This window comes from Aquirufa avitistagni, assembly GCF_042715545.1.
In the GTDB taxonomy this organism is placed as follows: Bacteria; Bacteroidota; Bacteroidia; order Cytophagales; family Spirosomataceae; genus Aquirufa; species Aquirufa avitistagni.
The window spans coordinates 694,749-752,419 of sequence record NZ_JBBKXZ010000001.1 but is presented as its reverse complement, the minus strand read 5'-3'; the positions used below and the strand labels follow the sequence as shown (position 1 = coordinate 752,419).

Sequence of the window (57,671 nt, the reverse complement as noted above, 5' to 3'; positions counted from 1 at the left end):
CCACACTGATTGGTTTAATAAGCTTAGTTATCATGAGGGGATGGCCATTAATTAAACATCAAATCATCAAAAAAATTCCTGCTCCGTTGGTCGTTTTAGCGATCGCCATTCCAGCAGAACTACTTTTAGATTTTAAGGCAACCGCACCTCGATACGCGCTTGTTCAAGTTGGCAATTTACTCGAAAGCATCCAGCTGAATGTAAGTTTTGAAGGAGTTTCACAAACGGCAACCTTTATCAAATATGTGCTCATGTTTGCGCTCATTGGATCTTTGGAATCTTTATTGACCGTAAAGGCCATGGATATGTTGGATCCATTTCATCGCAAATCCAATGCAAATAAAGACCTGATTGCCATTGGAATCGGGAACACGCTAGTCGCATTTTTAGGTGGATTACCGATGATCTCAGAGGTTGCACGCTCCTCGGCAAACATAACGAATGGAGCCAAAACAAGATGGGCAAATTTCTTTCATGGATTTTTCATTCTGATTTGTGTATTGATGGCATCTGATTTGATCGAATTGATCCCTAATGCGGCTTTGGCAGCTATGTTGATTACCGTTGGGATTAAATTAGCGCATCCCAAAGAGTTCATGCGCACGTTTGAAAAAGGAAAAGAGCAGTTATTGATCTTTATGGTGACCATTATAGTTACCCTAACGGTGGATTTACTCGTTGGAATTATAGCTGGTATTTTAACTGAAGTATTGGTTAATCTTTTGAATGGAAAGCCATTAGGTTCCATATTCAAAGCACCTACGGAGGTTTCCTTTACGGGGAACGCCTACTTGGTTGAGATTTCAGATGCGGCTGTATTTACAAACTTTCTAGGTATTAAACGTAAGTTAGAAGCTATTCCACCTGCTTTCCAGGTGACTATTGATTTATCTAAAACGGAATTAGTCGATCACTCCGTGATGGAAAATTTAGAACATTTCAAAAACGATTATGAGCGCGAGGGAGGAGCTGTCACTATTGTGGGATTAGAAGAACACCGTGCCGTTTCTAGTCATAAAGCGGCTGCACATAAGCGCATCAAGTAGTTCCCATTTTAAGAAAAGACACCGCGAAATTCGCGGTATTTTTTTGCCCTTGAAAATGTCAGGACACCAATTTCAAAAAAAAATCAATATATTGAATCCCAATTAAACCTATACAATGAAACGGATTTTGACCTGCAGTATGTTGCTGCTAGGTATGTATCAAACAATTCTAGCGCAAGTTTGGGTATCTCAGCCTAAACGTGCGGATATGTGGCATGAAAATCCAAGTCTCTCATTTCAATCTGGCCAATCTACTGGCATCATTATAAACCCTCAATTAACGTTTCAATCCATCGATGGTTTTGGCTATACGCTCACAGGTGGATCTGCAGATGTTATTCAAGCATTAGCTCCTGCTAAGCGCACAAACTTATTACAAGAATTATTCGGTACCCAGCCGGGACAAATGGGTATATCCGTATTGCGAATAGGAGTAGGAGCCACCGATTTAGATGGTGAGGCGTATAGTTATGATGATATTGCGGGAGATGTTTCCTTACGTAAATTCAGTTTAGCCAAAGCCCAAAAATCGATTATTCCGCTGTTAAAAGAGATTAAATCCATACAACCAGGCATAAAATTCATGGCAACGCCGTGGTCACCACCCGCATGGATGAAAGATAATTTGGCCACCAAAGGTGGGTCGTTGGCAACTGAATATGAAGTAATTTATGCCCAATATTTGGTCAAATACGTGCAAGAGATGGCTAAAGAAGGATTGTCGATTTGGGCGTTGACTCCACAAAATGAGCCGTTGCATCCGGGTAATAATCCGAGTTTGTTGATGACGTCGGGCCAACAAAACAAGTGGATTAAAAATCACTTAGGACCGACATTCGTTCAGGCAAAATTAAAAACCAAAATCATCATATACGATCACAACTGCGATAAACCGGAATATGCGATTGAAATATTAAACGATCCGGAAACGCGCAAATATGTGGATGGATCAGCATTTCACCTATATAATGGGGATATTTCAGCGTTGAGTACCGTCAAAAAAGCGCACCCTGACAAAGCCTTATATTTCACGGAGCAATGGACCGGAACAAAAGGAGATTTCGCTGGAGATTTCATGTGGCATATTAAAAATGTGATTGTCGGCGCACTTAATAATCATGCCCAGACAGCTTTGGAGTGGAATTTAGCGAATGATTCTAATTTTGGCCCTGTTACACCCGGTGGATGTACGGAATGTAAAGGCGCCCTCACGATCTCAAAAGAAGGTGAAATTACTCGAAATCAAGCCTATTACATTATCGGCCAAGCATCGCGAATTATACCTACGGGATCTGTCCGCATTGATTTACAAGGTTTACCAAAAGGAATTAACGGTACAGCCGCCAAACGACCTGATGGCAAAATTGCCCTAATCTTACAAAATGAAACAACTAATAAGATAACAACTAACCTCAACCTAACTGGAAAATATGCGGTAGTAGCTATTCCGGAGGAGGGAGTGGTGTCGATTTTATTGTAGTCCGAAGGAAAATAGTCCGGAGGAAATATAACTGAATACAAAATAAACTTCGGACTTCGGACTCCGGACTAAATTTTAAACCTATGAACCTATTCAACATTAACCGCCGACATTTCCTCAAAGGAGCCACGGCAAGTTTAGCGCTCTCGACATTCGGGGCGCATGGAATCGATCTTATTAATCCTGCCAAACCACTACGTGTCGGTTTAATCGGTGCGGGGTGGTACGGCAAAAGTGACCTGTTTAGACTCATGCAAGTGGTGCCAGTCGAAGTGGTGGCACTTTGTGATCCAGATAGAAACATGTTGACACAGGCTGGACAGCTCGTTGCCGCACGTCAAAAATCCCGTAAAACGCCCCGTTTATATGGAAATTACCAAAAGCTTTTGGCCGAAAATCAGCTTGACATTGTCCTGATTGGAAGCCCGGATCATTGGCATCCATTACAAATGATAGACGCTGTGAAAGCAGGAGCCCATGTATATGTGCAAAAACCTATTTCAGTGGATGTGTTAGAAGGGGAAGCCATGGTTGCTGCAGCCCGTAAATATGGCAAAACGGTACAGGTGGGTACGCAACGTAAGTCAACTCCCCATTTGATTCAAGCCAAAAAAGATATTGTTGACACAGGCATGTTAGGCAAAATCGCTCATGTGGAAATGTATTGCTATTACCACATGCGCAACAATGGTAATCCACCTGTTCAGGCGGTTCCCGACTTTTTCGACTATGATATGTGGACGGGTCCCGCACCATTGCGTCCGTACGATGGACTGCCTCATACACGCTGGTGGCGAACTTTCAATGAATATGGAAATGGAATTATGGGCGATATGTGCGTTCACATGTTTGATACAGCTCGCTGGATGCTTGGGCTCGGTTGGCCTAAACGAATCAGTTCAGAAGGCGGTATTTACGTACAAAAAGAGGGCAAATCAAACATTGCTGATACGCAAACAGCTGTTTTCGAATACGATGGCTTGAATTGCGTTTGGCAACACCGCACCTGGGGAACGCCACCGGATCCAGAATATCCGTGGGGTTTAACCATTTATGGCGAAAAAGGAACGTTGCGGATGAGCACGATGAAATATGACTTTACGCCAACGGACCCGAAGGCGCAAAAATTACATGGTGATTGTGTCTTTGAGAAAGAAAAATACCCGGAAGATTTAACGGAAGATCGGATTGAATTAAATGCCGCTCCGGCTACACGTTTACACATGTTGGACTTCCTAGCAGCCATCGACAAAGGCACCAAACCCATCGCAGATATTCAAGAGGGCCATATTTCAACGGCCTCATGTATTTTGGCCAACGTTTCGATGAAATTAGGCCGACCGCTTTCCTACGATCCAACTTCAAAAACAGTTTTTAACGATCCAGAGGCAACAGCCTTGTTGGCCAGAACCTATCGCCAACCGTGGTCACGAAACCAATTAAACGCATGAAAAGACTAATTCTCGCATTATTGTTAGTGCCTAGCATGACTTGGGCACAAAACGGACTCCAATTACTGGAAAACCTAAAACGTATTGAATCAACTGGTACCGTGCTGCATATTGCCGCACACCCCGATGATGAGAGCACACATATGTTGGCCTGGTTCGCCCAAGAACAACATTGGGAAACCAATTACTTCGCTTTCACGCGTGGCGATGGGGGGCAAAACCTCATCGGTGATGAACAAGGCATCCCATTGGGATTGATTCGAACACAAGAATTATTAGCTGCACGAAAAATTGACGGAGCCAATCAATACTTTTCGCAGGCCTTTGATTTTGGTTTTTCAAAGTCTACAGATGAGTCTCTCAATTTTTGGAACAAAGAATTAGTGTTATCAAACTTAGTTTATGTGATACGTAAACTTCGTCCGGACATCATATTCACCCGTTTTCCACCTGATGCTCGCGCAGGACATGGCCACCATTCGGCTTCTGCGGTGTTGGCGATTGAGGCGTATCAAGCAGCAGCAGATCCAAAACGCTTTCCAGAACAATTGAAAGGGGATATCAAACCATGGAAAGCAACGCGATTGCTTTGGAATACCTTTCGCTTTGGGAGTTCGTCAACGGTCTCAGAAGATCAATTCAAGATTCAAATTGGAAATTTCTTGCCGAGCATAGGCCAAAGCACAGGGGAGTTGGCTGCGTTTAGTCGGAGCCAACACAAATCTCAGGGTTTTGGATTTGCCGTAGATCATGGAAAGTCAACTGAATATTTTCAAACCTTGGGAGGAGTTGCACCTAAAAATTCGATTGAAGAGGGAGTGACAAACCATTGGCAAATTAGCCAAGCAGGCGCAGAAATCGAGCGAATGATCCGACTCGTTATTCGAAATTATCAAACAGAAAAGCCTTATTTAAGCGTTCCAGATATGATTCAAGTGCGCAAAACTTTGAGTAAGCTGGATGATAGCTATTTGAAAGCGAAAAAGATCAAGCAAATTGATGAATGGATTGTTCAAGCAGCAGGCATACATTTTGCTGGAAACACAAATCGCGGAACAATCGCACAAGGTGATCCCTTGATGATTAAAACGGAATTTATCGTTCGTAGCCCGATTCATGTGACGTCATTAAAACTTGCTATTGGCGAAAAAGATACGGTGTTGAAGGAGCCTGTTATTCCTTACAAACGTGTAAATTGGAACCATACCCAATTGGTTCGTCAATCAATCACACAGCCATATTGGTTAGTAAATACCAAAGAAACCGGGCATTTTGTGGTGAAGAATCAAGAGAAGATTGGCCAAGCAGCACCAGATCCTGCACTATTGGTTCATGCCTTTTTGACCATCGAAGGGGAAAAATTACAGATCAGTCGGCCTATCCAAGAGCTCGTGGTAGATCCAGTTAAAGGGGAATATTCCCAACCGATTGCGATCACACCACGTAGTATATTTCAAATTAATCATCCCAACATTTTATTACCGAAAGGTTCGGGGGATTCGAAGTCATTTGACATACAGATTAAGGCGATGGGAGCCATTGCAGCAGGGAAAGTTGATGTATTAAATCAAGCGGGAACTCGTTTAGGAACATTGGAGCTACCAGAAGGTCTAGCCATGGGCATGAGCCAAAATGTCTCCATTACTTTACGCGAGAAGGATCAAAAATTTGATGGCAAGGAGACGTGGAAATTACAGTTGGCCTATGAAACAAGCCGCGGAAATTGGGTTGATTCATTACAGATGGAGAGTATTAATTACCCGCATATTCCAGTACAGCGTTATTTTTCACCCGTTTCGGTCAATTTACTGCATATTGATTTTAAGAAAACGGGCAAGCGCATTGGATATATTAAAGGGGCGGGAGATAAGGTTCCGGAGAGTTTAACCCAAATGGGGTATCAGGTGGATTACTTGCTTGAATCTGATTTGAAGGCTACCAATCTAGCTCAGTATGATGTGGTTTTGACGGGTGTTCGGGCGCACAATACGGTCGATTATCTTCCAAATGCCCATGCAGAATTAATGAAATATGTGGAGCAAGGTGGAAATTATGTGGTTCAGTACAACACACAAAGTAATTTAGGTCCACTAAAAAGCCAGATGGGTCCATACCCGTTGGCCATTACCCGTAACCGAATTACCAAAGAAGAAGCTACACCAAAATTCTTGGTGGATCTTCCTATTTTTCACAAGCCAAATGAGATAAAGGAATCTGATTTTGCTGATTGGGTTCAGGAACGCAGCATTTACTTAGCTGAATCATCCGATCCAAACTTTACGTTTCCACTAGCATTTACGGATCCGGGTGAAGCGGAACAAAAGGGAAATATTGCTGTGGCTCGTTACGGAAAAGGTCAATTCATCTACACAGGACTTGTATTTTTCCGTCAGCTACCTGCGGGAGTGCCTGGGGCGTGGAGATTAATGGCCAATGTGTTAGACAATAGACGTTAGACGTTGGACGCTGGACTTTGGACGCTGGACGTTGGTCCCTAGGCTAAAGCCTAGGATTAAAAATTGATAGATAACCCCAGGCGCTGCCTAGTAAAAAATAGATAACCCCAGACAAAGACCTAGTCAAAAAAATGATAACCCCAGACTTTAGTCTGGGGTATAAACAAAAAGAAATGTTACATCACAGTGTATTTTTAAAATTCAAATCGGAGACCTCAGAGGCTGAACAAGCCTATTTCATTGCGGAAGCAAGGAAGCTAGCTCAAATACCGGGAGTCATGAATCTGAAAGTTCTTTTGGAGTTCAATACCACTAATCCTTATACGCATGGTTTAGGCATGGATTTTGAAGATCAGGCTGCTTATGATCTCTATTCTAACCATCCCATTCACAATCGATTTGTGCAGGAGGTTTGGATTCCGAGGGTGGAGGTTTGGCAGGAAATAGACCATAGAGAAGTGAGAGGTGAGAGGTGAGAGGTGAGAGCTGAGAGGTGAGAAGTAAGAGCTGAGAGGTGAGAAGTAAGAGGTGAGAGGTAAGTGTAATATTAAATGATGTCTAGCGTCCAATGTCTAGCGTCCAACGTCTAATTTTTTGAATGATAAATATATTTTCTAATTCCCGCCAATACGCTGGAAAAACAGCGATCATTTCCGAAGGGAAATCATATAGCTATAGCGATTTACACCAGTCGGCAGAGCAATTTGCCTACACACTTTTAGCTGACGAATCAGATTTACAGGAAAGCCGGGTAGCATTTATGGTGCAGCCGGGCTTTGATTATGTGCGCGTACAATGGGGAATTTGGCAAGCAGGAGGGATCGTTGTTCCCCTATGCTTAAGCTATCCGATACCATCCTTGCGTTATACCATAGAGAATTCGGGTGCGAATATCTTGGTTGTCTCGCCTGAATTCGAAGATTTAATGAACGATTTGGCATCCGAATTGGGTTGTCGTTTTATTGTCCTGGGAAAAAATGAGGGAGGAAAAGCGCAAGATTTACCTGAAATCGACGATTCCCGTGGCGCCATGATCTTGTATACCAGCGGAACAACGAATTTACCTAAAGGAGTTGTCAGCACCCATGCAAATCTGAATGCCCAAATAAGTGCCTTAATTGAGGCCTGGAAATGGACCTCAGCAGATTCAACTGTTTGTGTATTGCCATTGCACCATGTACATGGTGTGGTTAATGTCGTTTCTTGCTCCCTGTGGGCAGGGGCTAGCTGTGAATTTATGCCCAATTTCAGTGAAAAGGGCATATTTGACTTGGTTACGGAAGCGCGAATTAATGTGTTTATGGCGGTGCCAACGATCTATTTTAAGCTCATTAATTATTGGGAGACACAAACGGCGGGTGTTCAGGGAGAGTTGACAAATGCGTTGGCCAACTTACGTTTGATGATTTCTGGCTCAGCTGCTTTGCCCGTTTCGGTCATGGAACGCTGGCAAACGATTTCGACGCATTTGTTATTGGAACGTTATGGAATGACGGAAATTGGAATGGCGCTAAGTAATCCTTATGATGGACCACGCGTAGCGGGACATGTGGGTTATCCACTTCCAGGTGTATCCGTTCGTTTATCGGAAGAAGGCGAAATACAAGTCAAAGGGGCGAATGTCTTTAAAGAATATTGGCAAAAACCAGAAGCGACAGCGGAATCATTTACGGAGGATGGTTGGTTTCAAACAGGTGATATCGCCGCGTTGGACGAACTCGGCGGCTACCGTATTTTAGGTCGGAACTCAGTCGATATCATCAAATCTGGAGGTTATAAAATTTCTGCGTTGGAGATTGAAGAAGTTTTGCGTCAATATCCAGGCATTAAAGATTGTTCCGTTGTGGGATTACCCAATGATGAATGGGGAGAATTAGTTGCTGCAGCGATTGTCACGCAAGGGCTTGTCGATGAAAAGGCCTTAAATACCTGGATGCGAGAACAAATGCCTGCTTACAAAACGCCTCGTAAATACCTAGTAGTAAGCGAATTACCTCGAAATGCGATGGGAAAAGTAACCAAAAAGGATGTTGTTAACTTAATTCAATAAGATGTTATTACGTGGAGTGGCCTTATTGGCCGGATGTTTTATTGCAGGTCAATTACTCGGGGAAACCTTAGGGAGATTATTGGATATAGAGGCCAACGTAGGTGGCGTGGGCTTTGCGATGTTGTTTCTAATTTTGGCTCAGAATGAATTGGAAAAACGAAATCTATTTCATGTTGAAATGGGTGAAGGGATTTTATTCTGGAGTAAAATGTACATTCCCATCATTGTGGCGATGTCGGCCATCCAAAACGTCCGCGTAGCCTTTACCAATGGAATGCTGGCAGTTTTGGCAGGCATCATTCCTGTAATCATTTGTTTATCACTCATGCCATTGTTGGCCAACAAAAACCAACGCTAACATGAATTACATCGAAACATTACTGGACAAAAATGGATTAATGGTGGCATTTTTAGTCACTGGACTCATCATGTTTGCGGCTGAAGGTATTTCCAAATTCGTATTTAGAAAGAAAATACCTGGATCTGCGATCGCTATTTTTGCGGGATTGGTTTTAGCCTATTTTGCAGGCGTGCTGACAGAAGGCAAAAATGGAATTGCGGATTTAACTGGTTTGAGTGGCTTTAAGCAAATGGGGGGACCGGTATTTCGGGATTTCGCGATTGTATCTACCGCTATGGGAGCTAGCTTTGCGGTGATTAAAAAAACGGGGATAGTAGGGATTTTCTCCTTGTTTCTTGGCGTAATCATCACGTTTACAAGTGGAGCTTTACTAGCGTTTTCTATGGGAATCACGGATGCGGAAAGCTTGGCAACAATTGGAGCAGGAGCATGTACTTTTGTGGTAGGACCTGTTACGGGAACCGCCGTAGGTGCGAGCTCGGACATCATCGCCATAAGCATTGGTGCGGGTGTAATTAAGTCCATATTGGTGACCATTGGAACACCCTTAATTGCCAAATACATTGGTTTAGATAATCCAAAATCTGCGATGGTATTTGGAGGTTTATTAGGAACGACGAGCGGTGTGGCCGCAGGACTCGCAGCCACAGATGCAAAACTTGTGCCTTATGGGGCCATGACGGCTACTTTTTATACGGGACTCGGATGTTTGCTTTGTCCGTCGGTGTTGTATTTTGCATTAAAGGTGATCCTTTAGTCCGGAGGGAAATAGTCCGGAGGGGAAAGTTTATTTTGAAAATCTGTTATTGCCTTAATTTATTTTAAAATTTCTATTCTAATTTTTTCCTTTGGACTTCGGACTATTTCCCTTCGGACTAACGCGCTAGCGTCCTAATTCCACTTCCAATTGCCATAACGAGCGCATAAAACGTGAAGGCCAACGTATATAAACCGTCTGCTTCAGTTTGTCCAAAGACATGATATGGAGCAATAATAAAGCCTAAGCAGCTTAGAAATAAAATCGTGATCAGGCCGATTTTTATCCAATTTGAACGACGTGATTTTTTCATGGCAAAGGCTAATAAGATTCCTTCACTAACATAACTGAAAATAAATACCACCAAAAGACAGGTTAACAACGATTTGATTGATTGTGTGATCATAAGTTTTGCTTTTTTGTTGGTACAAAGCTACCCTTGTTAACCGCCACCATTTGGCGGTTAATAAGAAAATTCATAGCTTTAAGAAAAAAAGATGTTAGCGACGGACCGACTGAAAATATTGAATGGCTTGTTTCTGCAAAAAGCATTTGTAGTGAATTTGGCAAGTATTTCATCTTATTTACAGGACGAACACGACATTCCTGGCTATAGCGAACGGACATTCAATCGAGATATTCGAGAGCTTAAGGAATTACTGAAAACACGCTATCCAACGCTCCAAGACACCTTTGGCGAATTACTGCGATTTTCGCGTGCCACGGGAAATTACCTATACATACGCGATGACATTAGTGCTTTCCCTACATTTTCAGATCGCGAGTTGCAGCAAATAGCTTCATCGATTGAGGCCAATAAGCATTTATTTTCCGGAGGAGCAGGTGAGGGGGTTGTCAATAAATTACGTGCCATCGCATTAGAGAATACCCTGTCGCAATACCATGAAGTATTACCATGGTCGGCCATTGAACTTGTCAAAGACGGCGCACGCTCCGGGGCTGATGTAATGCCCATCATTTTGGAAAACATTTATGCGAAACGTGTGGTCGACTTCAGCCATCGTGGTTTATCATCACAGTCCAAACAGAAACAAACGCGCGGATTACCCGTATTGCTTAAAGAATACAATAATGGTTGGTATACGGGCTGGTATGTACTTTTCCAACCGGTCAGCCCAGATGAGGTTCAGATTAAAGTTGACCTAGACCAACTTCAATTATACGCTTTAGACCGGATTGTACAAGTGAATCCTGTGTCAGATCAACCCATTGTGCGGATACATCCAGACTTTAGGCCTGCGGATTATTTCAAAAATTGCTTAGGTCTTTTTAGAAGTAGTAGTCTGACGGCTACAAAAATTCGCTGTCGGCTTTCTAAAGACAGTTGGATGCTAAACTACATTGAAAAATATCCGATTCATACGAGCCAAGAGATCAATCTTTCAAACGACTCCTGGGTAGAAATACAACTAAACCTGGAGATTGACCAAGAGGTAATTAATTTCTTCTTACGCTATGCGCAAGAAATTCGTGTGCTTGAGCCAGTAGAATTAGTGCAGCAAGTTAAAATGGGATTGGAAAAAGGGCAGGAGGTTTATAGCTAGTTAAATAAACACCTCCGCCGGTAATTGAAAAAATTCTCTCAAACGCTGAGCCATCTTTAACGTTATCTCGCGCTTGCCCGAAAGAACGGCTGATACATGCCCTTTAGAGCCAATCAATGGAACTAAATCCTTGGATTTAATTCCCATTTCATTCATTTTAAGAATAATCACTTGAAGTGGATCCATATTTAGCAAAGGAAAATTTCGATCATCGTAATCCTTAATCAATACGATCAATAATTCGAGCTCATCAAGCAATGCACCCTCTTCTTCCGTATGAAAAATCTTCATCATACGTTTGGCAGCTTTTTCATAATCTTTTGCCGTTTTTAAAACTTTCCATTTCATAGCATTACTTTTTAACAATTTTTGTATCAAATGGGATTCGTTCAGCGTTAATTGAATCATAAGATTGGTGGTTCCCAAACCAAATGATATAACAAGCCCCCTGTGTAAAATTCATAGAAACAATCAAACGGTAAGCATTGCCTTTAATATTGAATACCACGCGATTATTACCAATGATACTTGCGGAACGATAAACAGCCTTTATTTCATTAAAGTTTGAAAAATGATGAATAGCAAATTCATAATTCCAAATAAATAATGAATGAGATGCATCAGGATATAAATGCATGTAATAATCAATCGTCCTTTTTAGCAATATCTTCATAACAAAATTACTGTAAAGTTTGCAAAATGCAAACTATTTCAAATCTTGTATTAAGATAATGGCTTAACGAAAATATTGATTAGAAAAAACTGATATTAAAACTTGATTATCAACTTATTGAACCCAAATCCCCTCATCAAACCGCACCGACTTCACCTTCGAATAATCAATTCCTTTCACAGAATCGAGCACAAATTTCAAGCCTTGCCACACGTGATTAACATACACAGGATCCTGATAATTTGCTTTATCGTGCCCCAAGGTCGTCACCCAAACATGTCCTCCTTGAAATTTTTGCGTCCACACCGCTGGAAAATACCCTTTAAACGAACCAGCATGTTGGTTCACCAAATCCGCTTGCTTAACATCCAAACTGCTTAAATCGTGCATCATCAACACCTGAATACCTGGATATAATTCTTTTCCAAAGTAACATTCATCTTCCTTTTCCCAACGCACTGGAACGCCCTGCATCGATGGATGTCCTGACTGAATATTCAAAATCCGAAATGGCTGAAATTTGGCATGCCACGAAAACGTTTCACCAATCATCATCTTAAACCATGGCCAATTGCGCTCCGTGCCCGTCACGGAATGCACCCCCACAAAACCACCGCCGGCCTCCACATAATGACGAAACGCCAATCGCTGCTCATCCGAATTAAATACATTATTGTTTGTACTCGTAAAAATCAAGGCTTGGTATTTCGCCAAATTCTCCTCTGTAAAAACAGCTGGATCATCTGAAACGTCTACTTGAATTTGATGCGCCTTTCCTAATCCTTGGAAACATGCCACCGCTGACGCAATATTGTCATGTACATAGCCGGGACCGTTTTTGGTATACACCAAAACCCGTTGGCTCTTTTTAGGGGCCGCTTGCCCCGAATAAACAAAAAGAAAAGAAAGTACTACTAAAAAAAACGTCTTCATTCGATTAAGGATTTACACCGTATTGATCTATTAAATACACAATGGCAGCCATATTTACTGCCCCCAAAAGCAATTCCCGCTTATTTACATTTTCAAATACATCCGTTTTCGCATGATGTAAATCAAAATAACGCTGACTATCAGGCACTAAACCCGCAATAATTGTCGAGGGATTGACACGCGCCAAAGGCCCAATGTCCGTTCCGCCTCCACCTAAGGTTACTTCTGCTCCATACGGCTTCAATAAGTTCGACCATGCTTGAAATTTCTTGAATGCTGCCCCTGAGGCCGTAATTCCAATCGAACGCGGCGTAAATCCACCTGCATCACTCTCCAGCGCGAAGATGTGATTTTCATTTTTCAACTTAGCCTGATTCGCATATTCATTGCCTCCTCGCACACCATTCTCCTCATTCGCAAAGAGCACAAATCGAATCGTACGCTTTGGCTTATAATTCAATGCCTTCATCACACGCAACACTTCCAGCGTATGCACAACACCCGCTCCATCATCATGAGCTCCTTCATTGACATCCCAAGAGTCCAAATGCCCGCCGAGCGTGATATACTCATTCGGGAATTCCGATCCCTTAATTTCAGCTACGACATTTTGATCATCCACATCACATAAGAATTGACCATACGTTTGCATTTGAACTTTTACCGAACCTTTTTGTGCTAACGCATAAAGCATTTTAGCATCATTCGGCCCCAAAGCCACCGCTGGGATCATCGGCAAGTCCTTTTCATACGACATGGATCCTGTATGTGGCGCATTATCTGGCGCCGTACTCAACGAATGAATCATGATTCCTAAAGCACCATATTTGGCCGCTCGAGATGCTCCAGACCGACGAAAAGCACCGCTTTCCCCATAAGCTCTGAACGTTTGAATTTTAGTTTCATCAAAAACACTGTGGTAATAAACTATCTTACCCTTTACCTCAGACTTCCGCTTCTCTAATTCATCAAAACTAGCCACTGCCACCACCTCTGCCTCAATCATGCCATTCGATCCCATCGAATTTCCCAGCGCTAATGCAGCCAAAGGTTGAATACGTGCCTCACCTTGAACGCCTACGATCGCGGCAAAATCAGCGCCTCCACGCTTCCAATTAGGTGATTTGCACGCTTGAAGAAATACTTTATCCGGTCCTAACAATTCCATATTCCGCTTTCCCCAGGTAATCGCTTGTTGCTGCTGCGGCGATCCGGCCAACCGCCCACCAATTTTTTTCGTCAATTCATATAACAACTCATACGCTTTTCCGTTACGCATAATGTCATCCGACATCCTTTTTATGAAAAGACTGTCGGCCTGCGCATACGAGAAAATAGGGATAAAAAGAGCTAAGAATAAAGTAAGTGTTACTTTCATATAGGCTATAAGGTTAGTTGGAACTTAAATATACTGATAAAAATAAAATTACGTAATTTTAAACCCATGACCACACTTCGAATTCTATTCCTTTTACTCTGCGGATCGCAGCTTCAAGCTCAAAATATTTCGAACCTTCTTCAGAAAGCGAATAAACTAGTTGACACCCAACAACTCAATCCCGCTGATATATCGGCAGGATTAAAAGAAGCCTTAACCCTTGGGGCAGAAAAAGGATGCGCTGATTTAGCCAAGCATGATGGCTTTTTCAAAAACGCCGCTCGTAAAATCGCCATGCCACCTGAGGCACAAAAGATAGAAAGTACTCTGAGAAGTATGGGATTAAACCAACTCGCCGACGCGTTCATTCTTAGCCTAAATCGTGCAGCAGAAGACGCCTGCAAAACGGCAGCTCCCATTTTACTGCAAGCCATCAAAGAAATGACTGTCACAGATGGACTTGCTATCTTACGTGGAAATGAGCGCGCAGCAACTGAATACTTACGCAGCAAGACGCAGCAACAACTGACCGAACAATTTAAACCTACCATTCAAGCTTCTTTGGCGACCGTTCAGGCCACCAAATACTGGGATCAACTCAACAAAGCCTACCAAGCGATTCCATTCAGCAATAAAAGAATGAATCCGAATTTAGCCGACTATGTCACAGAAAAAGCCCTGCAAGGGATCTATGACGAAATCGCGCTGCAAGAAAAAGAAATACGGACAAACCCGGTAGCCAGAACATCCGCGCTACTTAAACGCCTTTTTGACAAACCATGAAAAAATCTCTTCTGATTATATTATGCCTATTGGGTTCATTTACACAAGCACAAGCAGAAGTTCCCACCATCCGTACCAACCAAATCACCATTGCGCGCGACAGCTATGGCGTACCTCATATTTTCGCACCTACAGATCCAGAGGTGGCGTATGGCTTAGCTTGGGCACACGCGGAAGATGACTTCAAAACCATCCAAACACTCATTTTGACGGGTAAAGGGAAGCTGAGTACCTATTTGGGAAAGAAAGGGGCGCCAGTAGATTTTGTATTTGGGTTGTTGAATACGCGTGAGGTGGTGGACCAACAAATCAAAGCGATGGATCCTGCATTCCTTCAATTGGTACTAGGCTATCTGCAAGGACTTACCGCTTATGCCAAAGCACACCCATCCGAAGTATTAAACAAACACGTGTTTCCCATTGCCTTGGAGGATTACATTGCGACCACCATGTTCTCCGTAGCCATTTTCTGCGGCGTGGATAAAACACTTCCCAAGATTCTCGATGGATCCATTCCGCATTTAAAAGGATTTACGGGTGAGGGCAGTAATGCCTTCGCGATAAAAAGCAATAAATCTGCGTCAGGGGAGACCATGCTCGTTATTAACGCGCACCAGCCCATTGAAGGTGCCACTGCATTCTATGAGGCCCATGTGCAAAGCGAGGAAGGTTGGAATATTTTAGGAGGCTTGTTTCCCGGTGGACCGTTAATCTTTCACGGAGTTACGCCAAATTTAGCTTGGGCCCATACCGTAAATTTTCAAGATAAAATCGATGTATATCAGTTGGAAACCGACAAAGATCATCCAGGACAATACAAAGTAGATGGCGAATGGCTAAACTTAGAAAAAAGAAAAGTCAAATTAAACATCAAAGGTATTCCATTCTCCGTGGGCAAAATGGCATATAAATCGATCTATGGACCTACCGTAAAAACGCCAAAAGGGGCATATTTCTCCATCCGACTACCTTCCTTGATGGATGCGGGGGCATTGCAACAATGGTATGCGATGAATCGGTCAACAAATTTCGCTGAATTTAAAGCTGCGTTGAATCAGAATCATTTGCCCATGTTTAACATCATGTATGCAGATAAGTCAGATAACATCTTTTATATCTCAAATGGCAAGATGCCGTATCGCAATGCGGACCCAAAATACAATTGGGCCTCCACGCTACCCGGAAATACCCGTGCGACGCTTTGGCAAACATTCAAACCTCTAGATGAATTACCGCAGTATACAAATCCATCGAGTGGGTATTTGTTCAATACAAATCATTCGCCTTTCCTGGCAACAAGTACAGCAGAGAATTTAAATCCTGCCAAATTCGTCAAATACGATGGATATGAGACCTATCATAATAATCGGAGCCAACGGGCAAAAGATCTCATCGACGGATTAGATAAGATTACCTGGGAAGATTTGAAGCGAATTAAATTTGATCGCCAACTGCCTGCGAAGATTTTATATCCGTATGGTTGGGATGCCTCCGCGATTTTCAGCTTGGATGCCACAAAATATCCAGCCTTAGCTACCATAATTAATGGGCTCAATCAATGGAATCATGTGACAAACATCGAGAGCGTAGGCGCCCTGTATTACAACATTGCCTATTATCATGCATCTAAAATACGCTCAAATGGATCTAAAGACCCATTAACTGAGGCAGAAGCGGTGCAGCTTTGTCAATATGTGCATGACTTCTTACTGAAGCATTACGGTCGGCTTGATGTAACCTTAGGTGAATACCAACGATTAAAACGCGGAAATGGCGATTGGCCTCAGGCGGGTATGCCGGATGTATTAGCAGCGGTAATGACAGAACCCTTTGGTGAGACGAAGCGTAAGATGATTAGTGGGGATGCCTATATTGGCTTTGTGAAATTCCCCAAAGATGGTGGTTTACCGCTCATTGAGACCGTTAATACCTTTGGGGCTAGTTCGCATCCAGAGTCAAAACACTTCGCGGATCAACGTGAATTATATCAGGCCCAACAAACCAAGCGAATGACCTTGGATAAAGCAGAGGTTTTGAAGTCTGCCGAAAGGGTTTATCATCCGGAATAAATGAATTAATGCATTAGGTTTTCAACCAACCTACTTCATTTTTAAGATGACAATTTCAGCGTTTTTAGGAAAAGGAGAAGGCCAAAATTCTTCAAAACGCAAGAACTTATATCCTTCTGGAGTAGCTTCCAACGGGAAAAACAATTTGCCGATAAAATTGGTGAAATCTTTATTGAAAATATCTTTCACTTCCTGTGGATTTGCAAATGTATTATTTCCCGTATTTAAGTAAATGGACTTGGTTAATGGACCATACGAATTAGCGTTCCATTCTCCATCATTACCGTAATAGGTAAATACATCGACCAAACCATCTCCATTGAAATCTTTAACAATGACGTCGCGTCCTTGAAAGTCGAACATGTCAGTTGAAGTAGTTATCGTTTTCCCATTATCAGTTGTGGATAAAATAGGTGTTTTCTTTCCTTGGTAATCTTCAGGGAAAATCAATATTCTTTTTCCTTTGGCATTTGAAATTTGAACAAGGTCATGAATTTCATAAGGCCCCATTTTGTTATTGATAATACTCGTGGTATTCGCCATCGGATCCCAAGCCCACAGAGATCCTTGGTCATTCCGGTACGTAGCACACATAACTTCTAAAAAGGGGTCATCATCCAAATTTGTAAATAAAACACTGCCCACGCTATCCAAAGGCTTATCCAAGGTGATTATCTCAAATTTGCCTTGATTATTTTTTAATATGGAAACTGTATTATCTGCCGGAACGCGCTCTGAGGCGGATGACCAGCGTTGGGAGATGATATCTAGATCACCATCATTATCATAATCGCCAACGTCTGCATGATGGTAGAATAGTTTTTTATCTGTAATTCCAGGAAAGTTTTGCTTTACAAATCCAGTGGCTGTACCATAATACATAATCAAATAACCACCTTCCCATCGACCATTAATCATATTATTTTCTTGGCCATGATCCACCAAAAAGATATCTGTAAATCCATCCTTATTAAAGTCTTCCATGATCAATGGACTTTTAGGATATCCTACTTCACTAACCGCATTGAACGTTGATTTCGTTTTGTCAATTAACTTTTTAGCCTTTTCATCAAACTGAAAGATGCGTAGATAATCGACCTTCGTAGTTTTTAAGTCGGCAAATGGAATAATCAAATGCGGAACATTATTGATTTTGACATAACCCAAGCCTTCTGGAGAAGGGGGAAGTTGGGGCTCACTAAATTCCGTATAGCTAAATGTTAGGTTCAAATCTTGCTTAACAAATTCGGCCTTTAGCGAAAGGTCTTTATCCATGATAACCTTCAATGGATTATCACTCTTTCCGTTACTCCATCCAGAGAAATTGAAAAAATTATTGGGCGTCGCTCGGATGGTTACCTCAGTTCCTTTTACATAAGTACCCTCTGAAATATCTACCTTTCCTCCGGCGCTAGCTTCTACTTTGAGCACAAATTTAACTTCGGCTTGGGCTGGGGGAGGTGTAGTGACAACTGGGGTAATTTCTTCTTTTGAACAAGATGAAAGTAGAAGAATTAAGAATAAAAAGTTTCTAGCGTTGACCATATGATAAATGAATTGTCAAAAAAAAGGGTTTTTTCATGAATAATCAAAAAAATCATGAACTTTGATCATATGATGAAGATACCTTTACTATTACTCCTCGCGTTTAGTGCATTAGGCCAAAAGAGCGTCTCCACGATTATCCGATCTTCTGAATCTATTCCTGGTAAGTCGCAGTATTTATCAACACCCTATAATACCGCAGGTGATAAACTGTATATGGTTGGGCATCAAGATGGGACATTCCCTTCAATCGGTTGGCACGTTAAAGATGAAATGGGAGGGATTTGGGCACATCCGATTAAATTATGGGACGGGTTTAGTGCGTCATATCAAGTGAATAATCAATTGATTAAACTAGATAAAGCAATTCGATTCGTCAATTATCCATATGCCAATGAACATCGGTATGGCGGCCAACAAATCAAAGTCAGTCGGTTTCAGTTTGTACCCGATGGAAAGGCAGCCGTATATGTGGAATATGTGTTAGAAAACACGACCAATCAAAGCCAAACAGTCAAATTTTCGATGGAAGCTATTTCGAATTTGCGTCCTGTCTGGTTAGGCGAGCGAACGGAAATGATTGACTACCCGGATCAGCTGTCCTTTGAAAATAATCAGATCATTGCCAAAGACGGTTCCAATAACTGGTACGCGGTAATGAGCTCCACGCATCAGGCCACAAACTTACAAGTTGGTGCAGCCATCAAACCAAACACAGCTTTAGCAAAATCATCCTATTCCATCCGAATTCCCGCACATCAAAAGGAAACAATAGCTTTTGTGTTTAGTGGCTCATCCGTTTCAAAAAACGCTGCCACATCTACATGCGCATCAGTTTTAGCCAATGGAACTACTTATGTGCAGGCAAAAAAACAACGATTCGAAAAGCTAGCTAAAACTTCAGCAATCAAACTTGCAGACCCGAAATTAACCCAAGCGCTCCGTTGGCTTAAATACAACGCAGATTGGTTAATTAATGATGTAGATGGAATAGGCCGCGGAATTACAGCAGGTATGCCTGATTATCCCTGGTTTTTTGGCGGAGATATGACGTATTCCTTACAAGGATTGATAGCCTCAGGGCGTAAAGATGTCGCTTATAGTACGATTGAATTAATTGCTAAGCTATCCGAAAAGACGAATGGGAATGGTCGCATTGTTCACGAAGTGAGCACAAATGGATCCGTTTTTAATCCAGGAAATATCAATGAAACCCCGCAATTTGCCTCCTTAATCTATCAGGTGTACCGTTGGACTGGCGACAAAGCTTTCCTCCAAGTTTATTTTCCAATGATCGAAAAAGGCTTGCATTGGTTAATGAAAGAGAATGACAAAGACCATAATTTAATTCCTGATGGCAATGGCATGATGGAAATACATGGCTTAGATTCTGAAATGATCGATGTGGCGGCCTATAGTGCCAAAGCATTTTTGGATGCCTCGAAGATGGCTGAGGAACTTGGTAAACGTGATTTAGCTAATCAGTATTTGACTACGTACAAAGCGATGCGATTAAAGATCAATAAAGATTTTTGGGTAGCTGGTTCGAATTCGTATGCCGACTTTATTGGCACTAAATCGCAGGCATTGCGATTGACTGCTGATGCGATTGAGCGAGCGAAAGGTTTGAAGAATGATTGGGCGGTAGAAGAATTAACCGCGCTAAAAGGATCCATTGAGCAAAACCCAGACACTACCAAACGCGGATTTGTATTGCATCACAATTGGGTCGTAAATACGCCCATGGAGACTGGTTTGGCAGATAATGAACAGGCTATTCTAGCTTTGAAAACGGCTGAAAAGTTTAGAAACAAATTTGGCATGTATGTGACGGGAATAGATCGTTCCGCTACATCAGCGAAGGCGGAGTCGTATGCCGCTAAAGTGGGCAAATCCGAATTTACGTATACGGGTACCGTAATGACCTTACCAACTGGGGTCCAGGCGATTTCAGAGAATAATTATGGTCATCCTTCAGCAGCCTATGATTTGATTCAACGGATGTTGCGCACCTTTTCATTTGCCTTACCAGGTTCAATTTATGAGGTTTCCCCTGATTACGGGATGATGACTCAGGCTTGGAATAGCTATGCGTTCGAGGTACCTATTATTCAGCAGTTTTTTGGCATACAACCAGAAGCGAATAAAAAAATAATTGAATTAAACCCATCCTGGCCAGATTCACTAGCTTTTGGATCTATCAAAAACGTGGCGATTGGGGATAACCAGTTGGCAATTTCAGTTAAACGACAAGGCAAAGCAATTCACTTCCATGTGGAGCAGAAAAAACCATGGACACTCATTTTCCGTCCTGGAAGCAAGCATTACAAACATTGGAAGATTGATGGTAAAACAGTAAAACCAAAACTGGTGAATGGCTATGCAAGCGTCACCTTAAGTGGTATGAAACACGAAATCGTTTTGATTGAGGACTAAAAATATGGATAATATCAATTATAATTTAATTGATTTAGAAAAGGACAGTTGGACTAGGCTAGTGAATGGAGCGACTAAAAGTAGAAGTCCTTTTCATACACCGTGTATAGCTACTCAACATAAGGAGGAGGTAAATATGCGAACAGTTGTTTTACGAGGGGCAAATCCAGTAGAAAAAACGTTGCATTTTCACACTGATATAAGAAGTATGAAGTGGGATGAATTGATTGTCAATCCATCCATAAGCGCGCTGTTTTATGATTCATCCGAAAGAATTCAATTACGAATAAAAGGGATAGCTGAATTGCATCATGAGAATCAAATCACGCAGGAGGCTTGGGAAAAGACATCATTATCAAGTAGGAGATGTTATTTGACAGCATTTAGTCCTTCTAGTTTTTCTGATTTACCTACCAGTGGCTTACCTGAACAAATTGAGCAGGAAAATTTCAGTCAGGAGGATAGTGAAGTTGGCCTTCAAAATTTTGGAATCGTATCCATACAGGTTCAATCCATCGATTGGTTGTGGCTGAACCATGCGGGGCATCGAAGAGCATATTTTGATTATGTTCAAGGCCGTAATCAGTGGATGATTCCTTAAATTAGTGTTTCACACGTTACCTATACTTTATCCAATGGTTAAAAATTTATTGAAAACGGCACTAGGAAGACTACGCATTGTCGCATTTATGGAAGGTTGTTCGTATTTACTTTTGGGAATTACGATGATTTTAAAATACCAATATGCGATGCCGCAGCCAAATTACATCGTTGGCCTAGCCCATGGAATCCTATTTATTCTTTACGTTGTATTACTGCTTCAAGTTTCATTTATACATCGATGGAACATACTTAAAACGCTCGGGGCTTTTATTGCTTCACTCATACCTTTTGGCACTTTTTATGCAGATAAAGCCCTATTTAGATAATTTACTGCACAAACGGATCTTACGATTCGCACTGGTACATATGGGGTAGGTTGCTATCGCATAGTACCAAATAAACGTACGATTGAGTAGCGCACAAAAAAAACACTGCCTAAATTGAATTAGACAGTGTTTTTAAATTTAGAAGTGATCCCGCTGGGATTCGAACCCAGGACCCATACATTAAAAGTGTATTGCTCTACCAACTGAGCTACGGAATCATCAAGCTTGCGCTTGTTATATTAAATGGTTCACTCTGGAACCGAAAGGAGATTCGGTCACTGACCGACTCTCATTTGCATTTAAGGCATTTTATTGCCTTATTGCGGTGCAAAACTAAGACGGTTTTTCGAATTATGCAAGCAAGGCTTCTAAATAAAATTATATTTTTTTCTATTTTTTTGTTGGCCTTCTGTCAAAGCGCTTACAGCCAAATAGATAGAAAGCAAATAAAGGCAGCTGATTCGTTGTTTCAGGCAAACCGACTATTGGAAGCGGAAAAAATATACCGTTTAAATCTACCCAAGGCACAAGCAGAATCCGAAAACATCAAACTTAAACTGGCTTTTATATCCAAAGCCAAAAATGATTGGGTCAGTGAATTATACTTTCTTTCCAGTATAAATGCCAAAGAAAATTCATCAGCCATTGCCAAACGATTGGAAACAATAGGAGCGAAGCACAACTTATCTGGTTATGAGGTCACATTTATCGACCAAATAGAATGGATTTATTTTGCCTTATTCCCTTACATTACGGGCTTGCTCGTATTACTTGGCTTGTATGGCGTGATCATCCTTCTCATGAAATTGCGTCGCCGTCGCCGACTTAGAAAGATACAAATTGCCTATTTGTTGGCCTATTTTTCCTTTGTGCTCGTTTACACCAACTTCCCAGGATTTTTTCATTACGGGATTATCACGAGCGAAAAAGCATATTTACGTGAATTCGCCTCTTCGGCTGCACCAGTGAAAAAAATCTTAAAAAAAGGAAATCGAATCAATTTTTGGCACACCAAAGATGTTTGGGTGACCTGTCTACAAGATGGCCAAATAGGCTATATCAGAGTCAATGATTATTCTCCGATTGACTAAAGGTGTAAAATCTCAAAGCTTAAATCCAGGATGATGTCACGTTCAGAAACCGCTTGACCAATAACACCTTTTACCTTTAGATCTGCATTTTTGATTGCCTCCAACACGCGAACTACTTTAGCTAATGGATAATTACGTTTGGCATTCAGGTAATCACGCACAAAATAAGGGTTAACACCGATATTTTTGGCAATTTCTGCGTCCGACATGGCCCCTAAATCATGCACTTGGAGCACCTTCATGAAATAGTTAAATAACATGATTAACATGGGAGGGACTGGATTTTGCTTCGTATTCTCGGCAAAATAAAAGGCAATCTTTTGTGCTTTAGCGATGTTGCGCGATGCAAGTGCATGTTGAAATTCAAATATGTTGTATTCCCGACTAATCCCAATGAATCGCTCAATTTCTTCAGCACCTACCTCTGAACCCTTGGGTAAATTAATGACTAATTTGTCGGCCTCATGCGCCATCCGTTGTAAATCGGCACCTACAAATGAAACCATTAATTCCAATGAAGCCGCTTGAATCGTTAATCCTTGCTGTGCCAAATAATCCTTGAGCCAGACGCCCACTTTATCTTCTTTAATCTTTTTGGAACAGACAATAACCCCATGCTTTTCGGCAACTGCCAAGACTTTCGCCTTTTCTGCCACTAAATTTTTAATCGTACAAATGAGAACTGTTGAATCAGTGGGTCTTTCGCAATAATCCTCCCAGGCTTTTAAATCATCATTTCCTTTGGACTCTTTACCTTTAGCCAAAGCCTCCAAGAAACTGGCTTCTTTGACGATAATCACCTGTCGCTCAGCCATCATCGGATAGCGACGTGCATAGGAAATTACAGATCCCATGGATTGATCTTTGCCAAACATGACAAATTGATTGAAGCTTTTCTCATCTTCGCGCAAAATTCCAGCCTCCAGCGCATCCGCCACCTGGTCAATAAAAAATGGCTCATCTCCATGAATCAAATAGATTGGCGCAAATTTCTTGGCTTTAATGTCTTTAAGTACGTCTTGAGGGGATTTTTGCATGTAAAAAAAGTACGAAGTCCGTAGTCCGAAGTCGGCAGAAAAATTATAATCTTCAAATATATAAAAAAGTATAAAGTCCGACCTCTGGAAACTGTAATATGGTCATAATTAATTTTGGTGCCCACTTCGGACTTCGGACTATTGACTTCGGACTTCAAACTTTTTCCCTATCTTTACCGCTCATTAAAACATGATTACATGCAAATTGCACCTAATACCGTTGTTTTTATCTCGTATGAACTTGCTTTCCCAGATGAAAATGGCCAACCAGACGTCGTTGAGATTGTAGATGAAAACGAACCAATGGTATTTATCCACGGACTAAGTGGACTTCCAGAAAGTTTTGAGGCTAATTTGATGGGCCTAAAAGCAGGAGATGAATTTAATTTCAATATTGCAGCTGAAGATGCGTATGGCAATATAGATCCCAATGCCATCGTATCCCTTCCAAAATCAATTTTTGAAGTAGAAGGCCAAAAAGCGGACGATGTCCTCAAAATAGGAAATTACATTCCAATGACAGACGATCAAGGAAATCGGATGCAAGGACTAGTCGTATCCATTGGCGATGATCACGTGATGATGGATTTCAATCATCCATTGGCAGAAAAAGAGTTAATTTTTACAGGTAAAGTCATTAAATTAAGAGAGGCCACTGCTGACGAGCTTGCACATGGTCACGTGCACGGCGAAGGCGGGGTGCACCATTAGAATTAAGAGGTAAGAAGTAAGAGATAAGAGTTAAACAAATAACCTCTTACATCTCACTTCTTAACTCTCACCTCATTTATTATGAAACCAACCTTCGATTCCATTTACATGGAACTTGCTGAGAAACTAGCCTTGCGATCGCACTGTACGCGTGCGCAAGTAGGAGCGGTGTTAACTAAAGATACCCGAATCATTTCCATTGGGTATAATGGACCACCACAAGGCACACATAACTGTGACGAAGATTTCCATGAAGAAGGAGGGTGCCCACGAGATTCAAAAGGATCTTGTTCGCTTGCTTTACATGCCGAACAAAATGCCATTCTATATGCCTCTAAAAATGGGGCTTCGATCGAAGGATCAACCATCTATGTCACGCTTTCACCCTGTATTTCTTGCGCACGCATTATTTACAGCATGAAGATAAAACGTGTCATCTACCTCAATAGCTACGCGGCTTACAAAGGTTTAGCTTCCGATGAAGGGGTAGATTTCCTCCGGAAATTCGGAGTAGATGTGGTTGCTTACAAAGATATACTGTAGAGACGCGATACTTCGCGTTTTTTTTTGTCATAGACGCGAAGTGTCGCGTATCTATTATCTGAGTGTAATGTTTGTCGTTAATTATTTGACGCGAGGCACCGAGTTTTTACATTCCAACGTCAAACGTTCAGTGTCCAACGTCCAAAAAAAAGACCCCACAAATTGTGAGGTCTTTTTTTTGTAGCGGGGAGCAGAATCGAACTGCCGACCTTTGGGTTATGAATCCAACGCTCTAACCATCTGAGCTACCCCGCCAAAACATGGTGCAAATGTAACTGAAAGCTAGTAGAGTCACAAATATTTTATGAATACTTATTAAATTTGACGCGGATTTGGGAATTAGACAAGATAGTTTACCTTTGTTTATATCAATACTAGCAGGCATATGGGACAGCAACATTTTGAATTTGAATACGAGATAAAAGCCTCTCCAAAAGTACTTTACCCGTACATTAGTTCTGCCTCAGGGCTCCAACAATGGTTTGCTGAGAAAGTAACGGTAAAAAATGCTGAGTTATTCATTTTTTATTGGGACAACGAAACCCACACAGGACATTTAGTTCAAAATAAGGTCAATAAATCAGTGAAATTTGACTTTACTGCAGCTGATCAAGCTCCATTAAGCGCTGTTATTGAAATTAAACTTGACGTGAGTGAATTGACAAATGCGACGTATTTGAAAATTTTCGATAGCGCATCTACCTTCAAAAGTCCTGCAGATGCCCAAGAATTATGGGACTACCTGACTGATAAACTAAAAGAAATAGTCGGCAGTTAGTATGCGTAAAATTGATAAACTTGTATTACAAGCATTCTGGGGGCCTTTTTCGCTCACCACCTTGGTTGTCATTTTTATTTTTCTCCTTCGATTAGTTCTGTTTTACTTCTCAGACTTGTTTGGAAAAGACCTTGGTTTTTTCATCTACATCGAACTATTCTTCTACTTTTCACTCATTACCCTTCCACTTGCCTTACCGCTTTCCGTACTACTATCATCCTTAATGACTTTCGGAAAATTAGGTGAGAATTTTGAGCTAACGGCCTTAAAAAGTGCCGGAATATCCATTACACGGATCATGCGCCCGATTTTCATTACAGCAATTGGCCTAAGTATTTTTATGTTTTGGTTTAATAATGTGGCTTTACCGTGGGCCAACTTAAAAGGGTGGGGGCTTTTGTATGACATTAAAACCACCAAAACGACCTTAAATATCAAAGAGGGTATTTTTTATTCCGATCTACCAGGCTATTCGATTAAAGTGGCGAAGAAATACCCAGATAATAAAACGTTAAAAAGCTTAATCATTTACGACCATACGCACAATGATGGTAACCGTCATGTTACGTTGGCAGATTCAGCACAGATGTACACCATTCTGAACAAGAAATACCTCATTTTTGAGCTATTTAATGGTAAAGATTATGTCGAAGATGCTGATCGAGGGAGTAATTTAGATGCCACAGATTTGGCCTTACATCACTTTAAAAAGAGTAAAATAGTCATGTCACTCGAGGCTTTTGACATGCATAAAACCGAAGATAATCAATTCGCTCACCATGAAATTATGCGCAGTAATGTGCAACTAGATTCAGATGAAGATTCATTACGGCGCGTGATTCGAAATATCAAAATTGGCTTCCCTAAAGCCGCTGGACCTAATTTCATATATTACTTTCATCCAGTTGCACACTCCTATAAAATGTTAAAATCGTCTAGCTGGGTAGCCGCACGCATTGATTCAGGTGCCAAAAAACGAAACAGAGACATCTATGATATCGTGGATCAGCAAATTACCAACATGGGTATTTTTGCGGAAACAAATCGAGTGAATTTAGAATCGCGCGAAGAAAAACTCTTGAAAACACGGTTAGAATGGCACCGTAAATTCACTACATCGCTGGCCTTATTGGTCATGTTTTTAATTGGCGCACCCTTAGGAGCCATCATTAAGCGCGGAGGATTTGGTATACCCGTCGTTGTGGCCGTGTCGTTTTTTATCTTGATGTATATCATGAGCCAACAAGGCGACAAGATGGCGAAGGAAGGAAAATTGATACTAGAAATAGGCGCATGGATTTCAAATACGATACTTACCTTGATTGGATTGTATTTTCTTCGCATTGCCGTGAATGATTCGCGCCTTTTTGAAGCGGATAATTATTTGGTCCTGTGGGGTCGATTCAAGCAAAAATGGCAACGTGCGAATTGATTTGTATTTCTAATTAAATAAGCGTACTTTTGTGGATTAATTTTTCAAACACTATAAACTGGTAAAAGATGTATTTGTCACCCGAAGTAAAACAAGAGATTTTCGAATCAAAAGGGAAAGCAAAGTCTAAGATCGATACTGGTTCTGCTGAGTCGCAAATTGCGTTATTCACATTCAGAATCAATCACTTGACTGAGCACTTAAAGAAAAACAAAAAAGACCATAGCACGCGCTTAGGACTTTTAAAATTAGTAGGTAAGCGTCGTCGTTTACTGGATTACTTAACTCGTACTGATATTTCACGTTACCGTGCGATTATCGCTGAGTTAGGAATTCGTAAGTAATAAATTCAGCAGGGTTCCATGTCCATGGAGCCCTGTTTTATTTGATTTACCCCGTTTGAACTCATCAAACATTACACTTCTTCACGCGAGGTTGCGTGAAAATTTTATCCGAAACGTATGTCATTTAACATCATTACAAAGCATATTTCGATGCCAGATGGCAAGGAAGTCCAAATTGAAACTGGCAAATTAGCCAAGCAAGCGGATGGAGCTGTTGTCATTAAGTCAGGAAATATGATGTTGCTAGCCACTGTGGTAGCAAACAAAGAGGCCAAAGAAGGAGTTGATTTCCTTCCATTATCTGTTGACTATCAAGAGAAATTTGCGTCTAACGGACGTATTCCTGGATCTTTCTTAAAAAGAGAGGCCCGTTTATCCGATTATGAAATTCTTATCTCACGTCTAGTAGACCGCGCATTGCGTCCTACATTCCCAGATGATTACCATGCGGATGTTCAAGTTTTGATCAATCTAATTTCAGCTGATGCTGAAGTTTTACCGGATGCTTTCGTAGGTTTAGCTGCTGCTGCCGCTTTGGCAGTATCTGATATTCCTTTCAACGGACCTATTTCTGAGGTGCGTGTAGCGAAAATCAACGGTGAATATAAAGTGAACCCAAGTGTTAGCGAGTTAGTAGGTGCTAGCCTTGAATTAATCGTTGCTGCGAATGCAAACGATATTTTGATGGTAGAAGGCGAGGGTGACGAAGTTTCTGAAACAGAAATGTTAGAGGCTTTGAAAGTTGCGCACGATGCAATCAAAATCCAATGTAAAGCATTAAACGAATTAACAGAAGCTTGCGGAAAAACGGAGAAACGTACGTATTCACACGAATCACACAACGAAGAGTTGCGTGCTGAATTGTGGAAAAACTACTACGAGAAATATTTAGCCGTAGCTAAATTAGCTAATCCAAAGAAAGACGAGCGTAAAGCTGGTTTCAAAGCAATCGTTGACGAATTTATCGCCAGCTTGCCTGAAGATCATTTAGTTAATCTTTCATTAGCAAAAACGTATTTACACGATATCGAGAAAGAAGCTGCTCGCCAATTAGTATTACAAGAGCGCTATCGTTTAGATGGTCGTAAATTGAACGAGATCCGTCAAATTACATGTGAAGTAGATTATTTACCTACACCACACGGTTCTTCGGTGTTTACGCGTGGAGAAACGCAATCATTGACAACTGTTACCTTGGGAACGAAGATGGATGAGCAAATCATCGATCAACCAATGACGCAGGGATACAATAAATTCATGTTACACTATAACTTCCCAGGTTTCTCAACAGGAGAAGTTAAGCCAAACCGTGGCGTTGGACGTCGTGAGGTCGGTCATGGTAATTTAGCTATGCGTGCGATTCGTAAGGTTCTTCCAAAAATGGAAGATTTCCCTTACACGTTACGTGTTGTTTCTGACATCTTAGAATCTAATGGTTCTTCATCTATGGCTACCGTTTGTGCGGGTACATTAGCCTTAATGGATGCGGGTGTGAAAATTAAAGCGCCTGTTTCTGGTATCGCCATGGGTTTAATCTCAGATGCAAAAACTGGAAAGTATGCCGTTCTTTCTGATATTTTAGGAGATGAAGATCACTTAGGTGATATGGACTTCAAAGTAACAGGTACGGAAAACGGTATTACTGCTTGCCAAATGGACATTAAAGTTCAAGGTTTGTCATACGAAGTTTTAGCAGAAGCGTTAACGCAAGCAAAAGAAGGTCGTTTACACATCTTGAATGAAATGAAAAAGGCAATGCCTGCTGTTCGTGAAGAATTCAAGCCACAAACTCCGCGTGCTACTGTCATTAAGATCCAAAAAGACCAAATCGGTTCCGTAATCGGGCCAGGAGGTAAAGTCGTTCAAGATATCCAAAAACAATCAGGTGCAACGGTAACCATCGAAGAAAAAGAAGATGGTGGCTACGTAAGCATTTTCTCTTCCAATGGAGAGGCGATGGCTCACGCAGTGCGCATGGTGAAAGGAATCGTTACACTTCCAGAAGTAGGCGAGATCTACGAAGGTAAAGTGAAAAACATCCAAGCTTTTGGTGCTTTCGTTGAATTCTTACCTGGAAAAGATGGTTTATTGCATATCTCTGAAATTTCATGGGATCGCATCGAAACAATGGACGGTGTCTTCAAAGAAGGCGATAAGGTTCAGGTTAAATTAGTAGAAGTAGATAAGAAAACCGGTAAATACCGTCTTTCTGCCAAAGCACTTCTTCCAAAACCAGAAGCAAACGCTGAATAAATTATTCATGGGCAAAAGAATCGAAACCTTTTGCCCATTCAATCTGTTGTAAGATCCTATGAGACAGCTAAAAATTAGCAAACAAATTACCAACAGGGAAAGTCAATCACTTGACAAATACCTGCAGGAAATCGGTAAGGTGGATTTATTGACACCGGATGAAGAGGTAATACTCGCACAAAAGATCCGCGAAGGAGACCAGTTATCATTGGAACGTTTGACGAAAGCCAATTTACGTTTCGTGGTTTCGGTAGCTAAACAATACCAAAATCAAGGTTTAAGCCTTGGTGACTTAATTAACGAAGGAAACTTAGGTTTGATCAAAGCAGCTCAACGTTTTGATGAAACCCGTGGATTTAAATTTATCTCTTACGCCGTATGGTGGATTCGTCAATCCATCTTACAAGCTTTGGCAGAACAATCTCGTATCGTTCGTTTGCCATTAAACCGCGTAGGTTCCCTAAATAAAATCTCGAAAACGTTTTCTGAACTCGAGCAAAAATTTGAACGTGAGCCTTCTCCAGAAGAATTAGCCGAAGTATTGGAAATTTCTACAGGTGAGGTTGTTGACACACTGAAAATCTCAGGTCGTCACGTATCCATGGATGCGCCTTTCGTTCAAGGAGAAGAAAATTCATTATTAGACGTTTTGGAAAATGATTCAGAAGACAAGCCAGATTCTGGTTTGATCAATGATTCATTACGCCGGGAGGTTCAACGCGCATTATCTACGTTAACCCAACGTGAAGCTGATGTCGTTACATTATATTTTGGCTTAAATGGTGAGCACGCGATGACCCTAGAGGAAATCGGTGAAAAATTCAACCTAACACGCGAACGCGTAAGACAAATTAAAGAGAAAGCGATTCGCCGCCTCCGTCATACGTCACGTAGTAAAGCCCTTAAAACGTATCTTGGATAAATTTTAAAAGCCTCTTATGAGGCTTTTTTTTGCGATGGCATACCCAGAAGGACTTGTGGATTTGATTGATAACTTGCACCAACAAGGTGTAAATGAAGCAGTTATATGCCCAGGTTCGCGTAATGCACCGATCATGCTAGCCATGGTTCGCCACGGTGGATTTCGCTGCTATTCAATTTCAGATGAACGTTCTGCTGGTTTCTTTGGTCTCGGTCGCGCATTAAAAACCAAAAGACCTGTCATTATTTGTTGCACCTCAGGTTCAGCCGGACTTAATTTTGCTCCAGCTGTCGTTGAGGCATTCTTCCAAGAAATTCCGCTCATTGTTTTAACCGCAGACCGACCAGCCGAGTGGATTGGCCAGTGGGATGGACAAACAATCTATCAAGAAAATCTATTTGGAAAGCATGTCAAACATGCCGAAAGCTTCAAACCCTTTCAACCAAATCAGCTCGTGGAAAAAGCCATGGCATTTCCACAAGGGCCCGTACACATGAATGTGCCCATCGCTGAGCCGTTTTATCCAACTAACGGAGAGGCATTACCGCAAATTCGGGAACCTCAGGCCATTGAAGCCCATAAAACACCTGAATTGGATACAGATTTTCAGGTAAAACAAGGTGCTTCACTACTAATTACTGTCGGCCAAAGACCATTCCATCAGGCTGAGAATGATTTTTTTGCCCAATTGGCGCTGAATGGAATACCTGTTATTGGGGATGCAACGGCTAATCTGCCGGCGGAATGCCAACTGCACCATGATTTAATTTGGGCGAATGAGGTAAATTTACCTTCATTCCAACCGGAGTTTCATATTCATTTTGGTAAATCGTTTGTTAGCAAACGCATTAAACAATTTCTGAGAACCTATAAGCCAACGGCCTCCTGGTTGGTGCACCCAAATCCCATCGGAAAACCAGATCCATTTCAATGTCTAACCCGCGTGGTTCGTGCGGAAACAATTTCGGTCTTAACGTCATTGTGTCAACAAACCCTGAGGGGGGTATCGGCTGTAAATAGTGCAAAAAACAGGTTGGAAGCGATACAGGAAGCATATTTCAAGAAAGAAAGCTGGTCTGAATTGGCTATTTATAATCACTTGATTGGCACCATGGACTCGCCAAATTCGGAGGTACATGTCGCAAATTCATTGGCCATTCGGTACATCAACTGGACAGAAAATACATTTACACAATCGGAGGTATTTTCAAACCGAGGGACTAGTGGCATCGATGGATGTTTGAGTACAGCTATAGGTGCGAGCCAACAAACCAATAAATTGGTCATTTCCCTCATTGGTGATGTGGCATTTCAATATGACCGCAATGCGCTATGGAATGCGTATGTAGGTGCTAATGTGCGCATTATCATCTTCAATAATTCTGGGGGAGGAATTTTTGGCATATTGGATGGAGCCAAAGACCTACCTGAACTGGATGAATTCATGGTAACTAAGCAAGTGTTTCGTGCAAAAAATACAGCTTTAGATGCTGGAATCGACTATTTTGAAGCGTATGATTGGAATGAATTGCACCAACAAATGCAGCACTTTGGGGAGCCTAGTGATCGCGCTAAAATCTTAGAAATTTTCACAGATTCTGCAGTAAATACCCAGGAATTGCAAGCTTATATGCGCTTATTCAAGCAGTGATTTTTTCTGAATTCGCTCCCAATTCTTAACATATAATGGGTTTTTAGGATCAACAGCTAACGCTTTTTGAACATATTGTTTAGCTAATTCCCAATGCATCCGCTGAATCTCCACGTAACCTAAATTATTATAAATCAGATCTTGATATTTGCCTTGACGCAACGCGCGTTTGAACATCTTTTCTGCTAAATCTAATTGATTCAACTCCTGAAACACCACACCTTGATTGATCATCGTTTCAACCGAAAGAGAATCAATAGCTAGTGCACGATCATAAGAAACCATCGACTCATTCCACATCTCCTTTTGCATTTGAATATTGCCATGAAGTGTCCAATTTGCTGCAGAATCAGGGAAATTCTTAACCAGTTTCGCTGATTCAGTTAAGGCTAAATCGTATTTTTCTAAGGTTTGAAGGGTTTCGGCCAACTTAAATAGGGCAGGAGCAAATTTGGAATCTTGGGCGAAGGCTTTTGTAAAATCTTCTAATGCCTCATCATGCTTTTCGAGGTGCTGATACACTAAACCCCGATTGTAATACGCATCTGGGAAAACTTCTTGTTTCTCAATGGATTCATTATACCATTTAATGGATTCAAAATATTCCTTCTCTTTATATTTGGCATTACCGCGCAGAAAAAAATCAGATGCTTCTTTTTTTGAGGTATCTGATTGACAAGACACAGTTAAAATAGCAAACATGCATAAAACGAGGTACCTCATAATGGATATAATTTTTATCTTTGTGCCTCAAATTTAATTAAATAAGATGGCATACGCAGAAATGTTGACCGATAAAGGGTTAATGAAAATCGAATTTTATACAGAAGATGCTCCGATTCACGTGAAAAATTTCATTGATCTTTCGGAGAAGGGCTTTTATGATGGAGTAATTTTCCACCGAGTTATTGCTGATTTCGTGGTACAAGGGGGCGACCCAACCGGAACGGGAGCGGGTGGTCCGGGTTATTCAATCCCATGTGAATTAACTGGAAATAATCAATTCCATGATCGTGGAGTACTTTCTATGGCACATCGTGGACCAAATACAGGTGGTTCTCAGTTTTTCATTTGCCACTCTCGTAACAATACGGCACACTTAGATCGAAAGCATACTTGTTTCGGTAAAGTTGTTGAAGGTCTTGATGTAATCGATCAAATCCGCGAAGGAGATGTGATTCAAAGCGTTAAAATCATTCACGACTAATGCATTTTATCAAGGAAATACCGAATGACTCCATGCGCATTTCGCTTTTCGAATGGAACTCGAAGTACATTTTGAAATTCGAAACCCCGCATTTGGAACAGAGTTATAAATACTCCGTCATGGACTTTTCCTCCCAAAAAGAAATAGAGGAGCTGGCATCCAGCTCCTCCTTTCAAAAATTTGTCATTGAGACCTTTCAGTCGATGTATGCTGAAAAGGCAAAGTATATCGATTAATTACCTCCTAACCACTTATGGCGTAATTTCAACTGTGCGTCACTCGGTTTTTCAACGGATTGAATCACAAATGATTTGAGTGGAGTTTGACTAATTGTTAGATCAAACGTACGTTCCATGCCATCGCGTTTCACACGAAATTTCAATACATCACCTACTTTTTTGTCGGCAAGCAACTTATCCACCCCAGCAAAATCCACTTGATTTACTTGCACGATCTCATCGCCCACATTTAATCCTGCTACGAATGCTGGACCTGCTTTATAAATCGAAGTAACCCGACCAGCCATGGCATTAAATCCTGCAAATGGAATTGATTTACCTGTATTGACATCAGACCACGAATAACCAAATTGGCCAAATAATCCAGCATAATCAGGTGTTTTTACACCATAAATCGATTCTTTAAAGAAAGTAGCGGCAGAAGTTCCCGCAACAGTGGTAAATGCATTTTCAAGTTCCGCATCCGTAAATCCGCGACCTTGTTTCAAATAATACGTTTGATATAAAAGTTTGAAAACGTCGTCCAATGAATGAGCACCTTTGGTTTGGCTGATGATCCACATATTCAAAACCCCACCCAATAAAGAACCTTTGTCATAATAAGAAACCGTTGAATTTCGAGAATTCTCATTCGGACGGTAATATTTGATCCAAGCATCCCAGCTTGCCTCAGCAGCAGATTCCACCTGATTACCTGGCGTATTCTCAACACCAGCAATTTCTTCACCTAAACCTTTGATGTAATCTGTCGTAGAAACCATACCCGTACGCTGATTGATGACATCGGCATAATAGCTCGTTATACCTTCTGAGAACCACAAATTGTGCGTATAATTCTCATTTTCGTAGTCAAAAGGTCCTAAAGATTTAGGACGAATGCGCTTTATGTTCCATAGATGAAAATACTCATGGGCCAATAGGTTCATAATTCCCTGGTAACCTTTCGCTGTCTCATAATTAGAACGCGTTACCTGACAAGTTGTGGAGTATAAGTGTTCCAACCCGCCACCACCACGGTTTAAATTATGGATGATGAACAAATAGTGATCGCAAGGATGTTCGCCAACTACTTTTTGTGCTTCCTCCGCCATCTTCTTTACATCGGATAAGAATTTCACCGAATCGACTTTCGCAGGACCATAAAAGGCAATTTGATGGGGAATATTATTCACCTTAAAATCCCAAACCTTGTGGTTTCCAATTTCAATAGGTGAATCAATTAATTCATCTAAGTCCTTTGCGACATAATTAAAGCCACCCACATTTTTTAAGGCAGTTGACACCCGTTTAAAGTCTTTATGCGGCACAATACTAAGTTCCTGTGGTTCTTTGGCCCATTTGGCCACATATAATAATACACTAGCAGGATTGATGTAACCGTGCGCATCATCTAAAAATGAAGTACGAACAGAAAGTTCAAATGCATAAACTTGGTACTTGACTTGTACTTGTTTCATACCAGGCTTCAAGGAAATGCGCCAGGTGTTTTTTGAGATTTTGTCAATAGGTAAGGAATTTCCTTGTGCAGTTGCATGTACTTGTTCCACATTTCGTGCGAATTCACGGATAAGATAAGAGCCAGGTGTCCAAGCAGCCATCTTCAAATCGATGTATTTTGCCGTTTCCTTACTAACATCTAAGGTAGTTGTCACTTCAAAGTAATGGGATTGTGGGTTGGACATTTGAACGAGATGCTTAATCGGAGCGGCACTTAGTTCAAATCCCAGAAATAATAGGCTTAGGATTGCTAATTTCTTAAGATACATTGATTTAAAGTTTATTAGGATGAAATAGAAAACCTAAAATTAGTAAAATAGGCCGTATCTCCTAAGAAATAGCTATTAATTGGTAGGGAGCACCTAAAATAAATCAAAAGCCTCAAACAATAAATTAAAAGAAAAATCGTATTTTTGATTCAATGTGCATGTTGTAAACATTTTCAAATGAATAACCATTCAAGATCGATTCGCTGGGTCTCAGCTTTCTTTTTTTTCTGCGTGAGCTTGGGGGCCTTTGGCCAACAAACACTTAGTTTCAAAGATCATACTTTACATTTTCGTCAGGCCAAAGAATACTTTGATGCAAAGAATTATGTGGCTGCACGAGAAGAATTCAATGCCTATCTTGGGAGTATTGAACCATTAAGTAATGAGCAAGCTGGGCAAAGGGTTTTAGCAGAATATTACATGACCATGTGTTCATTGTACATGAGCCAGCCTGAGGCCGAGATTTTAGCCGAGCGTTTTGTGGCAAATAATCCAGAACATCCGCAAGCAATTAAGCTTTTACGTGGCATTGGTACGTTTTTCTATGACAATGGCGATTATGCCAAAGCTGTTAAATACCTGAGCAAATCATCTGAAACCAATCTAGAAGCTAAATATAAATTAGCCGTTTCGTATTACGAACTCAAAAACTTCACTGAAGCCTTGCCTTATTTTAATGAGATAAAAGTAGAGCAGGAAGAAGAATATGCGCTTTCTGCTGCATATTATGCCGCGGTAATTCAATTCAATGACAAGCGTTACGCTGATGCAGCACCAGATTTCCAAAAGGCGGAAGCAAGTAGTAAGTACCGTCGGGAAATTCCCAATTGGATTGCGCTTTGCTATTTCAACCAATCAAAATTCAATGAATTATTGAATTATGCAGAACCCATACTCGTAAAAAAGAATTCCGGTTACCGATTAGATGAGTTATCCCAGCTCGTGGCCGATGTACAATTTAAACTTGAGCGTTTTGAAAAAGCAGCTAAAAGTTATGATGTGCTAATCAAGGCAACAGGAAATAAAATCAATCCAACGTCTCAATACCGCTTAGGCTATTCATTATACCGCATTAAAAAGTTTAATGAGGCAGCTACCCAATTGAAAGGTTTAGCAAGTCAAAAAGACTCTTTGGGTCAATATGCTGCATTTACACTTGCACTTTCGCAGTTAAATGCGGGAAATTTGGCGGCAACTTTAGAAGCTTTTGATTTAGCGAAAAACCTAAGTTTTAATACCCAAATTCAAGAAGAAGCCTATTATAACCACGCTAAAGTACAGTTAGATTTAGGGCGAGCATCTGAAACCATTCAAGAAATTCAGGCTTTCAATGCGAAATTTCCAAAAAGTAAATTCACAGAAGAAGCGGTAGAATTAGTTGCTGATGCGTTTTTACATGCCGACAACCTAAAGGTGGCCTTAGAATATTTGCAAGGATTAACGAATCGATCTCCTAAATTAAACGAGGCCTACCAGACATTAAGTTATAATTTAGGTGTTCGTGCCTACAATGAGGAACATTTTGATGAGGCCATTAAGTTATTTGATATTTCGATTAATACCCCTCAAAAGGCTCAATACACGCAATTGGCCTTACTTGGAAAAGCAGAGACGCTATCTCAGTTAAAGAAATTCGATGAGGCCATCGAATTATATAATCCATTATTGACCGGCAAAGGACAAACCGAAGATTTCATCCAACAAGTTCGCATGGGACTTGCGTTCGCCTATTTTAATACGAAGGATTTCACAAAAGCGAATAATCTTTTCAAGGCATATGTTGATCGATTAAAAGCAGCGCCAAACTCAAAAAACAATCCTGCTATCTTAATTCGATTAGCTGACACGTATTTGATTTCACGTAAATATCAAGATGCGTTGACCTATTATTCACAAGCTGCAGAAATCGCTAAAACTGAAAAAGATTACGCCTTGTATCAAAAAGGAATGACGCTTAGTTATTTGAACCGCGATGCAGAAGCAAGACAAACCTTCAAGCAGGTTCGAATGAATTTCCCAGATTCTAAATTCGCCGAAGATGCCATTTTCCAAGAGAACATCTTATTGTTTAATGGACATAAGTACAAAGAGGCGATTGCAGGCTTTACAGAAATAATTGATGCCAAAACCAAGAGTGAGTACCTAGCGCAATCGATTTTAAAACGTGCTCAAGCGTATACAAATAATGAGCAATTTGAATTAGCTCTTGCGGATTACAAACGCATTATCAATGAATTCTCTGGTGACAAAATTGCCAAAGATGCATTGATCGGCTTGCAAGAGAATTTAATTAAAGTGGGTCGTCCAGAAGAATTTGGCCAAGTATTGGAGAATTACCAAGCAAGTCATGCGTCTGAATCCAACGATGCTGAGGCTATGGATTTGAAATATAGCGCAGCAAAGGGTATTTATGATGGTAAGAAATTTGACAAAGCAATTCCTGCCTTGAAGGATTTTGTGACCAAATATCCAACGGATGAGAATGTCGTGGAAGCCTATTATTTAATTGCGGATGCGGCAGATCAAATCAAGGATTCCACGGAAGCAGTTGCTGCCTACAAAAAGGTTGTCGAGCAAAATGCGCACCCACAAGTAAATAAAGCCATTTTACGTACGGCTGAATTAGAATTCAACTTAGGTAATTACCAGTCATCTGTGAATTTCTACCGGATGCATCAGGCAAAAATCAAAGAACCTGAAAATGTATTAATGGGCTACACCCAAATCTTCAATGCTTTCTATGCAGCTAAAAATTTAGATTCAGTTGGCAAAGTAATTCTAGAGGTAGAGCCCTTAGACTTGTATTCGACCACAGAATTAGCAACGATGAGTCGTAAACTTGCGGATTCCTATTCGGATAGTACGCAAATAGGTCAGCGCAATGAATGGTTAACTAAAACAATCGCTTTAGATAAAAATGATATTGGGGGTGAAGCGCAAATTGAATTTGCCTTGCAATTAAGCCAAGTAGGAAAATACAAAGAGTCAAATGAAATGATTACCACCAAATTCAAAAATGAATTTGCGGATGTTTCAGATGGCGTCATAGGTAAAGCCTATGTATTGTTGGCCGACAACTTTGTGTCCCTAAAAAATTTAGCACAAGCGCGAGCAATCTTAAAATCGATTATTGATAACTCAACGGATAATGCGATTGTTGAAGTGGCCAAAACGAAATTAAAAAGCTTACCCCTTAAATAAGAGAACATGAAAATTAAAATGAACGCAAAATCAATCATCCTTTGCAGCTTATTTGGAATCTTGGGGGTACAAGTACAAGTCTTGGCTCAAGATAAAAAGGAAGGAAATATTCAGAATGATGATATCATTTTAGAGAAAGAGCGTAAAATTGTACTCCAACCGCAAATTTCGCGCAATTTTGAGCCCTTAACTGAAATTGAAAATGCGCAAAAAGGGCGCAAAATGAAGTACGAATTTTTTGATCGTAGATGGGAAACAGCCAACAAAACGATTTTAACGACTTCTGTAATTGGTCCTCGTACAGGAGATGAATTAGTTTCTTCTTTTGGTCCAAAGTTTAAAAACTTAGTTAAAATTGGCGCTGGTAATTTCGGACATACTGTTTTGAATGGCCATTTTGGATTTAATCCAAAGGAGACTCAATTTCATGGATTATACATTAATCATGATGCTAATCGGCGCGGACCTGTAGCTGGAGCGAATTCAGGGCGGAATGAAAATGAAGTAAAAGCGTATTCAAAAACCTTTACGGGCCAGTATTTATTGGATGGTCAAATCAGCTTCAGACGTACTGGTAATAATTACTACGGACGTGATGAGAAAATATTTGATGGCAGTGGAACAATCCGTGATCTAGCCATTACGTATAATAAGTTCAATTATGCCGGTAGTATTTCCAATGCAAAGAAAGATGCCAAATTTGATTACATCGCTACCTCCGGATTAACTTATTTAAGCACAAACTACAATACGCGTGAATGGATTTGGGATAGCAAAATTCAATCTATCTTACATGTGAACGATAATTTGTCGGCCTATTTAGTTGGTGAAATGAACATGTCTGAAAACACATTTGGCCAAACGAATCGCCGGGAGTTATACCGGATTAAACCGAGTTTCCTATACAAGAATAATCGCTTGTCGGTGACTGCAGGAATTAATTTAGCGAATGAAAAAGATAGATTGTTAGGTGTAAATAAGACCCGTTTATTCCCCATTGTAAAATTGGATGTGAAGCCTACCGACTTTATACATGTGTTCGTGGGCTTAGGGGGTGAAACTTATTTCAATTCATTGAATCAGTTTGTTGGTGAGAATAATTGGATGGCTCAACAAGTTAACTTGCGTAATACGGTTCAAACATCAAATATTTATGGTGGGGTTAAGGGCTCAAATGAACGCAACTTAGATTTTGAAATGAAAGTTTCCTATTCTGAATTCAGCGATTTGGCGTTTTTTGTTCCAGCGACTGACTCAACTCGATTTAATATTGCCTACGCGGGAGGGGATAAGAAAGTTCAGGTATTGAATTTGTCGGGACAGATCAATTATCAAACCTTCGATAAGGTTTTATCAATTCTAAAATACGACTACAATCAATTTACGAATATTAATATTGCGGATGGAAAGGCGATTTCGAGACCATTGTTGAGTTTATCTTTTACGAATTCAATCACATTTAAAGATCGTATCATTGTATCGCCTGACTTATTCTACATAGGCGGACTTTATGGTATGCAAGCTAAAACGGGCAAATCAGTCAAAATGGATGACATTATTGATTTGAATTTGAAAGTAAATTATTTGATCACCAAAAAATTCAATGCCTCTGTCAGTGCAAATAATTTGTTGGGTAAAGAATATCAACGATATTTGAACTATGCTACCCAAGGACTTAACTATACGGTAGGTGTAGCTTATTCTTTTTAGTCAATATGCAAGAAACGATTGTATCCCTTATCGAAGAATCTTTACTCAACTATGATTGCGTGGTAATTCCGCAGTTTGGTGGTTTCGTTCTAAATACAAAAGATTTTACATTTGATGAATCGACTTCAACTATTTATCCGAAACGTAAATGGGTTGCCTTTAATGAGCGTTTACGATCGGATGATGGCGTATTAGCCATGGCATTAGCTCAAAAAGAAGGATTAAAACAAAAAGATGCCTTTAAAGCCATACATGATTTTGCCCTTGCATTAAATCAGCGAATTCAAGCAGGTGAGGAGGTTATTTTGGGGAAAGTTGGGACATTCACCTTACAGAATGAATCAAAAATCACCTTTGAACCTAATCCTGATACTAATTTTGATTTAGCTCAATTCGGTCTAATACCTGTACAAATAAAGCCAAAGGCTCAAAAGCCGGTATTAATTTCTAATCCAGTTGTAGAATCAATGACCGATGCTGCACCTGTGGTTGCTGAGGAAAAACAAAAGCGAGTATCAGTTAAGTTTTATACCTATGTGATCTTGGCATTTATGCTAGGGGGTACCGCTGCTTATTATTTAACCGAGCCTAATTCGCGGTATGTAAATAGTTCGATGAGTCCATTGACTATTAAGATTAAGAAAAAAGAAAAAGTAGCCACGCCAGTAGTTGCTGCTAAATCGGTTACTACTACTGTACCAGAGGTAGCGAAATCAGTTGAAAAAGTTGAACCTATCCCTTCAGACGAAATTTATTTAGTCGCTGCAAGTTTTTTGACAGAGGAAAAAGCAGCCCTTTGTCAATCGGAATTAGTCAGCAAGGGCTTTACTGACGTCGAAATCATTGAAAAAGAAGCAGGAGAGAAGCATTTCCGGGTAAGTGTAGGACGCGTAGCAAATTTTGATTTAGGTTATCAAAAAGCCGCTGAATTAAAGAAAGACAAGAAATTAGATATTTGGGTGTTTAAAAAACAATAGTACCTATGAGCTTAGCATATTCAGATAAAAAGTTCGAAAAAAGCAATCAGCGTAAGGCTTTAGCCATAACTTTAGCGATTAATACGCTGTTGTTTTTGCTAATTTGGCAGGTAAAAATTTGGAATGATTCACCCAATCCGCCGGCAATCCCTGTAGAAGATGCTGGTATGGGTGAAATTAGTTTTGAACAAGAACCACCGGCTCCAGCCCCAGCACCTCAGAAACAAGAATTAACTCAATCAACTGCCGATGCCGTTCAAACGACATCAACACCTGCATTAACAAGTAACATAGTTAGTCCAGTGACCGTTAAAGCCCAACCGCCGGTTCCCGTAGAACCAAAAGAGGTGGAGGAGCCCGTGGACTTATCATTAACTCTTGGTAAACGTAGTCCAAAAGCTGGTTCTGCTTCTGGAGCAGGTGGTGGAACAGGAACAGGTGCTGGATCTGGAAAAGGTTTAGGAACCGGTCTTGGTGGCGGTGGTCGTGGATCTGGAAATGGAACCGGGCAAGGTGAGGGTAAAATTGCACAAGATTGGACATTTGATACCAAGGCTTTGAACGGTATAGAAAATGGATCTGAAACAGGGGAAATTACCTTCTTCATTCGGATCAACGAACGTGGTAATGTCACCGAGATTAGAATTGACCGGACAAACGTCAAACTTTCTTTAGCAGAACGTTATAAAAAACTCATCAAAAATTCCCGTTTTTATCCACGCAGTGAAGGTATTTCACGCGGTGCTAGTGGATTTAAAACGATCAAAATTGTCCCTACAAACTAATTCAGGATATTTTGACTGGTATGACTTACGAGGAGGTTGTCAACTTCTTATATGCCCAACTTCCTGTATTTCATCGGGAAGGTAAAAAAGCGTTCAAGCCAGGATTAGGGAATATTCAACAATTGGCGGCTCAGCTAGGTAATCCCCAACAGCATTTTAAAAGCTTACATATTGCAGGTACAAATGGAAAGGGGAGTTCATCCCATTTTATGGCTTCTATCTTGCAGGAGCAAGGATTTCGAGTTGGCCTCTACACATCTCCGCATTTAAAATCATTTACAGAGCGAATTAAAGTCAACGGAAAAGAAGTTTCTAAAAAATGGGTGGTTGCATTTTTCCAGAAACATCAAGACTTAATTTCTGAAATCAGACCTAGTTTTTTCGAATGGACAGTCCTTATGGCCTTTGCCTATTTCCAGGAACAAGGTGTGGATTATGCAATCATTGAAACAGGATTGGGTGGACGGTTGGATTCGACAAATATCATTGAGCCTATAGCGACGTATATCACGAACATAGGCTATGATCACCAAGATATTCTTGGGGATACCTTAACAGAAATTGCTTCGGAAAAAGCAGGAATTATAAAAAGCCAGATTCCGATACTCATTAGCGAAAGACAAGAAGAAATTCAAGCAGTTTTTGAAGCCACGGCACTGGAACGTAATGCCCCGCTTCAATTTGCAACTGATGTGGTAAAGATTTCGCAGGTGAGCCAAAACGGTTTAGAGTTACACTTGTTGGCACATACGGAAGTTTGGGGTGATTTAGAGATTATTAGTCCTTATGCTGGCGCGTATCAGGTGCATAACATACGTGGCGTCATTGCCTGGTGTGCTCAATTGAGTAAAATGCATGTTTTACAACTGACAGCACGATCAGTTCAACGGGGAATTCAATTGGCAAGAGAAAATACCCAATTACGTGGAAGATGGGAGATTATGGGTCGAGAACCTTGGGTGGTAGCAGACACCGCACATAATGCATCTGGAATTACGGAGGTATTAGGTCAGGTGGCTAAAATGAAAATAGCTCAGCTTCATATCATTTTGGGCATGGTCGCTGATAAGGATTTGGATCGTGTGTTAGGTTTGTTTCCAACAGATGCGCAGTATTATTTCACCCAGGCTTCGAATCCGAGAGCCTTATCAGCCAATGAACTTCAAGCTAAGGCAAATATCTTCGGATTGCAGGGTAAGACATTTACCAATGTCAATGTCGCGCTAGCAACGGCGCGCAAGACGCAGGCAGATTTTATATTAATTACAGGAAGCACCTATATGGTCGCTGAAATAGCTGAATAGATTTTGAGTCGAAGAAAAACATACAAATACGAATGGGCTGAGGCTTTGGCCAATGTCATTCAAAGTCCCAAAGATTTTTTTGAACATTGCCAAGGAAAATGGCTTGCTGAATATTTCCAAAATTCAAATCCGATTGTCTTAGAGCTGGGGTGTGGCCGAGGAGAATACACGAATGGATTGGGCCAGTTATTCCCAGATAAAAATTTTATAGGGATTGATATTAAAGGAGATCGTCTCGCAGCAGGTGGAAGGCAGGCGGAAAGTATGCAACTAAAGAATGTTGCCTTTTTACGAATTCAAATTCAATTTATTGAAGACTTCTTTTTGCCAAATGAGATTGATGAAATTTGGATCACTTTTCCGGATCCACGTATGAAGGACCGGGATGAGAAGAAGCGCTTGACTTTTCCGTTCTTTTTGAAGAAGTATTTACGCTTATTAAAACCTGGAGGGATTATACATTTAAAAACGGATTCAGAACCGTTCTTCGATTATTCGCTGGAGCAGTTTCATGCGCACCAACTACCTATATTGGCCCAAACAAAGGATTTATATACTTCGGAATGGAATGAAGATCATTTTGGGATAAAGACCCGGTTTGAAAAAATTTGGTACGATAAGGGATTTACAATCAATTATGCGCGGGTAGAAAACAAAAAAGAGGCATAAGCCTCTTTTTTGTTACTAATATGTAGTTCGAATTATCCTACGCGAGCGATCAAATCAGCTGCACGAGAAGAATATCCAAATTCGTTGTCATACCAACCAACAACTTTCACTAGGTTACCCATCGCTGTTGTTAATTTAGAATCCAAGATACATGAGTGTGAATTTCCAATGATATCGATAGAAACGATTTCGTCTGTTGTAAATTCTAAGATACCTTTCATTGGGCCATCAGCAGCAGCTTTCAAAGCAGCATTGATTTCAGCCACAGTAGCATCTTTCTTCAATACAACCGTAAAGTCTGTCACAGAACCATCTGGAGTAGGTACACGCATCGCGTTTCCGTCTAATTTACCTTTCAAGTGTGGTAAAACTAAACCAACTGCTTTAGCAGCACCTGTAGATGTTGGAATAATTGAATAAGCAGCAGCACGAGAACGACGTAAATCGGAGTGAGGTGCATCTTGCAAATTCTGATCAGCTGTGTAAGCATGAACAGTAGTCATAAATCCTTTTTCGATACCGAATGCGTCATCTAAAACCTTAGCCATTGGAGCTAAACAGTTTGTCGTACAAGAAGCATTTGAGATAATTGTCATATCATCTGTTAATGTATCATCATTAACACCTAATACAACTGTAGGAATATCACCTTTAGCAGGAGCGGAGATAATAACTTTACGCGCACCAGCTGTTAAATGTTGGCCAGCACCATCTTGATCAATAAAACGACCTGTTGATTCTAATACAACGTCGATTCCTAAAGCACCCCAAGGTAATTGTTTTGGATCACGCTCAGCAAAAGCTTTGATTACGTGACCATTGACAGTAATGCTATCTGCATCTGAAGTAACAGTTCCGTTAAAACGTCCGTGTACTGAATCGTACTTTAACAAGTGTACTAAAGTAGCGTTGTCAGTTAAATCATTGATTGCAACGATTTCTACATTTTCTTTTTCCAATAAACGACGGAAAGTAAGTCGACCGATGCGACCAAAACCATTAATGGCAACTTTAATTTTTCTCATTGAATGAATTAATTTGATTTCCTTATTAAAATCAAAAATAGCCAATTAATAGAATAATTCCAAGAATAGTGCGAAAATACCTTGATTTAAACGTTTTAAATCCATATTAAACAATTGTTAATCGAACAAATCTAATTTAGTTAAAATGCTAATTAAGGCATTTTTTGATAAATTTACCTCGGATACGTTTTTTATTCAAAAATATTTTGCATATTTGAGTATGGAAATGCTTCGCAAATCGAGTGGGGCAGGGGAGTGACAGAATGTCACTTGTTTATTTGGCTAATTTTCAAGCCTTTTTACACAAAACATTATTTGGAACAAAATATCAACTAACTGATAATCAGTAAGTTAGCTAATTAAAGTTGAAGTTAAATTCTTGGTGGAAAATTGGCATTTTTGTGGCCTTATTACGCCCAATCAAGATTTATTTAGCTGAAGAGTCGAGATAAAAATCTTTTATTGGTAATTTGCACTCCTAAATTTTTGCATACATATTTTATGAATTCAGTAGAACAAATCATTTTGTCGGCCTGGGACAAACCGGAGACAAGAAATACCCCAGAAGTTATCGCGGCGATTGAACAAGTAGTAGCATCCGTAGATGCTGGCGATTTACGTACCGCTGAACCAAAAGCCGATGGAACATGGCAAGTAAATGAATGGGTGAAGAAAGCCATTGTCATGTATTTCCCTATTCGTCAGATGACTGTAAGTGAAGTGGGCATTTTTGAATACCATGATAAAATGCGTTTGAAAACAAATTATAAGGAATTGGGAGTTCGCGTTGTACCTCCAGCTGTGGCACGATATGGTGCGTTTTTGGCAAAAGGAACGATATTAATGCCTTCTTATGTCAATATTGGTGCGTATGTAGACGAGGGAACGATGGTAGATACCTGGGCGACCGTTGGCAGTTGTGCCCAAATAGGCAAACATGTACATTTAAGCGGTGGCGTTGGAATCGGTGGAGTATTAGAACCACCACAAGCTGCTCCGGTAATTATTGAAGACGGTGCGTTTATTGGTTCTCGTTGTATTGTGGTAGAAGGAGCTCATATTGGGAAAAAGGCAGTTTTAGGTGCTGGAGTAACCATTACAGGTAGTTCTAAGATTATTGACGTAAGTGGACCTGAGCCAGTGGAGTATATTGGATATGTTCCTGAAAACTCAGTTGTTATCCCAGGATCTATTCAAAAGAATTTCCCTGCTGGCACGTACGGAGTACCTTGCGCCTTAATTATTGGTAAACGAAAAGAAAGCACTGATTTAAAAACCTCATTGAATCAAGCCTTGCGCGAGAACAATGTGGTAGTCTAAACCAAAATCTATCCTTACCTTTATAACCCGGTTCAAACAACCGGGTTTTTTTATGGAAAATGAATTAAGAATTGGTGAATACAATCACCTACGAATTATTAAAGAAGTCCCATTTGGATTATACCTCGACGGGTATGAAGACGAAATCTTACTTCCTCTACAATATGTACCTGAAAATTATCAGATAGATGATTTTATTGACGTATTCATTTACCGAGATTCAGAAGATCGCATCATTGCCACGACTTTAAAACCAAAGGCTACCATCGATCAATTTGCCTATCTAGAAGTAAAATCCGTTACTCCACTGGGTGTATTTATGGATTGGGGTTTAGCCAAAGATCTATTCGTTCCATTCAGCCAACAATTCCAAAAGATGTCGGTAGGTAGATCTTATTTTGTTTATATCTATTTAGATGGACAAACTGATCGTATCGTCGCATCAGCACGCATTGAAAAATTTCTTCCCGTCACCGATGGTAGTGAATTTACAATTGGAGACAAAGTATCAGCCATTCCATTCGAACACACCGATTTAGGAATCAAATGCTTGGTAAACAATTGTAAAATTGGAATGCTATTTAAAAATCAGGTGTTTACAAACTTAACTTTTGGCGAGCCGACTGATGTATACATTAGTAACGTAAGGGCAGATGGTAAACTTGATTTACGTTTAGAACAAGTGGGCATGGTCCGCATCGATGCGCAAGCTGAGCGTATATTAAATGCGATAAAAGCCAGTAATGGTGTCCTTAAATTACATGATAAAAGCCCTGCTGAGGAGATCTATTTTGAATTAGGTATGTCTAAAAAGGACTTTAAAAAGGGAGTTGGTTCTCTTTACAAAAGTAAATTGATCACGTTGCATTCGGATTGTATATCACTTTTGTAAATCACATTTGTCTTCGAAGTTCAGTTTGTTTTTGTTAATTTATAATTTACTTTTGTAATACCATTTGTTTACAAAAACCAATTATGAATTTAAGTGAAAAGATAGAATTGTTAATCAAGCGTAAGCAACTAAGCGCATCACAATTCGCTGATAAATTAGGTATTCCTCGTAGTAGTATATCACATATTCTTTCTGGCCGCAATAAGCCAAGCTTAGATGTAGTTCAGAAGATATTACGTGTGTTTCCTGAAATCACAGCTGAAGATTTATTATTTGAGGATCGTACGCTAGGATCTGTGGCTGTAGCTAAAGAAATTGTTCCAGCCCCTTCAACTCCTTCTCTTTTTGACCCAATTTTACCAACGCCCTCAGAATCCGTTAAAAATAATTCGCCTGAACAAACGATCGTACAATCAAATCTCAGACGCACCAGAGAAAGCAGTCATGTTGAGCGTAATTCCAACGTTCCAGTAACCGCTTCGGTGGCAAACCCAACTTACCTAGAAAAGAAAATTGAGCGCGTACTAATTTTCTATACGGATGGGACTTTTTCAGAAAGCAAGCCACAGTCTTAGGATTTTACAATACCCAAACTTTTCCACGACTTATCCACAGTTGTGAACAATTGTGGATTAATTTCACCACTTATCCACAATTTTATGTGGATAAGTGTGGATAATGTGCACAAATGGACCATATAGCTAGCTAAATGGCTTTTTAATTTGCATAATTAATTGTTTAATTTTAAAGGAATAACGCTTAAAATATGCAAAAACTCGATTCTTTAAACCAAGTAGCCCAGTTTCATCAAACATTTGGTGCACCCATTGTGGATAAACCAGGTATTCCTAGCGCAGAACGCTGCCAGCTCCGCGTAAGCTTGTTGGCAGAAGAACTAGAAGAGCTCAAAGTAGCCATAGCTGCGAATGATTTAGTTGAAATAGCCGACGCTTTATGTGATTTACAATATGTCCTTTCAGGAGCTGTTTTGGAGTTTGGCATGGGTGAAAAATTCGTCGAATTATTCAATGAAGTACAGCGATCCAATATGTCAAAAGCTTGTCAAAGCTTAGCTGAAGCAGAAGCAACGGTAAAATTTTATGCAGATAAAGATGGTACTGAAGCAGAAATTTTAGAAGAAAATGGCTTGTGGAAGGTATATCGCAAGGCGGACAATAAAGTACTTAAATCTATTAATTATTCCCCAGCAGACCTGGTGAGTATCTTACGCTAAATGGTCAAAATCTTATTAATTGAAGATGAGCCAAAAACAGTTCAATCCTTAAAACAAGGATTAGAAGAGAATAATTATGTCGTTGAAGTGGCTTATGATGGGAATATGGGGCACCAGTTAGCCATTCGTAATGCCTATCAATTAATCATTTCAGATATCATTATTCCAGGTATCAATGGCCTTGAGCTATGCCGAAAATTACGGGCAGAAGGTATTCAAACACCTATATTGATGTTGACCGCATTAAGTACCACCGACGATAAAATAGAAGGGTTTGATGCAGGAGCGGATGACTATTTAGCTAAACCTTTTGACTTTAAAGAATTTTTAGCTCGTGTTAAAGCGCTAATTAAACGTTCCAATCAGACGATGATTGAGGCACAGGTATTGAAATTTGCCGACTTAGAATTAGATCTTACGAGTAAAATTGTCTCTCGTTCTGGACAGAAAATAAACCTAACAGCCAAAGAATTCCAGTTGATGGAATACTTTCTTCGCAACCAAGAAAAAGTCATTTCTAAGGCTGAAATCGCCGAAAATATCTGGGAAGTTGAGGATGAGAATAGCTCAAATTTGATCGAAGTATATGTGAATTACTTGCGAAAAAAGGTAGATAAGGGCTTTTCAAGCAAATTGATTCATACACAATTTGGTATGGGATACATTTTACGACAAGAATAATGCAGATACGTTCCAGACTAACATATCAGTTTACGTATTTAGTTTCGGCGATTTTATTCGTTTCGTATTTCATTATCTATGTTTTCACCCAGCAGAACTATAAAGACAAATTTTACAGTCGGCTGCGCCAAAAAGCAAATACCGCCGCAGAATTATTAGTCAACGTAAAACAAGTTGATTCTAAGCTATTAAGAATCATCGATCGCGCTAATCGCGATATCTTGTATCGAGAGAATATAATGGCCTATGATACATGTAATGAGCGCATTTATCGATCGAATGATACGATCAACTTTCATATTGATGTCAATCGTGTACGCGAAGTTTTCAAGAAGAAAGAAGTTCGATTTGAAATGGATGATTTGGAGGTACTCGGTACTGTATTTGTGACTCCGGAGGGCCAAATAGTCGTTTTTGCGGGTGCGGTTGACCAATATACCGTCGAAAATGCAAAGGATTTAAAGAACATTCTAATCGCTTTGTTTCTCTTGTTCGTTTTTATCGTGGTTATATCCGGTTGGTTCTTTGCGGGTAGGGCAGTAAGTCCTATTTCTGAGGTCATTAAACAAGTGGATTTATTATCGCCCAAACGTTTAGAACAAAGGCTGGAAACAGCAGATTCGGAGGATGAAATCGGCAAAATGGTAGCAACCATTAACCGTTTGTTAGAGCGAATCGAAAGTGCCTTTCGGTTTCAGAAAACATTTATTGCCAATGTTTCACATGAGTTAAAAAACCCATTAACGAAGATTTCGGCACAATTAGAAGTTAGTTTGTTAAATGAGCGTTCCACAGCAGATTATAAGTCGACAATTGCCTCAGTTTTAGAGGATACACAAGATTTGGCAGCAATTACTGAATCCTTACTTGAATTAAATAAAATCAGTGTTTCTGACTACCAAGCAGGTTTTCAGTTGATTCGAATTGACGAAATACTTTGGGAAGCGCGCAGTTTAACACAGAAGTTAAATACGTCCTATAAAGTACTATTTGATACACAATTCATGCCCGAGGACGAAGAGTTATTGATGATCAAGGGCGATGAAAAACTGATCTTAACAGCCATTAAAAATTTAATGGAAAATGCATGCAAATTCAGCCCAAATAAGCAGGCTTTTGTACAGCTGGCCATTGAGCATAACAAGATTGTTATCGAGGTGAAAAATGAAGGAAAAGGTATTCCTGAGGCTGATTTACCTTATATATTCCAACCATTCTTTCGCGGCGAAAATACAGCCAATTCGAAGGGCTATGGCATCGGTTTATCACTTGTTGAACGGATCGTACATTTACACACTGGCCAAATTACCGTACAATCTGAATTGAATGGCTGGACGACGTTTAGTATTAGACTCTAAAATTAGACGCTAGACGTTGGACGTTAGACATTGGAAGCTATATAAAGGAGGTTATTCGTAAAAAATGTAGGAACGCGATTCTCGCGTCTAATTATCCACAAATACGCGAAGTATCGCTTATCTACGGTTACTATTTAATTTGTTATATAATTTATATTATGTTAAATAGGTATTAGATAAACCTACAATAGCTTCTATTACTCGACCTTCTTACTTCTTACTTCTTACCTAAAAAAAAGACTGCACATTTCTGAGCAGCCTTTTCTTAATGACTAACGTCTAATGTCTGACGTCCAGCGTTTTATCTTTTAATCTACTGACTTTTCCATTTTCAACTCACGGTATACTTGGCGCAAGATCTCCTTTAAGTCATCATCTTTCTTCACAACCAACGCACGCTCAAAATATGGTAAAGCCTCTTTGTATTTAGCCGCAATTTGCTCCTCTACCGCCTTACCTTCTTTCTTATAGGTTTCCATGTCCATTGCATTCACTTTGCGCTTTATTTCAGCCGCATCATTGTATGACATCGCACCTAATTGATACAAAGCATCATAATAATTCGCATCTACCTCTAAGGCACGAATATAGAAACCTGGTAATTCTTCGCGCAATTTGGCAATTTTACCTTGTAATTCGTCCATTTTGGCTTTATTCGCTGCCACATCCCCTACTGCCTTTTCTGCTTCAGCTTGCTCATCCATTAACAACTTCAATTCGTCATTATCAGCCTTAATCGATGCCTCAATTTTATTGATTTGTGCTTGGTAAACTGGCTTTTGCTTCGGCTGAGCCGTTTTCAACTTCGCCTTCACACGCTTTAACTCATCCACATAAACCTCTGCCTTATCTTTTTGAGAAGCAACCTTACGTTTTGCACTTTCAACTTTAATGGCAGCTTCTGCAATTTTGTTCACCTCATCCTTCAAGCCATTGATCTTATTTTCATACAATAAGCCCAAATTAAACAAATTCATCACATCCTTAGGATCCTTTTCAACCGATCCCTTCAATTGAGTAATCGCCTGATCGATACGATTGAAAGAAATCAACATATTGAATTTCTCATTACGTAAATCCTTATTCGATGGATAAAGCGCAATACCTTGATCTAACATAGCCAAAGCCTTCTCCTCTTCCTTAGCTACCTTGTAAATTTGAGCTAAACCATATATAATAGCCATATCCTTACCGCCAATCGCCATATAATGCTCATACGACTTGCGCGCCTCTGCATCTTTTTGACACAATTGTGCAACAACCCCCGTGTACATCGCAGACATCGTGTCTTTCGGTGCTATTTCAGATGCCTTGGACATATACCGGAATGAAGATAAATAATCCTTTCCTTGGTATTTAATGACACCTACGTTCATCAATGCGCCATAAGCCTTCTCTCTTCCATCCAATAATTTCTCTGCATCCTTCGCTATCGAACCTTTTTTACCATCTTTTGTATCCAATTTAACTGCTTCAGCAATGTATTCAATTGCTTTAAATGAAGCCTCTAAATCCAATGTAGAAACGGTCGAATCTGGGAAAGATGCCAAATCAAAGTAGGCAACCGCACGATCTAACCATAATCTTGGCTTCGTAGGTGATTTCTTTACCGATTCATCTGTCTTTTTAACAGCATCCAAAATACTCTTCTTTTGTGCTTCGACCAAAGCCTTGTCCACCTGAGCGAACGTTGAGCCTGCGGCCATGACCACAGTAATCAGGGTTAAAACTACTTTTTTCATATGTTTAGTTAAATTAAAAAAAAGCCCGTATGCACATACGGGCCAAAAAATTATTCTTCTGTTTGCTCTTCAGCTCCATCCACATTTGGAGTCTCCTCCCCTGCTTCATCTTCTGAAGTTTGATTCATTACCGCTCCTTCTACTATCTCAACACCCTCAGTCAACACTACCTCTTCCGGTTCTGGTTCTTTCTCAATTTTAGTTACTGATGAAATTTCATCTGTCTCATTTTTTAAACGAATCAATTTCACCCCTTGCGTATTGCGACCCATCACACGTAACTCAGCCACACTTGTGCGAATTAAAATACCCGCCTTCGTGATAATCATCAAGTCATTATTATCATTTACTTCCTTGATAGCCACCAAATTACCCGTTTTCTCCGTGATATTCAAGGCTTTAACCCCTTTTCCACCCCGATTAGTCAAACGGTAATCTTCAACCTCTGAACGCTTACCAAATCCCTTCTCAGACACAACTAATAACTGTTGAACCTCAGGATCTGACACACAAACCATACCAATTACCTTCTCCGTAGCAATCGACTCATCAATCCAAATACCTTTCACACCCGCAGCAGTACGGCCCATCGGACGTACACGTGTCTCTTCAAAACGTACTGAACGACCTGTATTCGTGGCAATAACAATCTGATTATTTCCATTGGTTAAGGCAACATCTAATAAACGGTCTCCTTCACGAATCGTGATCGCATTGATACCATTTTGACGTGGACGCGAATAAGCCTCTAACGAAGTTTTCTTAATCGTTCCATCCTCTGTACACATAACAATGAAGTTATTATCAATGTAATCCGGATCCGTAATCGATTTCACATTGATCACCGCACGAATTGTATCCCCATTCTCAATATTCATCATATTTTGAATTGGACGGCCTTTCGAATTCTTAGAACCCTCCGGCACTGCATAAACGCGCAACCAGAAACACTTACCACGCTCTGTAAAGAATAATAACCAATTATGCATCGTTGCTGAGAACAAATGCTCCGTATAATCATCATCTTTCGTAATCACCGCGCGTGATCCTACGCCACCTCGCGTTTGTGAACGATACTCGGTAATCGGCGTACGCTTGATATATCCTTGCGCAGAAACAGTAATCAACATCTCATCATCCGCAATCATATCCTCTACCGAGAACTCCTCATCCGTCATGTTAATCTGCGTACGACGCTCATCGCCATAACGCTGCTTCATCTCCAATAACTCATCTTTGATAATTTGTAACTGACGCTCTGGCTTAGCCAAAATGTCTTCCAAATCATCAATCAACTTCATGATTTCCGCATACTCATTCATGATCTTCTCACGTTCCATGCCAGTTAAGCGTTGTAAACGCATCTCTAGAATAGCCTTCGATTGAATCTCAGATAAATTAAACGTACTCATTAAGCCTTCTTGCGCCGCATTCGGATCCTTCGAATTACGAATCAACTTGATGACCGCATCCAAATTATCCAACGCAATAATAAAGCCTTCCAAAATGTGTGCACGCTTACGCGCTTCACGCAAATCAAACTGCGTACGGCGAATAATCACCTCATTCCGATGCTCCACAAAATGATGAATCAAATCCTTCAGATTTAACATCATCGGACGACCCTTCACCAAAGCCACATTGTTTACACTAAATGACGATTGTAATGCTGAAAATTTGTACAAATTATTCAATACCACATTCGCTACGGCATCACGCTTCAAATCAAAAACAATACGCATTCCTTGGCGATCCGACTCATCACGAATCTCAGAAATACCCTCGATACGCTTATCATTCACCAAATCAGCACATTGCTTAATCAAAGAAGCTTTATTAACCATGTACGGAATCTCCGATACAATGATCTGTTCTTTACCCGATTTTGACGTATCAAATGTCGCATTTCCACGAACAACGATACGACCTCTACCAGTCTCAAATGCATTTTTTATACCTTGAACACCGTAGATGGTACCTCCTGTTGGAAAATCTGGAGCCTTAATGTATTGCATCAACTCGGCAATCGTAATGTCACGATTATCAATATACGCACCAATACCATCAACCACCTCAGTCAAGTTGTGTGGCGCCATATTCGTCGCCATACCCACCGCGATACCTGAAGTACCATTCAACAATAAATTGGGAATTTTAGCAGGAAGAACAGAAGGCTCATCCAAAGAATCGTCAAAGTTAGGCTGAAAATCAACCGTTTCTTTGTTCAAATCACCCAACATCTCATCCGCAATACGCTTCAAACGTGCCTCCGTATAACGCATCGCTGCGGGAGAATCACCATCGACAGAACCAAAGTTACCTTGACCGTCAACCAAAGGATAACGCAATGACCAATCTTGGGCCATACGCACCATCGTATCATAAACAGATGAGTCACCGTGCGGGTGGTACTTACCTAGAACCTCACCGACAATACGTGCCGATTTCTTGTATGATTTATTATAACTAACACCCAACTCCTCCATACCGTACAAAACCCGACGATGCACCGGCTTCAAACCGTCACGCACATCTGGTAAGGCACGAGAAACAATGACCGACATTGAATAATCAATGTACGCCCCTCTCATTTCATCTTCGATGTTGATTGGGATAATATTCGTTTGTAATGACATAAATAATGATTTGATTCGTTGAACAACCCATGTTCAATCATTCCTTTTGAAAGGAAAAAACAGAGATTTTCAATAGGTACAAATATCTCAAATTCTGCCTATTTTTCCAAGAAAAAATTCAGTAAAAAAAATGAATAAATAGAAGCTCGAATTAAGCTACTATTTGACGCGAACAGACGATTCACGTACCATTAATTGTGTCTTCAACACCTCAATTACAGGAGCATCTCCCGCATTTTTTCCTTCAATTTGGTCGATTAATAATTTGAAGGCCAACTGCCCTATTTCGACTAAAGGCTGCGCCACCGACGAAATCGTTGGAGAAACAACAGAACATATAGGCTCATTGTTAAAACTAACAATTTTAACATCCTCTGGAACCCGAATTTTAAGCTCTCTCAACGCCATTAAAACGCCCAAAGCCAAACGGTCAGAAACCACCAGAATTCCATCTGGTGCATTGTCCATGCGCATCAAAATATGTGTTTGCGATTTGGCAGTATCCTGGAAATAATCAGAATGAAAAATCAAACTTGGATCTGCCTCAATCCCAGCCTCCGATAAAGCGCGTAAATAACCTAAGCGGCGCTGATTACTAACCGATACGTTTTTAGGCCCAGCCAAAAAAGCGATGCGCTTACAACCATTTTCCAACAAATGTTTAACTGCCTCATAGGCTGATTGCTCATTGTCAACCATCACTTTGGACGCATGAATCTCATCACTATCTCGATCAAAAAACACCAAGGGAATCCCACGACGCTGTAAACGATTCAAATGATCCAAATTAACCGTCTCACGCGAAAGCGATATAATAATTCCCTCTACTTGAGAACGAGATAAATTCTGAATATTGATCAATTCCCGCTCATACGACTCTTGCGTTTGGGTAATCAACAAGGAATAACCCGCCGCAATAGCAGCCTCTTCAATGGACTTGACCACCGTAGAAAAGAAGTAATAACCCAAATCAGGAACAATTAGCCCTAATGTCTTTGTCTTACTTTTCACTAAACTTGTTGCCAATACATTTGGCTGATAATCAAGCTCAGCCGCCAAATCTAAAACTGATTTTTTAGTATCCGGATGAATATCCGGTAAATCACGCAAAGCTCGCGATACAGTCGCTACGGACACATTCAACTGCTTGGCAATGTCTTTGATCGTAACTTGATGACGCATAACTAGGATTATTTTGATTCGAATTTACACTCTTTTTTTTAAATATTCATCTCCAAATTCTCCTTCCAAACCACACTTGAACGACCTCCCATCATACCCATCGGTGGATGCTCCTTCCCTATTCGAATCTCCAATTCCACATAATCAGAATGCAGTTCTTTGCAACGGGCAGCAATCCGCTCACATAGTGTTTCTAACAAATCAACCGGCTCACGCATGATCTCAACACATACCGTGTATAGTTGGCCATAATCCACTGTCCGATTAATATCATCCTCAAAAGCTTGGGTAATTCGCTTCGAAATAGCCAGATTTAAAATAAACCAATTGCCCAATACACGCTCCTCAGGAAACAATCCATGATACCCAAACAACCGTACATCCTCTAATCGCACCTGATATATCCGCATCATTTCTAATTTAAATCACCCACTTTTCCGCGCGGACCGCTAGATTTCGCATAGGCTTCCAACACTTTATTCAATGTAGGCAAGCCATCATCTTCAATCGTAGTCACATCCAAATGATTTGATTTTGCAGGTTTCGAAACTGGCTTTGCCTTTTTCTTTGCGACCGGCTTTGGCTTAACTACAGGCTTAACCATCTTAGAAGCTGATTTAGCTTTCACCTGTTCAGATTTGACTGGAGCAACTGGAGGAACATCCTTCTTCCATTTAGCTAATTGATCTATGGTTTGCTGAGAAAGCTCCAACATCTGTTCCGCAAAAGCTTGTTGGACCGCCTCCAAACGCCCCATCTCACGCTGTTTCTCCTTCAACTCCTGCTCAGAATGAGCTAGCAGTTGCTTGCGTTCATTTTCAACTAATAGTGCTGCTTTTTTTACTGATTGCTCAGATTCAGCAATTAATGCATTTGCCTTTTTCTTCGCATCAGCAAGTATCCCCTCGGCTTCTTTTTCAACTTTCTGTTGCCAATGCACTTGTGCTTCCTCAGCTAATTTCATCGCCCGAAAAAGGGACGATTCCACCTCACGTAACCGATTAACCTCTTGTTCTAATTGCTGGATTTTTTCTTGCATCAACTGCTCGTTTCGCGCAGATTCTGCAGC

52 protein-coding genes and 2 tRNA genes (2 of these 54 cut by a window edge) are annotated in these 57,671 nt (G+C 40.4%); 37 read left to right on the top strand and 17 right to left on the bottom strand.

Annotated elements, in window-relative coordinates; genetic code table 11:
- The 8 genes from U0R10_RS03230 to madM form a co-directional block, all read left to right on the top strand.
- On the top strand, window positions 1-1,046 hold the 3' portion of the coding sequence (locus U0R10_RS03230; protein WP_377982425.1) for a SulP family inorganic anion transporter. The gene continues 541 nt to the left of window position 1, outside the view; the window shows 1,046 of its 1,587 coding nt (coding positions 542-1,587); the start codon falls outside the window, past its left edge; its stop codon occupies window positions 1,044-1,046.
- Window positions 1,047-1,161: 115 nt separating this feature from the next.
- On the top strand, window positions 1,162-2,526 hold the full coding sequence (locus tag U0R10_RS03225; protein ID WP_377982423.1) for a glycoside hydrolase family 30 protein: 1,365 nt from the start codon (window positions 1,162-1,164) through the stop codon (window positions 2,524-2,526).
- A gap of 83 nt (window positions 2,527-2,609) precedes the next feature.
- Window positions 2,610-3,977: a Gfo/Idh/MocA family protein gene (locus U0R10_RS03220; protein WP_377982421.1), complete on the top strand. Its 1,368-nt coding sequence runs from the start codon at window positions 2,610-2,612 to the stop codon at window positions 3,975-3,977.
- Window positions 3,974-6,433 carry a PIG-L family deacetylase gene (locus tag U0R10_RS03215; RefSeq protein WP_377982419.1) on the top strand — a complete coding sequence of 820 codons (2,460 nt, stop codon included), beginning with the start codon at window positions 3,974-3,976 and terminating at the stop codon, window positions 6,431-6,433. Before U0R10_RS03220 ends, U0R10_RS03215 begins: the two co-directional genes overlap by 4 nt.
- A gap of 173 nt (window positions 6,434-6,606) precedes the next feature.
- Window positions 6,607-6,909, top strand: coding sequence for a Dabb family protein (locus U0R10_RS03210; RefSeq protein ID WP_377982417.1), 303 nt, complete (start codon window positions 6,607-6,609; stop codon window positions 6,907-6,909).
- A gap of 122 nt (window positions 6,910-7,031) precedes the next feature.
- Window positions 7,032-8,483 carry an acyl-CoA synthetase gene (locus U0R10_RS03205; RefSeq protein WP_377982415.1) on the top strand — a complete coding sequence of 484 codons (1,452 nt, stop codon included), beginning with the start codon at window positions 7,032-7,034 and terminating at the stop codon, window positions 8,481-8,483.
- A 1-nt stretch (window position 8,484) separates the two neighbouring features.
- A complete protein-coding gene (madL, locus tag U0R10_RS03200; protein ID WP_377982413.1) occupies window positions 8,485-8,841 on the top strand; it encodes a malonate transporter subunit MadL in 357 nt (118 codons plus the stop codon).
- 1 nt (window position 8,842) lies between these two features.
- A complete protein-coding gene (madM, locus tag U0R10_RS03195; RefSeq protein ID WP_377982411.1) occupies window positions 8,843-9,601 on the top strand; it encodes a malonate transporter subunit MadM in 759 nt (252 codons plus the stop codon).
- Between the two features lie 118 nt (window positions 9,602-9,719).
- On the opposite strand, the gene U0R10_RS03190 is transcribed toward madM, so the two are convergent.
- Window positions 9,720-10,007, bottom strand: coding sequence for a hypothetical protein (locus U0R10_RS03190; RefSeq protein ID WP_377982409.1), 288 nt, complete (start codon window positions 10,005-10,007; stop codon window positions 9,720-9,722).
- A gap of 91 nt (window positions 10,008-10,098) precedes the next feature.
- Between U0R10_RS03190 and U0R10_RS03185 the strand changes: the two genes are divergently transcribed.
- Window positions 10,099-11,166: a helix-turn-helix transcriptional regulator gene (locus U0R10_RS03185; protein WP_377982407.1), complete on the top strand. Its 1,068-nt coding sequence runs from the start codon at window positions 10,099-10,101 to the stop codon at window positions 11,164-11,166.
- Here the strand turns inward: U0R10_RS03185 and U0R10_RS03180 are convergent, their stop codons facing one another.
- From U0R10_RS03180 to U0R10_RS03165, 4 genes are all read right to left on the bottom strand, one after another.
- Complete coding sequence (locus tag U0R10_RS03180; RefSeq protein WP_377982405.1) at window positions 11,167-11,514, bottom strand: helix-turn-helix domain-containing protein; 348 nt, start codon at window positions 11,512-11,514, stop codon at window positions 11,167-11,169.
- 4 nt (window positions 11,515-11,518) lie between these two features.
- Window positions 11,519-11,839 carry a type II toxin-antitoxin system HigB family toxin gene (locus U0R10_RS03175; RefSeq protein ID WP_377982403.1) on the bottom strand — a complete coding sequence of 107 codons (321 nt, stop codon included), beginning with the start codon at window positions 11,837-11,839 and terminating at the stop codon, window positions 11,519-11,521.
- Window positions 11,840-11,953: 114 nt separating this feature from the next.
- Window positions 11,954-12,772, bottom strand: coding sequence for a ThuA domain-containing protein (locus tag U0R10_RS03170; protein ID WP_377982401.1), 819 nt, complete (start codon window positions 12,770-12,772; stop codon window positions 11,954-11,956).
- A 4-nt stretch (window positions 12,773-12,776) separates the two neighbouring features.
- A complete protein-coding gene (locus U0R10_RS03165; protein WP_377982399.1) occupies window positions 12,777-14,150 on the bottom strand; it encodes a M20/M25/M40 family metallo-hydrolase in 1,374 nt (457 codons plus the stop codon).
- A gap of 66 nt (window positions 14,151-14,216) precedes the next feature.
- Between U0R10_RS03165 and U0R10_RS03160 the strand changes: the two genes are divergently transcribed.
- Together U0R10_RS03160 and U0R10_RS03155 are read left to right on the top strand one after the other, a co-directional pair.
- Window positions 14,217-14,933 carry a DUF4197 domain-containing protein gene (locus tag U0R10_RS03160; RefSeq protein WP_377982398.1) on the top strand — a complete coding sequence of 239 codons (717 nt, stop codon included), beginning with the start codon at window positions 14,217-14,219 and terminating at the stop codon, window positions 14,931-14,933.
- Window positions 14,930-17,002: a penicillin acylase family protein gene (locus U0R10_RS03155; RefSeq protein WP_377982396.1), complete on the top strand. Its 2,073-nt coding sequence runs from the start codon at window positions 14,930-14,932 to the stop codon at window positions 17,000-17,002. The genes U0R10_RS03160 and U0R10_RS03155 overlap by 4 nt, the downstream gene beginning before the upstream one ends.
- 30 nt (window positions 17,003-17,032) lie before the next feature.
- On the opposite strand, the gene U0R10_RS03150 is transcribed toward U0R10_RS03155, so the two are convergent.
- The gene (locus U0R10_RS03150; protein ID WP_377982394.1) at window positions 17,033-18,547 is read right to left on the bottom strand and encodes a VCBS repeat-containing protein; all 1,515 of its coding nucleotides are present in this window, start codon (window positions 18,545-18,547) and stop codon (window positions 17,033-17,035) included.
- Window positions 18,548-18,601: 54 nt separating this feature from the next.
- On the opposite strand from U0R10_RS03150, the gene U0R10_RS03145 reads away from it, so the two are divergent.
- Genes U0R10_RS03145 through U0R10_RS03135 form a run of 3 tightly spaced genes read left to right on the top strand, consistent with a single transcriptional unit; the run spans window position 18,602 to window position 21,912 of the window.
- Window positions 18,602-20,983 carry an alpha-L-rhamnosidase-related protein gene (locus U0R10_RS03145; RefSeq protein WP_377982392.1) on the top strand — a complete coding sequence of 794 codons (2,382 nt, stop codon included), beginning with the start codon at window positions 18,602-18,604 and terminating at the stop codon, window positions 20,981-20,983.
- Window positions 20,984-20,987: 4 nt separating this feature from the next.
- The gene (locus tag U0R10_RS03140; RefSeq protein WP_377982390.1) at window positions 20,988-21,584 is read left to right on the top strand and encodes a pyridoxamine 5'-phosphate oxidase family protein; all 597 of its coding nucleotides are present in this window, start codon (window positions 20,988-20,990) and stop codon (window positions 21,582-21,584) included.
- Between the two features lie 34 nt (window positions 21,585-21,618).
- Window positions 21,619-21,912 carry a DUF3817 domain-containing protein gene (locus U0R10_RS03135; RefSeq protein WP_377982389.1) on the top strand — a complete coding sequence of 98 codons (294 nt, stop codon included), beginning with the start codon at window positions 21,619-21,621 and terminating at the stop codon, window positions 21,910-21,912.
- 145 nt (window positions 21,913-22,057) lie between these two features.
- Here the strand turns inward: U0R10_RS03135 and U0R10_RS03130 are convergent.
- Window positions 22,058-22,130: transfer RNA gene (locus tag U0R10_RS03130), tRNA-Lys, on the bottom strand.
- A 135-nt stretch (window positions 22,131-22,265) separates the two neighbouring features.
- Between U0R10_RS03130 and U0R10_RS03125 the strand changes: the two genes are divergently transcribed.
- Entirely contained in the window at window positions 22,266-23,003 is a 738-nt protein-coding gene (locus U0R10_RS03125; protein WP_377982387.1) for a hypothetical protein, read from the top strand.
- On the opposite strand, the gene holA is transcribed toward U0R10_RS03125, so the two are convergent.
- Window positions 23,000-24,040, bottom strand: a complete 1,041-nt coding sequence (gene holA, locus U0R10_RS03120) for a DNA polymerase III subunit delta (RefSeq protein ID WP_377982385.1) — start codon at window positions 24,038-24,040, stop codon at window positions 23,000-23,002. The two genes, U0R10_RS03125 and holA, sit on opposite strands and share 4 nt — an antisense overlap.
- Window positions 24,041-24,238: 198 nt before the next feature.
- On the opposite strand from holA, the gene U0R10_RS03115 reads away from it, so the two are divergent.
- Together U0R10_RS03115 and U0R10_RS03110 are read left to right on the top strand one after the other, a co-directional pair.
- Complete coding sequence (locus U0R10_RS03115) at window positions 24,239-24,751, top strand: FKBP-type peptidyl-prolyl cis-trans isomerase (protein ID WP_377982383.1); 513 nt, start codon at window positions 24,239-24,241, stop codon at window positions 24,749-24,751.
- Between the two features lie 81 nt (window positions 24,752-24,832).
- Window positions 24,833-25,294 carry a deoxycytidylate deaminase gene (locus U0R10_RS03110; protein ID WP_377982381.1) on the top strand — a complete coding sequence of 154 codons (462 nt, stop codon included), beginning with the start codon at window positions 24,833-24,835 and terminating at the stop codon, window positions 25,292-25,294.
- A gap of 181 nt (window positions 25,295-25,475) precedes the next feature.
- Here U0R10_RS03110 and U0R10_RS03105 read toward each other — a convergent pair.
- Window positions 25,476-25,549: transfer RNA gene (locus tag U0R10_RS03105), tRNA-Met, on the bottom strand.
- A gap of 130 nt (window positions 25,550-25,679) precedes the next feature.
- Between U0R10_RS03105 and U0R10_RS03100 the strand changes: the two genes are divergently transcribed.
- The 6 genes from U0R10_RS03100 (at window position 25,680) to menD (ending at window position 32,674) form a co-directional block, all read left to right on the top strand.
- Complete coding sequence (locus tag U0R10_RS03100; protein ID WP_377982380.1) at window positions 25,680-26,072, top strand: START-like domain-containing protein; 393 nt, start codon at window positions 25,680-25,682, stop codon at window positions 26,070-26,072.
- A gap of 1 nt (window position 26,073) precedes the next feature.
- Entirely contained in the window at window positions 26,074-27,504 is a 1,431-nt protein-coding gene (locus U0R10_RS03095; protein ID WP_377982378.1) for an LptF/LptG family permease, read from the top strand.
- Window positions 27,505-27,572: 68 nt separating this feature from the next.
- On the top strand, window positions 27,573-27,848 hold the full coding sequence (gene rpsO / locus U0R10_RS03090) for a 30S ribosomal protein S15 (protein ID WP_377982376.1): 276 nt from the start codon (window positions 27,573-27,575) through the stop codon (window positions 27,846-27,848).
- 117 nt (window positions 27,849-27,965) lie between these two features.
- A complete protein-coding gene (gene pnp / locus U0R10_RS03085) occupies window positions 27,966-30,101 on the top strand; it encodes a polyribonucleotide nucleotidyltransferase (RefSeq protein ID WP_377982374.1) in 2,136 nt (711 codons plus the stop codon).
- A 58-nt stretch (window positions 30,102-30,159) separates the two neighbouring features.
- The gene (locus U0R10_RS03080) at window positions 30,160-31,023 is read left to right on the top strand and encodes a sigma-70 family RNA polymerase sigma factor (RefSeq protein ID WP_377982372.1); all 864 of its coding nucleotides are present in this window, start codon (window positions 30,160-30,162) and stop codon (window positions 31,021-31,023) included.
- Between the two features lie 16 nt (window positions 31,024-31,039).
- Window positions 31,040-32,674 carry a 2-succinyl-5-enolpyruvyl-6-hydroxy-3-cyclohexene-1-carboxylic-acid synthase gene (gene menD / locus U0R10_RS03075; protein WP_377982370.1) on the top strand — a complete coding sequence of 545 codons (1,635 nt, stop codon included), beginning with the start codon at window positions 31,040-31,042 and terminating at the stop codon, window positions 32,672-32,674.
- On the opposite strand, the gene U0R10_RS03070 is transcribed toward menD, so the two are convergent.
- Window positions 32,660-33,397: a tetratricopeptide repeat protein gene (locus U0R10_RS03070; protein WP_377982368.1), complete on the bottom strand. Its 738-nt coding sequence runs from the start codon at window positions 33,395-33,397 to the stop codon at window positions 32,660-32,662. The two genes, menD and U0R10_RS03070, sit on opposite strands and share 15 nt — an antisense overlap.
- 46 nt (window positions 33,398-33,443) lie before the next feature.
- On the opposite strand from U0R10_RS03070, the gene U0R10_RS03065 reads away from it, so the two are divergent.
- Together U0R10_RS03065 and U0R10_RS03060 are read left to right on the top strand one after the other, a co-directional pair.
- Window positions 33,444-33,881 carry a peptidylprolyl isomerase gene (locus U0R10_RS03065; protein ID WP_377982366.1) on the top strand — a complete coding sequence of 146 codons (438 nt, stop codon included), beginning with the start codon at window positions 33,444-33,446 and terminating at the stop codon, window positions 33,879-33,881.
- Window positions 33,881-34,117 (top strand): hypothetical protein, encoded by a 237-nt coding sequence (locus U0R10_RS03060; protein ID WP_377982365.1) that lies wholly within the window; start codon window positions 33,881-33,883, stop codon window positions 34,115-34,117. The genes U0R10_RS03065 and U0R10_RS03060 overlap by 1 nt, the downstream gene beginning before the upstream one ends.
- On the opposite strand, the gene U0R10_RS03055 is transcribed toward U0R10_RS03060, so the two are convergent.
- The gene (locus U0R10_RS03055; protein WP_377982363.1) at window positions 34,114-35,886 is read right to left on the bottom strand and encodes a M61 family metallopeptidase; all 1,773 of its coding nucleotides are present in this window, start codon (window positions 35,884-35,886) and stop codon (window positions 34,114-34,116) included. The genes U0R10_RS03060 and U0R10_RS03055 overlap by 4 nt on opposite strands.
- Window positions 35,887-36,063: 177 nt before the next feature.
- Here U0R10_RS03055 and U0R10_RS03050 point away from each other — a divergent pair, with 177 nt between their 5' ends.
- From U0R10_RS03050 to trmB, 6 genes are read left to right on the top strand one after another with little or no spacing between them, the layout of a single operon-like run.
- Complete coding sequence (locus tag U0R10_RS03050) at window positions 36,064-39,087, top strand: tetratricopeptide repeat protein (protein WP_377982361.1); 3,024 nt, start codon at window positions 36,064-36,066, stop codon at window positions 39,085-39,087.
- A gap of 6 nt (window positions 39,088-39,093) precedes the next feature.
- The gene (locus U0R10_RS03045) at window positions 39,094-40,797 is read left to right on the top strand and encodes a porin family protein (RefSeq protein WP_377982359.1); all 1,704 of its coding nucleotides are present in this window, start codon (window positions 39,094-39,096) and stop codon (window positions 40,795-40,797) included.
- 5 nt (window positions 40,798-40,802) lie between these two features.
- Window positions 40,803-41,774, top strand: coding sequence for an HU domain-containing protein (locus U0R10_RS03040; protein WP_377982358.1), 972 nt, complete (start codon window positions 40,803-40,805; stop codon window positions 41,772-41,774).
- A 5-nt stretch (window positions 41,775-41,779) separates the two neighbouring features.
- Entirely contained in the window at window positions 41,780-42,559 is a 780-nt protein-coding gene (locus U0R10_RS03035) for a hypothetical protein (protein ID WP_377982356.1), read from the top strand.
- A gap of 20 nt (window positions 42,560-42,579) precedes the next feature.
- Entirely contained in the window at window positions 42,580-43,863 is a 1,284-nt protein-coding gene (locus U0R10_RS03030; protein WP_377982354.1) for a bifunctional folylpolyglutamate synthase/dihydrofolate synthase, read from the top strand.
- Between the two features lie 3 nt (window positions 43,864-43,866).
- Window positions 43,867-44,532 (top strand): tRNA (guanosine(46)-N7)-methyltransferase TrmB, encoded by a 666-nt coding sequence (trmB, locus tag U0R10_RS03025; protein WP_377982352.1) that lies wholly within the window; start codon window positions 43,867-43,869, stop codon window positions 44,530-44,532.
- Window positions 44,533-44,564: 32 nt separating this feature from the next.
- Here the strand turns inward: trmB and gap are convergent, their stop codons facing one another.
- Window positions 44,565-45,557, bottom strand: coding sequence for a type I glyceraldehyde-3-phosphate dehydrogenase (gene gap / locus U0R10_RS03020; RefSeq protein ID WP_377982351.1), 993 nt, complete (start codon window positions 45,555-45,557; stop codon window positions 44,565-44,567).
- A 501-nt stretch (window positions 45,558-46,058) separates the two neighbouring features.
- On the opposite strand from gap, the gene U0R10_RS03015 reads away from it, so the two are divergent.
- From U0R10_RS03015 to U0R10_RS02990, 6 genes are all read left to right on the top strand, one after another.
- Window positions 46,059-46,877, top strand: a complete 819-nt coding sequence (locus U0R10_RS03015; protein ID WP_377982349.1) for a 2,3,4,5-tetrahydropyridine-2,6-dicarboxylate N-succinyltransferase — start codon at window positions 46,059-46,061, stop codon at window positions 46,875-46,877.
- Window positions 46,878-46,929: 52 nt separating this feature from the next.
- Window positions 46,930-47,769, top strand: a complete 840-nt coding sequence (locus U0R10_RS03010; protein WP_377982347.1) for a CvfB family protein — start codon at window positions 46,930-46,932, stop codon at window positions 47,767-47,769.
- An 83-nt stretch (window positions 47,770-47,852) separates the two neighbouring features.
- Window positions 47,853-48,344: a helix-turn-helix transcriptional regulator gene (locus tag U0R10_RS03005; protein ID WP_377982345.1), complete on the top strand. Its 492-nt coding sequence runs from the start codon at window positions 47,853-47,855 to the stop codon at window positions 48,342-48,344.
- A 191-nt stretch (window positions 48,345-48,535) separates the two neighbouring features.
- Window positions 48,536-49,003 carry a pyrophosphohydrolase domain-containing protein gene (locus tag U0R10_RS03000; protein WP_377982343.1) on the top strand — a complete coding sequence of 156 codons (468 nt, stop codon included), beginning with the start codon at window positions 48,536-48,538 and terminating at the stop codon, window positions 49,001-49,003.
- Entirely contained in the window at window positions 49,004-49,684 is a 681-nt protein-coding gene (locus U0R10_RS02995; protein ID WP_377982342.1) for a response regulator transcription factor, read from the top strand.
- A complete protein-coding gene (locus tag U0R10_RS02990; protein ID WP_377982341.1) occupies window positions 49,684-51,042 on the top strand; it encodes a HAMP domain-containing sensor histidine kinase in 1,359 nt (452 codons plus the stop codon). The genes U0R10_RS02995 and U0R10_RS02990 overlap by 1 nt, the downstream gene beginning before the upstream one ends.
- Before the next feature lie 308 nt (window positions 51,043-51,350).
- On the opposite strand, the gene U0R10_RS02985 is transcribed toward U0R10_RS02990, so the two are convergent.
- The 5 genes from U0R10_RS02985 to U0R10_RS02965 all read right to left on the bottom strand — a co-directional run.
- Window positions 51,351-52,784 carry a hypothetical protein gene (locus U0R10_RS02985; protein ID WP_377982339.1) on the bottom strand — a complete coding sequence of 478 codons (1,434 nt, stop codon included), beginning with the start codon at window positions 52,782-52,784 and terminating at the stop codon, window positions 51,351-51,353.
- A 50-nt stretch (window positions 52,785-52,834) separates the two neighbouring features.
- Window positions 52,835-55,420, bottom strand: a complete 2,586-nt coding sequence (gene gyrA / locus U0R10_RS02980) for a DNA gyrase subunit A (RefSeq protein ID WP_377982337.1) — start codon at window positions 55,418-55,420, stop codon at window positions 52,835-52,837.
- 159 nt (window positions 55,421-55,579) lie between these two features.
- Window positions 55,580-56,602 carry a LacI family DNA-binding transcriptional regulator gene (locus tag U0R10_RS02975; RefSeq protein WP_377982336.1) on the bottom strand — a complete coding sequence of 341 codons (1,023 nt, stop codon included), beginning with the start codon at window positions 56,600-56,602 and terminating at the stop codon, window positions 55,580-55,582.
- 38 nt (window positions 56,603-56,640) lie between these two features.
- A complete protein-coding gene (gene folB / locus U0R10_RS02970; RefSeq protein ID WP_377982334.1) occupies window positions 56,641-57,015 on the bottom strand; it encodes a dihydroneopterin aldolase in 375 nt (124 codons plus the stop codon).
- A 2-nt stretch (window positions 57,016-57,017) separates the two neighbouring features.
- Window positions 57,018-57,671: the 3' portion of a DivIVA domain-containing protein gene (locus tag U0R10_RS02965; protein WP_377982332.1), read on the bottom strand. 90 nt of this gene lie beyond the right edge of the window; the window shows 654 of its 744 coding nt (coding positions 91-744); its start codon lies beyond the right edge, outside the window — the gene reads right to left on this strand; the stop codon is at window positions 57,018-57,020.

Coding starts and splice junctions, on each gene's coding strand:
- U0R10_RS03225 (WP_377982423.1), top strand. CDS start 1,162: ATGAAACGGATTTTGACCTGCAGTATGTTGCTGCTAGGTATGTATCAA.
- U0R10_RS03220 (WP_377982421.1), top strand. CDS start 2,610: ATGAACCTATTCAACATTAACCGCCGACATTTCCTCAAAGGAGCCACG.
- U0R10_RS03215 (WP_377982419.1), top strand. CDS start 3,974: ATGAAAAGACTAATTCTCGCATTATTGTTAGTGCCTAGCATGACTTGG.
- U0R10_RS03210 (WP_377982417.1), top strand. CDS start 6,607: ATGTTACATCACAGTGTATTTTTAAAATTCAAATCGGAGACCTCAGAG.
- U0R10_RS03205 (WP_377982415.1), top strand. CDS start 7,032: ATGATAAATATATTTTCTAATTCCCGCCAATACGCTGGAAAAACAGCG.
- madL (WP_377982413.1), top strand. CDS start 8,485: ATGTTATTACGTGGAGTGGCCTTATTGGCCGGATGTTTTATTGCAGGT.
- madM (WP_377982411.1), top strand. CDS start 8,843: ATGAATTACATCGAAACATTACTGGACAAAAATGGATTAATGGTGGCA.
- U0R10_RS03190 (WP_377982409.1), bottom strand. CDS start 10,007: ATGATCACACAATCAATCAAATCGTTGTTAACCTGTCTTTTGGTGGTA.
- U0R10_RS03185 (WP_377982407.1), top strand. CDS start 10,099: ATGTTAGCGACGGACCGACTGAAAATATTGAATGGCTTGTTTCTGCAA.
- U0R10_RS03180 (WP_377982405.1), bottom strand. CDS start 11,514: ATGAAATGGAAAGTTTTAAAAACGGCAAAAGATTATGAAAAAGCTGCC.
- U0R10_RS03175 (WP_377982403.1), bottom strand. CDS start 11,839: ATGAAGATATTGCTAAAAAGGACGATTGATTATTACATGCATTTATAT.
- U0R10_RS03170 (WP_377982401.1), bottom strand. CDS start 12,772: ATGAAGACGTTTTTTTTAGTAGTACTTTCTTTTCTTTTTGTTTATTCG.
- U0R10_RS03165 (WP_377982399.1), bottom strand. CDS start 14,150: ATGAAAGTAACACTTACTTTATTCTTAGCTCTTTTTATCCCTATTTTC.
- U0R10_RS03160 (WP_377982398.1), top strand. CDS start 14,217: ATGACCACACTTCGAATTCTATTCCTTTTACTCTGCGGATCGCAGCTT.
- U0R10_RS03155 (WP_377982396.1), top strand. CDS start 14,930: ATGAAAAAATCTCTTCTGATTATATTATGCCTATTGGGTTCATTTACA.
- U0R10_RS03150 (WP_377982394.1), bottom strand. CDS start 18,547: ATGGTCAACGCTAGAAACTTTTTATTCTTAATTCTTCTACTTTCATCT.
- U0R10_RS03145 (WP_377982392.1), top strand. CDS start 18,602: ATGAACTTTGATCATATGATGAAGATACCTTTACTATTACTCCTCGCG.
- U0R10_RS03140 (WP_377982390.1), top strand. CDS start 20,988: ATGGATAATATCAATTATAATTTAATTGATTTAGAAAAGGACAGTTGG.
- U0R10_RS03135 (WP_377982389.1), top strand. CDS start 21,619: ATGGTTAAAAATTTATTGAAAACGGCACTAGGAAGACTACGCATTGTC.
- U0R10_RS03125 (WP_377982387.1), top strand. CDS start 22,266: ATGCAAGCAAGGCTTCTAAATAAAATTATATTTTTTTCTATTTTTTTG.
- holA (WP_377982385.1), bottom strand. CDS start 24,040: ATGCAAAAATCCCCTCAAGACGTACTTAAAGACATTAAAGCCAAGAAA.
- U0R10_RS03115 (WP_377982383.1), top strand. CDS start 24,239: ATGCAAATTGCACCTAATACCGTTGTTTTTATCTCGTATGAACTTGCT.
- U0R10_RS03110 (WP_377982381.1), top strand. CDS start 24,833: ATGAAACCAACCTTCGATTCCATTTACATGGAACTTGCTGAGAAACTA.
- U0R10_RS03100 (WP_377982380.1), top strand. CDS start 25,680: ATGGGACAGCAACATTTTGAATTTGAATACGAGATAAAAGCCTCTCCA.
- U0R10_RS03095 (WP_377982378.1), top strand. CDS start 26,074: ATGCGTAAAATTGATAAACTTGTATTACAAGCATTCTGGGGGCCTTTT.
- rpsO (WP_377982376.1), top strand. CDS start 27,573: ATGTATTTGTCACCCGAAGTAAAACAAGAGATTTTCGAATCAAAAGGG.
- pnp (WP_377982374.1), top strand. CDS start 27,966: ATGTCATTTAACATCATTACAAAGCATATTTCGATGCCAGATGGCAAG.
- U0R10_RS03080 (WP_377982372.1), top strand. CDS start 30,160: ATGAGACAGCTAAAAATTAGCAAACAAATTACCAACAGGGAAAGTCAA.
- menD (WP_377982370.1), top strand. CDS start 31,040: ATGAGGCTTTTTTTTGCGATGGCATACCCAGAAGGACTTGTGGATTTG.
- U0R10_RS03070 (WP_377982368.1), bottom strand. CDS start 33,397: ATGAGGTACCTCGTTTTATGCATGTTTGCTATTTTAACTGTGTCTTGT.
- U0R10_RS03065 (WP_377982366.1), top strand. CDS start 33,444: ATGGCATACGCAGAAATGTTGACCGATAAAGGGTTAATGAAAATCGAA.
- U0R10_RS03060 (WP_377982365.1), top strand. CDS start 33,881: ATGCATTTTATCAAGGAAATACCGAATGACTCCATGCGCATTTCGCTT.
- U0R10_RS03055 (WP_377982363.1), bottom strand. CDS start 35,886: ATGTATCTTAAGAAATTAGCAATCCTAAGCCTATTATTTCTGGGATTT.
- U0R10_RS03050 (WP_377982361.1), top strand. CDS start 36,064: ATGAATAACCATTCAAGATCGATTCGCTGGGTCTCAGCTTTCTTTTTT.
- U0R10_RS03045 (WP_377982359.1), top strand. CDS start 39,094: ATGAAAATTAAAATGAACGCAAAATCAATCATCCTTTGCAGCTTATTT.
- U0R10_RS03040 (WP_377982358.1), top strand. CDS start 40,803: ATGCAAGAAACGATTGTATCCCTTATCGAAGAATCTTTACTCAACTAT.
- U0R10_RS03035 (WP_377982356.1), top strand. CDS start 41,780: ATGAGCTTAGCATATTCAGATAAAAAGTTCGAAAAAAGCAATCAGCGT.
- U0R10_RS03030 (WP_377982354.1), top strand. CDS start 42,580: ATGACTTACGAGGAGGTTGTCAACTTCTTATATGCCCAACTTCCTGTA.
- gap (WP_377982351.1), bottom strand. CDS start 45,557: ATGAGAAAAATTAAAGTTGCCATTAATGGTTTTGGTCGCATCGGTCGA.
- U0R10_RS03015 (WP_377982349.1), top strand. CDS start 46,059: ATGAATTCAGTAGAACAAATCATTTTGTCGGCCTGGGACAAACCGGAG.
- U0R10_RS03010 (WP_377982347.1), top strand. CDS start 46,930: ATGGAAAATGAATTAAGAATTGGTGAATACAATCACCTACGAATTATT.
- U0R10_RS03005 (WP_377982345.1), top strand. CDS start 47,853: ATGAATTTAAGTGAAAAGATAGAATTGTTAATCAAGCGTAAGCAACTA.
- U0R10_RS03000 (WP_377982343.1), top strand. CDS start 48,536: ATGCAAAAACTCGATTCTTTAAACCAAGTAGCCCAGTTTCATCAAACA.
- U0R10_RS02995 (WP_377982342.1), top strand. CDS start 49,004: ATGGTCAAAATCTTATTAATTGAAGATGAGCCAAAAACAGTTCAATCC.
- U0R10_RS02990 (WP_377982341.1), top strand. CDS start 49,684: ATGCAGATACGTTCCAGACTAACATATCAGTTTACGTATTTAGTTTCG.
- U0R10_RS02985 (WP_377982339.1), bottom strand. CDS start 52,784: ATGAAAAAAGTAGTTTTAACCCTGATTACTGTGGTCATGGCCGCAGGC.
- gyrA (WP_377982337.1), bottom strand. CDS start 55,420: ATGTCATTACAAACGAATATTATCCCAATCAACATCGAAGATGAAATG.
- U0R10_RS02975 (WP_377982336.1), bottom strand. CDS start 56,602: ATGCGTCATCAAGTTACGATCAAAGACATTGCCAAGCAGTTGAATGTG.
- folB (WP_377982334.1), bottom strand. CDS start 57,015: ATGATGCGGATATATCAGGTGCGATTAGAGGATGTACGGTTGTTTGGG.